Source organism: Allobosea sp. AAP35, assembly GCF_001295925.1.
Classification (GTDB): Bacteria; Pseudomonadota; Alphaproteobacteria; order Rhizobiales; family Beijerinckiaceae; genus Allobosea.
Genome location: NZ_LJHQ01000001.1, coordinates 1 through 56354, shown reverse-complemented (window position 1 = coordinate 56354; position 56354 = coordinate 1). Strand labels below are relative to the sequence as shown.

The 56354-nt window shown below is 65.0% G+C and carries 51 protein-coding genes and 1 tRNA gene (1 of these 52 running past the window's edge); 18 read left to right on the top strand and 34 right to left on the bottom strand.

Annotation, left to right across the window (positions count from 1 at the left end; translation table 11 throughout):
- The 12 genes from addA to IP69_RS00195 form a co-directional block, all read right to left on the bottom strand.
- A protein-coding gene (gene addA, locus IP69_RS00250; protein WP_054140802.1) for a double-strand break repair helicase AddA crosses the window boundary here: on the bottom strand, positions 1-1680 show its 5' end (the start). The gene continues 1782 nt to the left of window position 1, outside the view; only the first 1680 of its 3462 coding nucleotides appear in the window; its start codon is at positions 1678-1680; its stop codon lies beyond the left edge, outside the window.
- Entirely contained in the window at positions 1677-4784 is a 3108-nt protein-coding gene (gene addB / locus IP69_RS00245; protein WP_197279597.1) for a double-strand break repair protein AddB, read from the bottom strand. Before addB ends, addA begins: the two co-directional genes overlap by 4 nt.
- Positions 4777-5496, bottom strand: coding sequence for a nucleotidyltransferase family protein (locus IP69_RS00240; RefSeq protein ID WP_248306650.1), 720 nt, complete (start codon positions 5494-5496; stop codon positions 4777-4779). Before IP69_RS00240 ends, addB begins: the two co-directional genes overlap by 8 nt.
- A 162-nt stretch (positions 5497-5658) precedes the next feature.
- Positions 5659-7206, bottom strand: a complete 1548-nt coding sequence (tsaE, locus tag IP69_RS00235; protein WP_054140799.1) for a tRNA (adenosine(37)-N6)-threonylcarbamoyltransferase complex ATPase subunit type 1 TsaE — start codon at positions 7204-7206, stop codon at positions 5659-5661.
- Complete coding sequence (locus IP69_RS00230; protein WP_082358695.1) at positions 7203-9683, bottom strand: PAS domain-containing sensor histidine kinase; 2481 nt, start codon at positions 9681-9683, stop codon at positions 7203-7205. The genes tsaE and IP69_RS00230 overlap by 4 nt, the downstream gene beginning before the upstream one ends.
- A 407-nt stretch (positions 9684-10090) precedes the next feature.
- A complete protein-coding gene (gene ahcY / locus IP69_RS00225) occupies positions 10091-11533 on the bottom strand; it encodes an adenosylhomocysteinase (protein ID WP_054140797.1) in 1443 nt (480 codons plus the stop codon).
- A 226-nt stretch (positions 11534-11759) separates the two neighbouring features.
- Positions 11760-11963 carry a DUF2283 domain-containing protein gene (locus tag IP69_RS00220; protein WP_054140796.1) on the bottom strand — a complete coding sequence of 68 codons (204 nt, stop codon included), beginning with the start codon at positions 11961-11963 and terminating at the stop codon, positions 11760-11762.
- Positions 11964-12116: 153 nt separating this feature from the next.
- Positions 12117-12437 carry an HPr family phosphocarrier protein gene (locus IP69_RS00215; RefSeq protein WP_054140795.1) on the bottom strand — a complete coding sequence of 107 codons (321 nt, stop codon included), beginning with the start codon at positions 12435-12437 and terminating at the stop codon, positions 12117-12119.
- 18 nt (positions 12438-12455) lie between these two features.
- Positions 12456-12857 (bottom strand): PTS sugar transporter subunit IIA, encoded by a 402-nt coding sequence (locus IP69_RS00210; protein WP_054140794.1) that lies wholly within the window; start codon positions 12855-12857, stop codon positions 12456-12458.
- Between the two features lie 110 nt (positions 12858-12967).
- Positions 12968-13417, bottom strand: coding sequence for an HPr kinase/phosphatase C-terminal domain-containing protein (locus IP69_RS00205; protein WP_054140793.1), 450 nt, complete (start codon positions 13415-13417; stop codon positions 12968-12970).
- A 6-nt stretch (positions 13418-13423) separates the two neighbouring features.
- Positions 13424-15223: a sensor histidine kinase gene (locus tag IP69_RS00200; protein WP_082358686.1), complete on the bottom strand. Its 1800-nt coding sequence runs from the start codon at positions 15221-15223 to the stop codon at positions 13424-13426.
- A gap of 112 nt (positions 15224-15335) precedes the next feature.
- A complete protein-coding gene (locus IP69_RS00195) occupies positions 15336-16037 on the bottom strand; it encodes a response regulator transcription factor (RefSeq protein ID WP_054140792.1) in 702 nt (233 codons plus the stop codon).
- A gap of 141 nt (positions 16038-16178) precedes the next feature.
- Here IP69_RS00195 and IP69_RS00190 point away from each other — a divergent pair, with 141 nt between their 5' ends.
- The 3 genes from IP69_RS00190 (at position 16179) to IP69_RS00180 (ending at position 19988) form a co-directional block, all read left to right on the top strand.
- The gene (locus IP69_RS00190) at positions 16179-16967 is read left to right on the top strand and encodes a DUF2470 domain-containing protein (protein ID WP_082358684.1); all 789 of its coding nucleotides are present in this window, start codon (positions 16179-16181) and stop codon (positions 16965-16967) included.
- 202 nt (positions 16968-17169) lie between these two features.
- Positions 17170-18780, top strand: coding sequence for a phosphoenolpyruvate carboxykinase (locus tag IP69_RS00185; protein WP_054140791.1), 1611 nt, complete (start codon positions 17170-17172; stop codon positions 18778-18780).
- 203 nt (positions 18781-18983) lie between these two features.
- On the top strand, positions 18984-19988 hold the full coding sequence (locus tag IP69_RS00180) for a DUF4105 domain-containing protein (RefSeq protein ID WP_054140790.1): 1005 nt from the start codon (positions 18984-18986) through the stop codon (positions 19986-19988).
- A 102-nt stretch (positions 19989-20090) separates the two neighbouring features.
- Here IP69_RS00180 and IP69_RS00175 read toward each other — a convergent pair whose 3' ends face one another.
- From IP69_RS00175 to IP69_RS00165, 3 genes are all read right to left on the bottom strand, one after another.
- Positions 20091-20867, bottom strand: a complete 777-nt coding sequence (locus IP69_RS00175; protein WP_054140789.1) for an ABC transporter ATP-binding protein — start codon at positions 20865-20867, stop codon at positions 20091-20093.
- Positions 20843-21595 carry an ABC transporter permease gene (locus tag IP69_RS00170; protein ID WP_054140788.1) on the bottom strand — a complete coding sequence of 251 codons (753 nt, stop codon included), beginning with the start codon at positions 21593-21595 and terminating at the stop codon, positions 20843-20845. Before IP69_RS00170 ends, IP69_RS00175 begins: the two co-directional genes overlap by 25 nt.
- A gap of 162 nt (positions 21596-21757) precedes the next feature.
- Positions 21758-22783, bottom strand: coding sequence for an ABC transporter substrate-binding protein (locus IP69_RS00165; RefSeq protein ID WP_054140787.1), 1026 nt, complete (start codon positions 22781-22783; stop codon positions 21758-21760).
- A 161-nt stretch (positions 22784-22944) separates the two neighbouring features.
- On the opposite strand from IP69_RS00165, the gene IP69_RS00160 reads away from it, so the two are divergent.
- Complete coding sequence (locus tag IP69_RS00160) at positions 22945-23412, top strand: Lrp/AsnC family transcriptional regulator (protein WP_054140786.1); 468 nt, start codon at positions 22945-22947, stop codon at positions 23410-23412.
- Between the two features lie 233 nt (positions 23413-23645).
- On the opposite strand, the gene IP69_RS00155 is transcribed toward IP69_RS00160, so the two are convergent.
- From IP69_RS00155 to IP69_RS00140, 4 genes are all read right to left on the bottom strand, one after another.
- Positions 23646-23825, bottom strand: a complete 180-nt coding sequence (locus tag IP69_RS00155; protein ID WP_054140785.1) for a hypothetical protein — start codon at positions 23823-23825, stop codon at positions 23646-23648.
- Between the two features lie 134 nt (positions 23826-23959).
- Entirely contained in the window at positions 23960-24889 is a 930-nt protein-coding gene (gene ppk2, locus IP69_RS00150) for a polyphosphate kinase 2 (RefSeq protein WP_054140784.1), read from the bottom strand.
- Positions 24890-25265: 376 nt separating this feature from the next.
- A tRNA-Arg gene (locus tag IP69_RS00145) sits at positions 25266-25342 on the bottom strand.
- A gap of 251 nt (positions 25343-25593) precedes the next feature.
- A complete protein-coding gene (locus IP69_RS00140; protein ID WP_054140783.1) occupies positions 25594-26535 on the bottom strand; it encodes a hypothetical protein in 942 nt (313 codons plus the stop codon).
- A 1312-nt stretch (positions 26536-27847) separates the two neighbouring features.
- Here IP69_RS00140 and IP69_RS22230 point away from each other — a divergent pair.
- From IP69_RS22230 to IP69_RS00125, 3 genes are all read left to right on the top strand, one after another.
- On the top strand, positions 27848-28069 hold the full coding sequence (locus IP69_RS22230; protein WP_248306647.1) for a hypothetical protein: 222 nt from the start codon (positions 27848-27850) through the stop codon (positions 28067-28069).
- A gap of 208 nt (positions 28070-28277) precedes the next feature.
- The gene (locus IP69_RS00130) at positions 28278-29309 is read left to right on the top strand and encodes an alpha/beta fold hydrolase (RefSeq protein WP_054140781.1); all 1032 of its coding nucleotides are present in this window, start codon (positions 28278-28280) and stop codon (positions 29307-29309) included.
- Positions 29310-29933: 624 nt separating this feature from the next.
- A complete protein-coding gene (locus IP69_RS00125) occupies positions 29934-30440 on the top strand; it encodes a hypothetical protein (RefSeq protein WP_054140780.1) in 507 nt (168 codons plus the stop codon).
- Between the two features lie 159 nt (positions 30441-30599).
- Here the strand turns inward: IP69_RS00125 and IP69_RS00120 are convergent, their stop codons facing one another.
- Together IP69_RS00120 and IP69_RS00115 are read right to left on the bottom strand one after the other, a co-directional pair.
- Positions 30600-31130: a hypothetical protein gene (locus IP69_RS00120; protein ID WP_054140779.1), complete on the bottom strand. Its 531-nt coding sequence runs from the start codon at positions 31128-31130 to the stop codon at positions 30600-30602.
- A gap of 314 nt (positions 31131-31444) precedes the next feature.
- The gene (locus tag IP69_RS00115) at positions 31445-31813 is read right to left on the bottom strand and encodes a hypothetical protein (RefSeq protein ID WP_156323212.1); all 369 of its coding nucleotides are present in this window, start codon (positions 31811-31813) and stop codon (positions 31445-31447) included.
- Between the two features lie 191 nt (positions 31814-32004).
- Here IP69_RS00115 and IP69_RS00110 point away from each other — a divergent pair, with 191 nt between their 5' ends.
- A complete protein-coding gene (locus IP69_RS00110; RefSeq protein WP_054140777.1) occupies positions 32005-32427 on the top strand; it encodes a hypothetical protein in 423 nt (140 codons plus the stop codon).
- Positions 32428-32559: 132 nt separating this feature from the next.
- Here IP69_RS00110 and IP69_RS00105 read toward each other — a convergent pair whose 3' ends face one another.
- The 4 genes from IP69_RS00105 to IP69_RS21645 all read right to left on the bottom strand — a co-directional run bounded on the left by IP69_RS00105 (position 32560) and on the right by IP69_RS21645 (position 35876).
- Entirely contained in the window at positions 32560-33555 is a 996-nt protein-coding gene (locus IP69_RS00105) for a site-specific integrase (RefSeq protein ID WP_054140776.1), read from the bottom strand.
- 267 nt (positions 33556-33822) lie between these two features.
- Positions 33823-35169, bottom strand: a complete 1347-nt coding sequence (locus IP69_RS00100; RefSeq protein ID WP_054140775.1) for an MFS transporter — start codon at positions 35167-35169, stop codon at positions 33823-33825.
- An 11-nt stretch (positions 35170-35180) separates the two neighbouring features.
- Complete coding sequence (locus IP69_RS00095; protein ID WP_054140774.1) at positions 35181-35456, bottom strand: metal-sensing transcriptional repressor; 276 nt, start codon at positions 35454-35456, stop codon at positions 35181-35183.
- 57 nt (positions 35457-35513) lie between these two features.
- Positions 35514-35876 carry a hypothetical protein gene (locus tag IP69_RS21645; protein WP_156323211.1) on the bottom strand — a complete coding sequence of 121 codons (363 nt, stop codon included), beginning with the start codon at positions 35874-35876 and terminating at the stop codon, positions 35514-35516.
- 213 nt (positions 35877-36089) lie between these two features.
- On the opposite strand from IP69_RS21645, the gene IP69_RS00085 reads away from it, so the two are divergent.
- Together IP69_RS00085 and IP69_RS00080 are read left to right on the top strand one after the other, a co-directional pair.
- Positions 36090-36725, top strand: a complete 636-nt coding sequence (locus IP69_RS00085; RefSeq protein ID WP_248306649.1) for a HupE/UreJ family protein — start codon at positions 36090-36092, stop codon at positions 36723-36725.
- An 18-nt stretch (positions 36726-36743) separates the two neighbouring features.
- Positions 36744-37433: a hypothetical protein gene (locus IP69_RS00080; protein ID WP_054140772.1), complete on the top strand. Its 690-nt coding sequence runs from the start codon at positions 36744-36746 to the stop codon at positions 37431-37433.
- 365 nt (positions 37434-37798) lie between these two features.
- Here IP69_RS00080 and IP69_RS00075 read toward each other — a convergent pair whose 3' ends face one another.
- A complete protein-coding gene (locus IP69_RS00075) occupies positions 37799-38215 on the bottom strand; it encodes a hypothetical protein (RefSeq protein WP_054140771.1) in 417 nt (138 codons plus the stop codon).
- A gap of 121 nt (positions 38216-38336) precedes the next feature.
- Complete coding sequence (locus tag IP69_RS00070; protein WP_054140812.1) at positions 38337-38996, bottom strand: class I SAM-dependent methyltransferase; 660 nt, start codon at positions 38994-38996, stop codon at positions 38337-38339.
- An 83-nt stretch (positions 38997-39079) separates the two neighbouring features.
- Between IP69_RS00070 and IP69_RS00065 the strand changes: the two genes are divergently transcribed.
- A complete protein-coding gene (locus IP69_RS00065) occupies positions 39080-40030 on the top strand; it encodes a LysR family transcriptional regulator (RefSeq protein ID WP_082358678.1) in 951 nt (316 codons plus the stop codon).
- A 17-nt stretch (positions 40031-40047) separates the two neighbouring features.
- On the opposite strand, the gene IP69_RS00060 is transcribed toward IP69_RS00065, so the two are convergent.
- The 3 genes from IP69_RS00060 to IP69_RS00055 all read right to left on the bottom strand — a co-directional run bounded on the left by IP69_RS00060 (position 40048) and on the right by IP69_RS00055 (position 41718).
- Positions 40048-40782, bottom strand: coding sequence for an SOS response-associated peptidase family protein (locus IP69_RS00060; protein ID WP_054140770.1), 735 nt, complete (start codon positions 40780-40782; stop codon positions 40048-40050).
- 340 nt (positions 40783-41122) lie between these two features.
- Positions 41123-41407, bottom strand: coding sequence for a hypothetical protein (locus IP69_RS21640; RefSeq protein ID WP_156323210.1), 285 nt, complete (start codon positions 41405-41407; stop codon positions 41123-41125).
- Positions 41408-41496: 89 nt separating this feature from the next.
- Entirely contained in the window at positions 41497-41718 is a 222-nt protein-coding gene (locus tag IP69_RS00055; protein WP_054140769.1) for a hypothetical protein, read from the bottom strand.
- Between the two features lie 59 nt (positions 41719-41777).
- Here IP69_RS00055 and IP69_RS00050 point away from each other — a divergent pair, with 59 nt between their 5' ends.
- The 3 genes from IP69_RS00050 (at position 41778) to IP69_RS21635 (ending at position 43423) form a co-directional block, all read left to right on the top strand.
- Positions 41778-42032 (top strand): hypothetical protein, encoded by a 255-nt coding sequence (locus IP69_RS00050; protein WP_054140768.1) that lies wholly within the window; start codon positions 41778-41780, stop codon positions 42030-42032.
- 182 nt (positions 42033-42214) lie between these two features.
- Positions 42215-42685 carry a BLUF domain-containing protein gene (locus tag IP69_RS21245; RefSeq protein ID WP_082358676.1) on the top strand — a complete coding sequence of 157 codons (471 nt, stop codon included), beginning with the start codon at positions 42215-42217 and terminating at the stop codon, positions 42683-42685.
- 516 nt (positions 42686-43201) lie between these two features.
- A complete protein-coding gene (locus IP69_RS21635) occupies positions 43202-43423 on the top strand; it encodes a hypothetical protein (RefSeq protein WP_156323209.1) in 222 nt (73 codons plus the stop codon).
- Positions 43424-43731: 308 nt separating this feature from the next.
- Here the strand turns inward: IP69_RS21635 and htpG are convergent, their stop codons facing one another.
- The 4 genes from htpG to IP69_RS00025 all read right to left on the bottom strand — a co-directional run bounded on the left by htpG (position 43732) and on the right by IP69_RS00025 (position 50430).
- On the bottom strand, positions 43732-45603 hold the full coding sequence (gene htpG / locus IP69_RS00040; protein ID WP_054140766.1) for a molecular chaperone HtpG: 1872 nt from the start codon (positions 45601-45603) through the stop codon (positions 43732-43734).
- Positions 45604-46052: 449 nt separating this feature from the next.
- Positions 46053-47834 carry a methyl-accepting chemotaxis protein gene (locus IP69_RS00035; RefSeq protein ID WP_054140765.1) on the bottom strand — a complete coding sequence of 594 codons (1782 nt, stop codon included), beginning with the start codon at positions 47832-47834 and terminating at the stop codon, positions 46053-46055.
- Positions 47835-48412: 578 nt separating this feature from the next.
- Positions 48413-49384 (bottom strand): NAD(P)H-binding protein, encoded by a 972-nt coding sequence (locus IP69_RS00030; RefSeq protein WP_054140811.1) that lies wholly within the window; start codon positions 49382-49384, stop codon positions 48413-48415.
- Between the two features lie 14 nt (positions 49385-49398).
- Positions 49399-50430: a LacI family DNA-binding transcriptional regulator gene (locus IP69_RS00025; RefSeq protein WP_054140764.1), complete on the bottom strand. Its 1032-nt coding sequence runs from the start codon at positions 50428-50430 to the stop codon at positions 49399-49401.
- Between the two features lie 286 nt (positions 50431-50716).
- Here IP69_RS00025 and IP69_RS00020 point away from each other — a divergent pair, with 286 nt between their 5' ends.
- The 4 genes from IP69_RS00020 to IP69_RS00005 all read left to right on the top strand — a co-directional run bounded on the left by IP69_RS00020 (position 50717) and on the right by IP69_RS00005 (position 55767).
- Entirely contained in the window at positions 50717-51745 is a 1029-nt protein-coding gene (locus tag IP69_RS00020) for a TRAP transporter substrate-binding protein (protein WP_054140763.1), read from the top strand.
- Between the two features lie 97 nt (positions 51746-51842).
- On the top strand, positions 51843-53687 hold the full coding sequence (locus IP69_RS00015; RefSeq protein ID WP_082358674.1) for a TRAP transporter large permease subunit: 1845 nt from the start codon (positions 51843-51845) through the stop codon (positions 53685-53687).
- Between the two features lie 17 nt (positions 53688-53704).
- A complete protein-coding gene (locus tag IP69_RS00010; RefSeq protein ID WP_054140762.1) occupies positions 53705-54736 on the top strand; it encodes a Gfo/Idh/MocA family oxidoreductase in 1032 nt (343 codons plus the stop codon).
- Positions 54737-54747: 11 nt separating this feature from the next.
- On the top strand, positions 54748-55767 hold the full coding sequence (locus IP69_RS00005; RefSeq protein WP_054140761.1) for a Gfo/Idh/MocA family oxidoreductase: 1020 nt from the start codon (positions 54748-54750) through the stop codon (positions 55765-55767).
- The last annotated feature ends 587 nt before the right edge of the window (positions 55768-56354 follow it).

Here is a 56354-nt window from a genome sequence, read left to right as displayed (position 1 = left end):
GCTGCGCCGCTCGGGCGCATCGACCGGCGTCGTCCAGGCATCGGGCGGCTCGCCGGTGTCGTTGGCGCAGAGCGGCCAGAGATCGACGCAGCCCGTTGCGCCCTGGCGGACCGTATCATGGGTTTCCGGTCGCGCCGAGCCGTCGAAGACCAGCCCGCGTGCATGCTCGGAGACGGCGAACACCGCATCCACCGCCTGCATGATGTCGGGCGCCGAGCGGAAGGAGGTGTTGAGGCTGATCGGCTCGAATCGCTGCTTCGCCTCCGCGATGCGCTGGCCGAGTTCCCGCCTCTGCTGGTTGAAGGCGGCGGGCGCGGCACCCTGGAAGCCGTAGATCGACTGCTTCTCGTCGCCAACGACGAAGACCGTGCGCGGCTTTTCGCCGAGGTCGCGCCCGCCGGCACTGAACTCCTCGGCAAGCTGTCGCAGGATCGCCCATTGCGCGTCGCTGGTGTCCTGCGCCTCGTCGAGCAGGATGTGGTCGATGCCGGCATCGAGCTTGTAGAGCACCCAAGCCGCCTCGACCCGGGACAGCAGCGAGCGCGTCTTCGCGATCAGATCGTCATAGTCGAGCAGCGAGCGCTCGCTCTTCTGGCGCTGGAAGGAGCCCAGCATCTGCGTCACCAGCAGGGCCAGCGCATGGCTGCGGTCGCGGATGGCGATGGCGTTGAGCTGGTCGATGGCCTGGCAGAGCCGGCCGGCCAGCGTTTCGACCGCTGCGAGCAACGCGCCCTCGAAGGCGGATTTGCCGCGGCCGCTGATGTTGCTGTTGACGGTCCCAGCCTCGGTGAGGAAGCCGCGCCGGCAGAAGGCGACCGGATCGCCGTCATCGGCGCGGGCGATCAAGGCGCGCAGCGTCGCGGCGAAGGCCTGCCGCGTCGGGCTGCCGGCATCAAGCGCCTCGACCAGGGTGGCGAGATCGGCCATGCCGGCGAGATCCTGCCTGAAGCCGTTCTTCACCGCATCTGCCGAGAGATCGGGTGCGATGCCGAGCACCGCCGCGATTCCCTCCCGCATCTCGCCGGCATCGCGGGCGCGGCCATCGGGATTGCTGAACAGGGCGCGCTGGCGCAGCGCCTCCTGGATGATCGCCTCGAAGGTATCCTGCGCCGCCTGGCGGGCGAGCAGGTCCAGTGCCTGGGCCAGCGCGCCAGCGGGCTGCGCGGCCACCGCCGCCAGCAATTCGCGCCGCGCCTGCCGCAGCATCTGCGCCTGGGCGAGATCGTCGGCGACCTCGAAGCGCGGCGGCACATTCGCCTCGAACGGCGCCGATTGCAGCACGCGCGTGCAGAAGGCGTGGATGGTTTCGATCCGCAGGCCGCCCGGCGTCTCCAGCGCCTGGGCGAAGAGGCGCCGCGCCGCCGCGCGCTGCGCCAGCGACGGCGCCTCGCCGGTGAGCTTGCCCAGCGTGGCGACCAGTTCCTGTTCCGGCAGGGTCGCCCAGGCGCTCAGCGCCGCGAAGACCCGGTTGGCCATGTTGGCCGCGGCGGCCTTGGTGTAGGTGATGCAGAGCAGGCGGCCGGGCGCGACGCCGTCGAGCAGGAGCCGCAGCACGCGGTTGACCAGCACATGCGTCTTGCCGGAGCCGGCATTGGCCGAGACCCAGGCGCTGAGGCGCGGGCTCGCCGCCAGGGCCTGGCGCTGATCGGTGAGCGGCGGGACGATCCAGCCGGGCTTCATGCCTCGTCCCCCTCGCCAACATCGGAGGCGGCCGCCCATTCCTTGACCCGGGCGAGATGGTCATAGGGCGAGGCGAACCTGATGTAGTCCGGCGCCCGGCGCGAGACGAAGGCCTCGCGACCGCTCCTGAGCGCGTCGAGATGGGCCAGCAACCGTTCGAGATGGCGGGCGGCGACATCGGCAACCGTCTCGCCATCGAAGGCCAGCGGCTTGTCCTTGGCCCAGCCCCTGGGATCATGGTGCAGCTTGAGATAAAGCAGCGCCTCGACCGGCGTCGGCCCGGCCAGCGGCGGAAAGCCGGCGCGCGCGGCGAGCTCCGCCTCCAGCGTCAACTGCGGCGCAAAACCCTTCTCGACCTGCGCCTTGCTCGGCGGCGAGCCGGTCTTGAAATCGATGATCCGCAAGGCGGGTTCGCGTGTCAGCTCGATCCGGTCGGCCCGGCCGCTGAGCCGGAAGCGGGCGCCGTCGGCGAGCGCGAACTCCGCCCCCGTGGCGAGCTCGACGCCGACACGCGCGATCAGCCCGCGACGGTTTTCCTCCCAGCCGATGAAATGCCCGGCCGTGATCAGGAAGCGCGGCCACCAGAAGGCCCGCACCTCCGGCGCATCGGCAAATTGCTGAAACTTGCGCTCGCCGATCGCGATCAGCCGCCCGAGCGCATCGGCGGGCAGTTGCTCGGGATAGGCGATGGCGAAATCCGCGACGATGTCGTGCAGGAGATTGCCGCGATCCTGCGCGGTCGGGTCCTCGATCAGGGCCGGCAGCACATCGAGCTTGAGGATCCGGCGCGCATGGATCTGGTAGGGGTCGCGATAGAGGGTCTCGACATCGGTGACGCTGAGCGAGAGCGGCTGCAGCGCACGCGGCGGTTTCGGCGCCGGGCGTGCGACGGGGCGAACCGGCGCGGGGGCCGAGAGTTCGGCAGCCAGCGCGATCAGACGCTCGCCCTCTCTTGCCGCCTGCAACCAGACCGGCTCGGGCGTCACCGCCTTCAGCCGCTGCCAGAAGCGCGAGGCGATGGTCTCGGACTCGCCCGCCTTGCGCGCGCGGGTCAGCGTCACGCGGGGCGCGCCCAGCGCCATGACGAAATCATGCGCGGTCTGGCCGACGCGCCGCTCCGGTGGCGACAGGCCCAGTTCCGTCCGCATCGGCCGGTTGACGAAGGAATCGGTCTTGGTCTGCGGCGGCCAGACCGTCTCGTTCAGGCCGCCCAGCACGACATGGTCGGCCGCGAGCAGGCGGGCTTCGAGCAGACCCCAGATCTTGACGCGCGGATGGCCACCGCCGCCGCGACGCACGACACGCTCGGCCAGGAGCCCGTCGAGAATGGCGACGACATCGGCCGGACGGCCGCCCTCGGGCATCTCGGCCTGCGCCGCGCTCAGATCCTCGAACAGACCGGCCAGCGCCTCGCCATCGGGCCCGGCGAAGGCGCGCGCAAGGCCGTCCTCGTCGCGGCTGAGCGCCTCGATCGCGACCCGGGCGGCCTGCGTCACGACTCCCAGAGCAGGCTCCTGCAGGAACAGCGCCTCCAGCAGCGGCGACAGCGCGGTGCCGAGCGCGGCCAGGACCTGGGAGGCGGCCGCGCCATCCTCGTCGGTCAACCGGCGTCGCGGCCCGGGCGCATGGCGTGCGCCGCGCAGTTCGTTCCAGCGCCCGAGCTGCTCATGCAGCCCCGCCAGCCCGCGGCCGACGGCCTCGCCCCGCCACAGCCCGATCTCCAGCGCGCTGGCGCCGCGGGCCATCTGGCCCGGCTCGAGGCCCAGCCGGCAGAGCGGATGCGCGAGCAGCGGAACCAAAGCGGCCGGCGTCATCGGTGCCAAAGCGGCTTCCAGAACCAGCCGCAGCAGGGCCCCTGCCGGCCAGCGCGCCAACGGCAGGCCGGCGGAATCATCGACCGCGATGCCCCAGCGATTGAGCTCCACCGTGACGCGCTCGGCGAGCCCGCGATCGGGCGTGATCAGCGCGGCCTGCGCGCCGGGCTCCTCCAGCGTTTCGCGCAGCGCGATGGCGACCGTCAGCGCCTCCTGGCGCTCGTCGGCGGCCTCGACCAGGCGCAGATCGCGCAAACCCAGCCCGGCCTCCTCGGCGGGAAGGCGTTCGCGCAGATTGGCCCAGTTCTGCGTCACGGAAGCCGGCAGCAGGGCCTCGCGCAGCAGGCGCGAGCGCGCCGCGCGCGGCGCATCGGACTGCCCGAGGCTTGCAACATCCTCGCGCGTCGCCTGCAAGGTTTCCATAAGATGATGGAGCGCAGCCTGCGGATGCGAGGGAGCGGGATCGCTGGCAATCGCGTTCCAGGCCTCATGCGGCAGATCGAGATCGAGGCCCGGCAGCACGACGGCCCCGTGGGGCAGGCGCGCGATGGCCGCCAGCAGCCGCGCCGTGGCCGGCACGGTGCCGGTCGAGCCCGCCGCGATGATCGGCCCGGTCACGGCGCCCGTGAGCAGCCTTTCGCGCTCGGCGGCGAGCATCCGGTTGCGGAAATCGGCCGGATCGCAGGCGCCCCGCTCGCTCAGGATGGCCGGCCAGGCCTCGCCCAGAATGGACAGAAAGCTGGCATTGAGCTGCCAGATCTTGTCAAAGCGCGCGGCGTCGAGCGATGCCAGCCGCTCGACGGAAACCCCTTCGGTCTGCATCTGATCGAGCAGCGCGGCAAGGTCGCCGGCCAGCCCATAGGCTTCCGCCAGCGTCGCCGGCACGAGCGAGGGCTCCGCCGGATCAAGCCGGAGATGGCTGCGATTGGCGCTGCGGCCCCAGGCATCGACGAGGCGCGTCAGGATCATGCGCCGCGCCAGGGGATCGATCGGCACGGTCCTGTCCGCCGCGAAGGCGCCTGCGCCGATCAGCGCGGTCTGCGCTTCATCAACATCGCCGAGCGGCATGATGCGCGGCAGCAGCAGCGGCCGGCCATCGAGCTTGTCGGAGAGGCAGGTAGCGAAGGCCCGCGCCGCCCGCCGCGTCGGCAGGTACAAAGTCGTCCGCGCCATCGCGGCGGGGTCGTCTGGATCATGGACGGCGCCGAAGCGCCCCTCCAGCATCGCCTGCGCCAGCACGTCGAGAAAGGGCGCGCCGGCGGGAATGGTGAAGAGGTTGAGTTCAGGCATCGGCTCGCGCCGGAGCGCGCCGCGCCGCCGCGAAAGCGGCTTCCGCCGGCGCGATCGCGTCGGGCGTGCCAACATGCAGCCACTGCCCGTCGAGCACGAGGCCATGCAGCCGCCCGACCGCGATGGCGCGGTCGAACAGCAGGTTCAGCGAAAACGCCCCCTCCGGCGTGTCGGCGAAAAGGTCGGGCTTCATGATGGCGACGCCGGCATAGACGTAAGGTGCGCGCTCAGCGCTGCCGCGCCGTGTCAGCAGACCTTTCTCATCCTGGAAAAAATCGCCGCGCCCGTCGAAGCCGACGCTGCCCTCGCGCCGCGCCAGCAGCAGCAGCATGTCCATCCGCGCGCCGTCCCAGGCCTCGACCATGGCGCGCATGTTGGAGAGGCCGGTCTCGCTCCAGAGCGAATCCGAATTGACATGGAAAAAGGGTTCGCGCCCCAGCAGCGGCAGGGCCTTCTTCACCCCGCCGCCGGTCTCCAGCAGCAGCGCCCGCTCGTCGGAGATCGTCACGCGGGGCGTCGTGCGCGCGGCGAGATGCGCCTCGATCTGGCTGGCGAGATGATGGACATTGACCACCGCCGCCTCGACGCCGGCCTCCGCCAGACGGTCGAGCGCATGATCGAGCATCGGCTTGCCGCCGATCGCCACCAGCGGCTTAGGCAGCGTGTCGGTGATCGGCCGCATGCGCTGGCCAAGCCCGGCGGCGAGCACCATGGCCCGGCGGATCGGTGTCGGGCTGGCCTGCGTCACGCGAATCTCCCTCATCGTTGACACATGCTATCAGCAACACTCGCCATCATCACAGCGCGTCATCCCGGACGCAGCGAAGCGGAGCTCCGGGATGACGCGGAGGGTGTGGAGAACGAGCTGTGAAACTCAGACCCCCTCGAACAGCCTCGGCAGATGGGCCTGGTACCAGCCCTTGAGTTCCGCCAGCGCCGGATGTTCGAGGTTGCGGCGCAGATAGGCCTCGATCCGTGGCAGGTGCTTGAGATAGGCCGGCTTGCCGTCGCGCTTGTCGAGCCTGGCGAAGATGCCGGCGATCTTGGTGTTGCGCTGTGTGCCCAGGATCGCATAGGCGCGGGCAAAGCCCGCGAGGTCGAAGCCGGGGTCGTCGGCCCGCCTGGCCTGGCCGTAAGCCGCCAGCAGCCGCAGTTCGAGCCCGGCCGGCACGTCGACGCGCGCATCCTGGCCGAGCGAGGCCAGATCATAGGCGGGATGACCGATCACGGCGTCCTGGAAGTCGATCAGCCCGACTTTGGCATGGCCGTGCCTTGCCGGCAGCCAGATCAGGTTGGGCGAGTGCACGTCGCGCAGCGTCCAGGTGCCCGGCGCTTCGAGAATCTCGTCGAAGAGCCGGTCCCAGATCCGCGAGAACTCGGCCTGCGTCACGGCCGGCAGGGTCACGCCCGCGATGTGGGGCGCATACCAGTCGAGGATCAGCTCGGTCTCGATCGCCAGCGCGGCGCGGTCGTAATCGGGCACGACATGGTCGCGGCCCTCGCTCACCGGCAGGATCGTCGGCAGCGTGTGGCGGTGCAGATCGGCAAGCAGGCGGGCCGTCGCCTCGTAACGCTCGGGGATTGGCGCGCCCTCCCCGTCGAGCACGCCTTCTTGGCCCAGATCCTCGATCAGCAAAAGCCCGGTCGAGAGGTCCTGCGCGTAGATCTCCGGTGCCGAATAGCCGAGCGAATGCAGGCCACGATCCATCGCGACGAAGGCGTCAACGGTTTCGGCCAGATGCGCGATGGCGCTGTAGGGCTTGCCAAGCCGGATGGCCGGACCATCCGGACGCGGTGGCGAGATCATCAGCACGGCGCTGCTGCCATCCGCCCGGGTCAGCCGCTCATAGGCGCGGCTCGACGCATCGCCTTGCATGTAGTCGCGACGGGCATCGTCCCAGCCCGCCTCGTCGATCAGCAGCCGCGTCGCGATCGCGATCGACAGCCGCTGGCGCCAGAGCACGCCGCCCGACAGATCGGCGATGCGCCCCGTCTCGAGGTTATCGGGATCGACGTCCAGCATGATGTCGAGCCGACGGCCGCCCGGAAGGCGGGTCCCGGCGCGATCAGGCCATTCGACCAGCAGGATCACCCGGTCGAGGTCCTCGACCAGGCCGATATCGTCGAGCTCGTCGGGCGAGCGCACGCGGTAGAGATCGGCATGAAGAACGGTCGCGCGCGGCGTCTCGTAACTCTGGACGAGGGTGAAGGTCGGGCTCGGCGCGTCGAGCGCCGGGTCATCGGCGAGTTCGCGCAGGATCGCGCGCGCCAGCAAAGACTTGCCGGCGCCCAGCTGCCCCGACAGGGCGACGATGTCGCCGGGCTTGAGGATGGCGGCGAGATCGGCGGCAAGCCGGAGCGTCGCTCCCTCGTCGGCGAGCACCAGCCGGTGCGCGCCAGTACCGCGAGCCTGCTCGGTCATTCCGCAGCGTCCGACATGCGGATTCCCTCGGACGGGAAGACCGCGGTCACACGCGTACCGCGCCCGGGCGCGGAGTCGAGCTCGACATGCCCGCCATGCAGTTCGACGATCGAGCGCACGATCGACAGGCCGAGGCCGACGCCGCGATGGTTTGAGCCGAGCGAATGGCTTTCGAAGCGGTCGAAGACCTTCTCCTTGACCTCGGCGGGAATGCCCCGGCCCTGGTCGGCGACGGTGAGGCGAACATCGCCATCATGCCGGGTGGCGCTGACGGTGATGGTCTGGCCCGGCGAGGAGAAGCCGATCGCGTTGGAGATCAGGTTGAACAGGACCTGCCGCAGCCGCTTGCCGTCAGCGCGCAGCGGCCCGGCCTGGGGGGCGATGTCGACCTTGAGCTCGAGCTTGCTGCCGGTGAGGCGGTCATGCAGCCCGGCCGCCGCCTGGGCGATGGTCTCGGCGACATCGACCTCTTCCAGCTCGAGCGTCAGCGCGCCGTTGTCGATGGTGGCGAGGTCGAGGATGTCGTTGATGATCGCGAGCAGGGCGCCCGACGAGCGCACGATATGGGAGGTGTAGTCGCGCTGCTTCTCATTGAGCGCGCCGACCGTCTCGGTGCCCAGCAACTGGGCGAAGCCGATGATGTTTGTCAGCGGCGAGCGCAGCTCGTAGGAAACGTGATGGACGAAATCCTCGCGCAGCCGCGAGACCTTTTCCAGCGCGTCGTTCTTCTCGGTCAGAGCCCGCTCGACATTCACGCTGGCGGTGACGTCGGCGAAGGAAATCAGCGTCGCGCCGTCCGGCAGCGGGGCGGCCGCGCAGTCGAGCACGGTGCCGTCGCGGCGCTCCATGCGGCAGATGTAATCCTCGCGCGCGTCGCGCACGCCGGTCACGGCACTCTGCAGGTCGCGCCAGATCTCGTCCTGCGGGAAGAGCGGACGGCAAAGCCGCACCACCTCGTCGATATGGGGCGTGGCGCTGCCGAGATCGACCTGGATCTTCCAGGATTGCGCGAAGGCGGGGTTGGAGAGCCTGAGGCGTCCGTCCGAGCCGAACACGGCAACGCCCTCGCGCAGCGAATCCAGCGTCTCGCGCTGCGTGCGCGACAGCGCGTTGAAGCGCGATTCCAAAGTGAAGCGCTCAGTGACGTCGTCGAGCAGATAGGTGACGCCGCCCTGGGGGTTGGGGCTGGAGACGACATGGATGGTGCGCCCGTCTGGGAGATACCACCAATCCTCGTTGGCGCGCGTCGAGGTGTAGGCGGCCTGGACGCCGGCCTTCCAGCTGCGGTAGTCGCCCAGTTCGGGCAGTCGCCGCTCGGAGCGCAGCCGGTCGAGAATCTCGCCGTCCTTTGGGCGCCCGTCGAGGAAGGCTGCATCGAGCGACCACAGCGTGTCGAAGCCGGAATTGCGATAGACCAGCCGCTGCGATGCGTCGAAGACCGCGACCGCCGTCTTGAGCCGATCGAGCGTCCGGACATGGGCGTCCATCTGGCGCTGCAGATCGGCCCGCACCGCCTCAAGCTCGCTCATGTCGGTGGCGATGCCGGCAAAGCCTTCCGGTGTCGGCAATTCGAGAATATCGAGCGTGCGGCGCTGGCCCGCGACGACGGCCGGCGCCCGCGCGGCGAAGGATTGACCCTCGCGCCGGGCCCGGGCCGCGCCCTCGCGCTCGCTGCGATCGAGCAATTCCAGCCCCTGCCTGATCGCCTCGGCACTGTCGGCGGCTTCGACGGCGCGGGCATAGGCCGCGTTGCACCAGGTCAGCCGACCTTCGGGACTGCGGATCCAGGCCGGCTGCGGCAGGCCGCCGAGCAAGCCGGCAAGCGCCTTGTGGTCGTGGCTCAGCCGCTCCAGTTCGCCGCGCAGCGCCATGACCTGGGCGCGCTCGCCCGTGACCTCGCGAAAACGGATGACCGCGCGGCCGGCCACGGGCCGGCCCTCGACATCGATGAACGGCCCGGTCTTGCTGCGCAGCGTGAAGCCGAAGGCTTCGCCGCGTTCCTTGAGCGCATCGGTCGCCAGTTCGAGCTTCTTGGCATCGGCCGGAGGCGCCCAGGCGCCATAGGCCAGCGCGAGCGTCGCCCCCGGCGCGCCCAGAAACCCGCTGTCGCCTTCGAACACCGGCTGCGCCTGGCGCCCGGTCCAGCTCACCACGACCTGCGGATCGGCCGCCAGCAAGGCCTCCAGCCTGTCCTGCTGGGCACGCGTGGCTTCAAGCTCACCCGCCAGCGCCGCTTCACGTCGGTGCCAGCGCGCCCGTTCGCGGACATAGACCAGCGAGGTGGTCGCGGCGAAGACGATCACACCGGCCAGGACCACCGAAAGAGCCCCGGTGCTAAAGAGATCGGAGCGCAGCGGCGGCGCCCATCCGCTTTGGGCCATCGCGACCGAGGGGGACTGGCTGGCGACGAGACCCGGCAGAAGCGCATGTCGACGCCAGCCACCGCTGCTGCGTTCCTGTCGGCTCGACCGTTCCATTCCGCGTCCGTCTTCCTGCTGCGCGGCCATGGCCGCCTTGGGTTCGATGCCTGTCAACCAGCCCCGAAAACGGCACGGCGCCGCCCATCGACACCGCCTCGAAGGGCATCCGACGTACGCTCGCCACGGCACTGATCTTCGCAGGTCGATCCGCGGCGCGCGACATGCCCGGCCCGAATCAGCCTCACTCTAATCATCCGCCGACTCCGTCAGGAAGTGCTTAATCGCCGGTAAATCCGGCGAATTTTACGGCCGCCCAACCCAGAGGCGAGTGGGATCAAGCAGTAGCGGGCCGCCGTCCGCCTGCGTCCATATTTAGCGTCTGATGCGCAAAGGACTCGTGTCCCGACAAAGAAAAAAGGCCCGGCGCGAACGCCGGGCCTCCTGTCATCCAGACGGGCTGGATGTCAGTAGCGGTAGAGCTCGGGCTTGAACGGGCCGGTCGGGGCCAGGCCGAGATATTTGGCCTGGGCATCGTTGAGCACGGTCAGCTTGGCGCCGACCTTGGCCAGATGCAGCGCCGCGACCTTCTCGTCGAGATGCTTGGGCAGGGTGTAGACCTTGTTCTCGTATTTGGCGTGGTGGTTCCAGAGTTCGATCTGGGCCAGCGTCTGGTTCGAGAACGAGCAGGACATCACGAAGGACGGGTGGCCCGTGGCGTTGCCGAGGTTCACCAGGCGGCCTTCCGAGAGCAGGATGATGCGCTTGCCGTCGGGGAACTCGATCTCGTCGACCTGCGGCTTGACGTTGTCCCACTTGAAGTTCTTCAGGCCGGCGACCTGAATCTCCGAGTCGAAATGGCCGATGTTGCAGACGATGGCGCGGTGCTTCATGTCGCGCATGTGGTCGACGGTGATGACGTCGAGATTGCCGGTGGCGGTGACGAAGATGTCGGCGCGCGGGGCGGCGTCATCCATGGTCACGACCTCATAGCCTTCCATCGCCGCCTGCAGGGCGCAGATCGGGTCGATTTCGGTGACGAGGACGCGGCAGCCGGCCTGGCGCAGCGAAGCGGCCGAGCCCTTGCCGACGTCGCCATAGCCGGCGACGACCGCAACCTTGCCCGACATCATGACGTCGGTGCCGCGGCGGATGGCGTCGACCAGCGATTCACGGCAGCCATAGAGATTGTCGAACTTCGACTTGGTGACGGAGTCGTTGACGTTGATCGCCGGGAAGGGCATGCGGCCGGCCTTGGCCAGCTCGTACAGGCGGTGGACGCCCGTGGTGGTCTCTTCCGAGACGCCCTTGATCGCGTCGCGGGTCTTGGTGAACCAGCCCGGATTGGCCTTCAGCTCGCGCTTGATCAGCGCGAAGAAGATGGTCTCCTCGTCATTGCTCGGCTTGTCCAGGAATTCGGCCTTGCCGGCCTCTGCCTCGGCGCCGAGGATGATCAGCATGGTCAGGTCGCCGCCATCGTCGAGGATCATGTTGGGCGTGCCGCCATCGCCCCAGCTCGCGGTCTTGAGCACGTACTCCCAGTATTCTTCCAGCGTCTCGCCCTTGATGGCGAAGACGGGCACGCCGGTCGCGGCGATCGCGGCGGCGGCATGGTCCTGGGTCGAGAAGATGTTGCAGGAGGACCAGCGCACATCGGCGCCGAGCTCGGTCAGCGTCTCGATCAGCACGGCGGTCTGGATGGTCATGTGCAGGCAGCCGGCGATACGCGCGCCCTTGAGCGGGAACTTGCCCTTGTGCTCTTCGCGGATGGCCATGAGGCCGGGCATCTCGTCCTGGGCCATGTTGATTTCCTTGCGGCCATAGTCCGCGAGGCTGATGTCCTTGACGATGTAATCGGTTTTCGACACGGGGCGTGCTCCAAATGGTCTTCGAATGACGGGTCGGTGCATAGCAGCGCCCGCGTCCAAAGGCAATCAAAGATATAAAGATGTCTTTATGTGATCAGTCAAAGGGGATGGGTGCGGCGTTTTATTGACGTATGGTCACGCGGTGTTGCCATCCGGGCACAATTCGCCAGCAGGGCGCCCTCGCCCACCGGTGCTGAAAACGATGAGTTGGCGGGAGGAGCCAGCAAAAACGGAGCGAGGCGAACCGTGTCGCGATCGCGCGGTCTGTTCAGGCCGCGACAGCCACGAAAGCGCGCAGATGGACGCCGCTCGCCAGTTGCTCGGATGCATCGAGAATCTCGACGGCGATGATCCGGCCCTCGGCATCAAAGTCGAAGACAACACTTGGACGGACCTCCTCGCTCTCGGCCACCGTGCTGTCGGCAAACCGGAGATAGAGAGCGTCAGCCTCTGGATCGTAATGGGTTTTCATCGCCGGCGGCCTCGGGTCAAAATGGCCAATGCCGATCTCGCATGCTCTTGAGCGTGATCCGTCCCCTCCACAACTGAGCGAAAAACAAAGCCAGGGACAGAAGCAGTCCCATCGCGCCGACCAGATGAAGCCAGGTCAACGTCGCGGTCATGATTACTCGCCCTCGCCGAACCGATCCGCCACGAGGGTCTCCAGCGCCTTCAGCGCCTCGCTCGCCTCGCGCCCCTTGGCCACGACGGTGATCGTCGAGCCGATGCCGGCGCCGAGCGTCAGGATACCCATGATCGAGGTCGCGCCCACCGTCTCGCCGCAGCGGGTGACGGTGATGTCGGCATCGAAGGACGAGGCGCATTGCACGAATTTCGCCGTGGCGCGGGCGTGCAGCCCCTTCTTGTTGACGATCTGGAACTCACCATAGATCGCGCCCGACGGAATCTCGGCCGGCGGGCAGTCGCAGTCGTCGATCTCGTCCATGGCGCCCATCGGCGGCCCCTATTTGCCCGCCAGGACGCGGCTGGCGACGGTGATGTATTTGCGGCCGGCATCCTGCGCGCTGGTCACCGCCTCGTCGAGGGTCTTGTCCTCGCGCACGCTGGCGAGCTTGATCAGCATCGGCAGATTGATGCCGGCGACGACATCGATGCGGCCAGGCTCCATCACCGAGATGGCGAGGTTGGAGGGCGTGCCGCCGAACATATCGGTCAGGACGATCACGCCCTTGCCGGTCTCGACCTGCTCGACGGCCGCGATGATGTCGCGCCGACGGCCTTCCATGTCGTCATCGGGGGCGATGGCGATGGTGGCGAGATGCTGTTGAGGGCCAACGACGTGTTCGAGCGCGGCACGGAACTCCGTGGCCAGATGCCCATGCGTCACGAGGACCAGTCCGATCATTCACTATGGCACCGGAGAGCGCTTTCGGCGCCCGGACAAGGTCGCGGTTTATGCGGCAGGTGCGAAGGATAGGCAAGCCGGCTCGGGGCAAACATGTCGAATTTTCGACATCAGCCCCGGTCCAGAAACAAATCCAGTGCGGCCAGCACCAGTCGTTCGTCGCCGGCCCGGCCCGTCACGGTCAACCGCGGCAGGTCGATCCCCGCCAGCCGATCGAGGAGATCCTCCGGCTCCGGCATGCGCGGCGGCTCGACCCCGCTGAGATCGACGATCAGGCGCACGACCACCGCCGGCAGGTGGGGCTGCGGCGTCAGGCCCAACCCGCGCCGCTCGACCAGTCCCTCGAGCGGCGGAACCGGCCGTGCCAGCAGACGCCCGCCGCCCGTCCACAGAGAGGTCCGATCATCGGCGACAAGGCGGGCAAACCTGCCAGCGATTTGGGCCTGGCCGATCAGGGCGAGCGCCAGCACCGACTTGCCGGCCCCTGACGCGCCGCGAATCAGGACCCCGGCCTCGCCGATCGCGACGGTCGTGGCGTGGATCGCGCTGTCGCCGGCCATGGGCGCTCAGGCCGTCTGCGGCATGGCGGGGAGGCTGACGATGAAGCGCGCGCCCAGCCGCGTCGCCTCGCCATCGGGCCCGACCGGCCCCAACCGGTTCTCCGCCCGGATCGAGCCGCGATGGGCCTCGACAATCTGGCGCGAGATCGACAGCCCCAGCCCCGAATTCTGGCCGAATCCTTCATTGGGCCGGTCGGTATAGAAGCGCTCGAACACGCGTTCCAGCGCATGGGGCTCGATGCCAGGCCCGTCATCCTCGACGGTGATGACCATGTCGTTGGCCACGCGCGCGAGCGAGACCCGCACCGGCTTGTCGGCCGGGGAAAACGAGCGCGCATTGTCGATCAGGTTGACGATCACCTGCCCCAGCCGGGAGTCATGGCCGATCACGAGGAAAGCGTCGCGGCCGCCGGGCCGCTGGCTGCGCCGCTCGGCGACAAGTTCGATGCGAGGCTGCCCGTCGCGGCGGGTCTCGTTTTGCACCGAGACCACGGCCTCCAGCACCTGCGCCAGATCGACGGGGCCGGAATCGTTGCGGGCGAGTTCGGCGTCGAGCCGCGAGGCGTCGGAGATGTCGGAGATCAGGCGGTCCAGCCGGCGCACATCGTGCTGGATCACGGCCATGAGCCGCCCGCGCGATTCGTCGTTCTTCGCCCGTGGCAGGGTTTCCACCGCGCTGCGCAGCGAGGTCAGCGGGTTCTTGAGTTCGTGGGCAACATCGGCGGCAAAGCTCTCGATCGCCTCGATGCGGCTGTAGAGGGCCTTGGTCATCTCGCGCAGCGAGCCCGAGAGATGGCCGATCTCGTCATGCCGGTTGGCGAAATCGGGAATCTGCTCGCGCGATTTCACGCCCCGGCGCACGCGCTGGGCCGCATCGGCGAGCTTGCGGATCGGTTCGGCGATGGTGCCGGCGAGCAGCACGGACAACACGATCATGACCGCAGCAGAAATCGCGAAGACCCGGAAGATCGCATAGCGCTCGGAAACGATGACGGTGTCGATGTCGCCGCCTTGCGTCGAGAGCAGCAGCGCGCCCTTGACCGCGCGAAAGCGCTGGACGGGCACGGCGACCGAAACGATGGTCTGGCCACGCGCATTCACCCGCACGACGCTGGCGGGCGTGCCGTTCAAGGCGCGCGCGACCTCCGCATAAGACTTGCCGTTGGCGTTCTCGAAATCGTCATAGGCGGGCAAATCAGCGCGGCCGAGCCGGTTGCGCAGCAGGTTCCAGGTGCGCTCCAGCAGAGGGGCTTCGTCGGGCTCGCCGACGCGCGGCAGTTCGAGCCGCAGCACGTCGCCGCGCGAATAGAGGCTGCGCGAATCCAGCGTCAGCAGGCCGTCACGATCGTAGATGCGGGCCCGCGTCTTGGTCGGCGTCACGAGGCGGCGCAAAAGCGGCGCGACCTTTTCGGGGTTGATCGAGAAGTCGAGCGGATCCTCGGGCATGCCGGCGCTTTCGCCGGCCTGGAGCTGGAGCAGCTTGTCGGGATCGATCGTGATCGCATCGGTTTCCACCGTCGCCGACGCCGCGATCGCGCCTGCGATGATCTCGCCTTGCGTCAGCAGGCTCTGCACGCGGGACTCGATCAGCCCCTCGCGGAACTGGTTGAGGTAGAGAAAGCCGACCAGCAGCGCGACAAGACCGCCGAGATTGAGCACGACGATGCGCCGTGTCAGGCTGGAGGCGGCCCGCGACGAGACCGCGCGCAGGCCACGACGAAGGCCGGCGCGCAGACGCTGCCGCAGCGTCTGCGCATGCTGGCTCTTGCGGGCATCCGCCCTGCGTTCGTCGTCGATCGTCGCCATGGCGTCCGTCAGGTTCAGTCCCCGCCAGCGAGGAGCACGCGGCAACGGGGCGATCCAGATGCAGCATGGCGCGGATGGATTGCTCGTTTCGCCCGCAAATGACGAGGACCCGTCAGCCTTCCTTGAACCGGTAGCCGACGCCGTACAAGGTCTCGATCATGTCGAAGTCGACATCGACCTGGTTGAACTTCTTGCGCAGCCGCTTGATGTGGCTGTCGATCGTGCGGTCGTCGACATAGACCTCGTCGTCATAGGCCGCGTCCATCAGGGCGTTGCGGCTCTTGACCACGCCCGGGCGTTGCGCCAGCGACTGCAGGATCAGGAACTCGGTCACCGTCAGCGTCACCGGCTCGCCCTTCCAGGTGCAGGTGTGGCGCTCGGGGTCCATGCGCAGCAGGCCGCGCTCGAGCGCCTTGGCGTCCTCGGCTCGCGCGGGGGCGGCCGGGTCCTTGGCGCCGGCGCGGCGCAGGATCGCCTTGACGCGCTCGACCAGCAGCCGCTGCGAGAACGGCTTCCGGATGAAATCGTCGGCGCCCATCTTCAGACCGAAGAGTTCGTCGATCTCCTCATCCTTCGAGGTCAGGAAGATCACCGGCAGATCGGATTTCTGGCGCAGCCGCCGCAGCAGTTCCATGCCGTCCATGCGCGGCATCTTTATGTCGAAGATCGCGAGATCCGGCGGGTTCTGCTTCAGCCCGTCCAGCGCCGAGGCGCCGTCGGTATAGGTCATGATGCGGTAGCCCTCGGCTTCGAGCGCGATCGAAACGGACGTCAGGATGTTGCGGTCGTCATCGACCAGCGCAATGGTTGGCATCAGCTCTTTGTCTCTTGGCCGCGTTGCAATAGCAGGGTCACTCTCGCGAGAGAGCGGCTAAACCGTGGCCTTAATCTAGCGGCGTCATGGCAGCTTGCCTATGTCCCCGTTACAGAAAGTGCTGAAAGGCCCGCAGGTTCCATGACGCAGATTCTCACCGACGCTCCCGAGCCGCCGGCTCGCCGCATGGACCCGATCCGGCCGACCGACGATCAGGCGCGCGCGCTCGGCCGACAGCTGCTGCGCAGCGCCCGCTTCGGATCCCTGGCGACGCTGGGCACGGACGGGCACCCGTCCGCGAGCCTCGTCAGTTTCGCCACCGACAGCGACGGCTCGCCTGTGATCCTGGTCTCGGCTTTGTCCGCCCACACCGGTCATCTGGAAGCTGATCCGCGCTGCTCGCTTTTGCTGGCGCCGGGCGGCAAGGGCGACCCGCTGGCCCATGCCCGCATCACGCTGAAGCTGCGCGCCCGCAAAATTGCGCGCGAGAGTGAGGCCGGCGCGCGGATTCGCCGGCGTTTCCTGGCGCGCCAGCCCAAGGCGGCGCTCTATGTCGATTTCGGCGATTTCGCCTTCTTTTCGCTTCAGATCGAGGCTGCGAGCCTGAATGGCGGCTTCGGCCGCGCCTATGAACTGGTGTCGGACGATCTTCTCAGCGACAGGATCGCGGCTGAGGCCATCGCCGCGATGGAAGAAGGCGCGATTGCGCATATGAATGCCGACCATGCCGATGCGGTTGCCGCCTATGCGACGGGGCTGCTTGGCGCGCAGCACGGCAACTGGCGCCTGACCGGCCTCGATCCCGACGGGGCCGATCTCGCTTGCGGCGACCTTGTCCTGCGGCTTGCCTTCCCTGCCCCGGTCCGCGATGCCGCCGCGATGAGAAAGATGCTCGTGGATCTCGCGACCGGGGCGCGCCAGCCGTCCTAGTTCGCTGATTTACCACGTCGATTCGATTCAATCGTTTTAAGTGCGAATGTTGCCGCGCCGGTCTCGGCGCTGACTTGAGCCGGCGTCATCATGGGCCTAAAGGTCGATGATCGAACGATGTCGGGTTCGTTCGCGCGGGCCTCAGACTCGCGCAGTCTTGCAGATCAGGCGGCCGTCTCAGGGCTGCGCCTTGGAGGTTCCTGTGAAAACCATCGGCCATTTCAACAGCGCCCAGGGGCCGGAGGCGTTCGGCTTCCGCGATCTGAAGACGGTCTACTTCAATCTCGAGGCGGCGCGGCTTTACGAGGAATCGCTGGGGCGCGGCGAATCCCAGATCTCGCGCGGCGGGGCAATCACCGCCGATACCGGCAGCCATACCGGCCGCTCGCCCAAGGACAAGTTCACCGTCCGCGATGCCCTCACCGACAAGACCGTCTGGTGGGACAACAACAATGCGATCAGCCCTGAGCAATTCGAAACGCTGCTCGCCGATTTCATTGCCCATGCCGAAGGCAAGGATCTGTTCGCGCAGGACCTCTATGGCGGTGCCGACCCGGCCCACCGCGTCAAGGCGCGCGTCTACACCGAAATGGCCTGGCATTCGCTGTTCATCCGCAACCTGCTGATCCGCCCGCCGGCCGAGGACATCGCCGGCTACGTGCCCGACATGACCATCGTCGATCTGCCGAGCTTCAAGGCCGACCCGGCCCGCCATGGCTGCCGCAGCGAGACGGTCGTCGCGATCGATTTCACCCGCAGGATCGTGCTCATCGGCGGCTCGGCCTATGCCGGCGAAATGAAGAAGTCGGTCTTCACCTATCTCAACTTCGTCCTGCCGACCAAGGGCGTCGTGCCGATGCATTGCTCGGCCAATGTCGGCCCCAACGACGATTCGGCAATCTTCTTTGGGCTCTCCGGCACCGGCAAGACGACGCTCTCGGCCGATCCCGACCGCACCCTGATCGGCGATGACGAGCATGGCTGGTCGAAGGACGGCATCTTCAATTTCGAGGGCGGCTGCTACGCCAAGACGATCAAGCTCTCGGCCGAGGCAGAGCCGCAGATCCATGCCGCCTCGCTGCGCTTCGGCACGGTGCTCGAGAACATCGTCATGGATGAGATCACCCGCGAGGTCGATTTCGACGACGGCAGCAAGACCGAGAACACCCGCTCGGCCTATCCGCTCGACTTCATCCCCAACGCCTCGCGCACCGGTCGCGCCGGGGTGCCCAAGAACATCGTCATGCTCACCGCCGACGCCTTCGGCGTGATGCCGCCGATCGCCAAGCTGACGCCGGCCGAGGCGATGTATCACTTCCTCTCCGGCTATACCGCCAAGGTCGCCGGCACCGAGCGCGGCCTTGTCGGCGTCGAGCCGGAATTCTCGACCTGCTTCGGCTCGCCCTTCCTGCCGCGGCATCCCTCGGAATACGCCAATCTGCTGCGCGACTTCATCGCCAAGCACCATGTCGATTGCTGGCTTGTGAACACGGGCTGGACCGGCGGGCAGTATGGCACCGGCCGTCGCATGCCGATCCGTGTGACGCGCCGGCTGCTGACGGCGGCGCTCGACGGCTCGCTCAACCGCGCCGATTTCCGCCGCGACCCCTATTTCGGCTTCGCGGTGCCGACGTCGGTGCCCGGCGTCGAGCCGCACATCCTCTATCCGGTGAAAACCTGGCAGGACAAGGCGGCCTTCTCCGAGACGGCCAAGAACCTCGTCGCCATGTTCGCCAAGAACTTCGAGAAGTTCGAGCCCCATGTCGACGACGCGGTGAAGGCGGCCGCGCCGGTCAACTCGCTGGCGGCCTGAGGTTACGCCTGTCCGCGATGGCGCGAGGAACCCCTCTCCTGTAAGGAGAGGGGCAGGGGAGAGGTGATGGCCCCTGCGCGAGTTGAGCGCCGCGTCCCGTCCAAGCGGTGAGGGCACGGCAAAGCGACCAACGGCCTTCCCCTCACCCTGCCCTCTCCCTCCGGGAGAGGGTTCCCCGCGCTCAATTTTCGAATGATGGTCGCTTGGCAGTCCTCATCATCGTCCTGCGCATCCTTGCCACGCTCGTCATCCTTGGCGCGACCGCCTGGGGCAGCGGGCTTCTGTTCTTCCGCCTGACCGGCGCGATGGCGATGATCGCGGCGGTCGGCTTCGGTATCGCGGGGTTCGGGGGCGCATTTGGGCTGTGGAGCGGCGCGATCCGGCTGCCCTTGTCCTTCGCGGTGCTTTTCCTTGGTCTCCTCGGCTGGTGGGGCACCATCCTGCCCTCGCATGATCGCGCCTGGATCCCGGAGATCGGGCGCCTGCCGACCATCGCGCAGGACGGGGACACGCTCACCGTCAGCAATCTGAGAAACTTCCGCTGGCGCAGCAATGAGGATTTCGATGAGCGCTGGGAAACCCGGCAATACGATCTGAGACAGATCCAGGGCGTCGATATCTTCCTGTCCCACTGGTCGGGCGAGGCGATCGCGCATCTCCTGGTCAGCTTCACCTTTGCGGATTCGGCCCCGTTGAGCTTCTCGGTCGAGATCCGGCGCGAGCATGGCGAAGAGTATTCCGCGCTGGCGGGCTTCTTTCGCAGCTATGAAATGGCCTATGTCGCAGCCGATGAGCGCGATGTCGTCGGCGTCCGCAGCCATGTGCGCCAGGAGGATGTCCGCCTCTTCCGGCTTGCGGCCGGGCCTGCACGGGCTCGCGACCTGCTGATGGCATATGCGGCCGACGTCAACCGGTTGGCCAAGGAGCCGCGCTGGTACAACACGCTGACGACGAACTGCACGACCATGGTGTTCCAGCTCGTGCGCCAGATCGCGCCGGGCTGGGCCTTCTCCGTGCCGCTCGATCCGCGCGTGCTGCTGTCTGGCTTTCTGCCCGGCTATCTGCAGCAGATCGGCGCGGTCCGGACGGATCTGCCGCTTGCCGAACTCGTCCGGCAGTCGCGTATCGGCGAGCGAGCGCGAACGATCGCGCTGGACGATCCGGAGTTCTCGACGAAGATCCGTGAGGGCGTGCCGACCGCGCGGTGAAACCGTCGTTGCGAGGCGCGTCAGCGACGAAGCAATCCAGAGGCGGCAGAGCTCTACGGCGCCTGGATTGCGTCGCTACGCTCGCAATGACTGAACTCGCCCTCAAATCGCCGCGCCGTCGCTCACCGTATCGGCACCCAGCCCAAGCCGGATCGCGCGCACGATGTCGGCTTCCGCCGCCCCGCCGCGCTTGCGCGGATGGCCTTCGGTGATCTTGTGTTCGGCGATGATCTGGCCCGGCGCGCCCGACAGGATCACCACCCGGTCGGCGAGATAGGCCGCCTCGTCGATGTCGTGGGTCACGAACAGTACCGTCTTGCCCGTGCGCTGCCAGACGCGGATCAACTCGTCCTGCAGGCTCTCGCGTGTCAGCGCATCCAGCGCCGAGAACGGCTCGTCCATCAGCAGGATCTCGGGCTCGACCGCGAGCGCGCGCGCAAGCGAAACGCGCTGCCGCTGCCCGCCCGAAAGTTGATGCGGCCAGCGCTGCGCGAGGGCGCCGAGGCCGACAAGATCGAGCGTCTCCTGCGCCTTGGCCAGCCGCTGGGCCCGGGGCTTCTGCCTCTCCAGCCCGAAGGCGACATTGGAGACGACCTTGCGCCAGGGCAGAAGCCGCGAATCCTGGAAGACCAGCGCCACGGGGCGGCGCGTCGCGTCGCTGGCATGGATTTCGACCTCGCCGGCGCTGGGCTTCGCCAGCCCGGCGATGACCCGCAGCAGCGTCGATTTGCCGACGCCTGATGGGCCTACGATGGCCAGGAATTCGCCGCGTGCGACCGAGAGATCGAGCTTTCGCAGCACCTCTGTGGCTTCGCCGTCGCGGGTGAAGGTCAGCGACAGGCCGTTTATGTCGATCACGCTTTCCAACGCAGCACCCATTTCTGAAAGGCGACGAACAGGGTGTCGAGGAACCCGTAAAGACCGGCCATGGTGAGCATGTAGACGACGACGATGTCGGTCGCGAGCAGGCTGGACGCCTGCATCATGCGCTGGCCGACGCCGGCAACGCCGAAAATCTCGGCGGCGACCACCGCCATCCAGGCCTGGCCCAGTGCGGTTCGGACACCGACGAGGATGCCAGGCATCGCGGCCGGCAGCAGGATCTTGGTCAGCCGCTGCCAGGCCGAGGTGAAGCCGAAGGCATCCGCCACCTCGATCAGATCGCGATCGACGCCCCGGATCGCCCCTTGCGCCGCAAAGAACACGATCCAGAACACGCCAATGGCGATGATGAAGACAGCCGCCGACGGGTTCACGCCGAACCAGATGATCGCGAAGGGCACCCAGGCCAGGCCCGGAATCGGCCGCAGCAGCCGCACGACCCAGGCGGTTGCCTCTTCCGCCGTGCGCGACATGCCGACGAGCACGCCCAGGCCCACGCCCAGCACCGAGCCGGTGATCAGCCCGGTGAAATAATGCCCGAGCGAGCCCAGGATCGCCGACAGCCAGGCGCCGGAGCGCATTTCCGACAGAAACGCTTTCGGCAACGCGCTCGGCCCCGGCAGGAAGGCGGGATTGACGAAGCCGAGGAACGGAATCGCCTCCCACAGCAGCAGGAAGGCGACGAGGCCGATGAAGGCAAGGGCGGGGGCCCGGAGGGTTTGCAAGGGTAGACCTCTATGACCTCAGAAAAACACCGCCGTCATTCCGGACGCAGCGAAGCGGAGCTCCGGCATCCATCGTAAGGCACGGCTCTATGATGGATGCCGGATCGGCGCCGCTGTCGCGGCTTGTCCGGAATGAAGGCGCGCTTCAATGCGGCAAGCAGATCACCCGCCCGCCTTCGCCGCCTTCTCAAAGAACTGCGTCTCGAACAGCCCGTCGAAGGGCAGTTCCTTCTCCAGCGAGCCGAGCTTGACCTGATAGGCCTGCATGGCGCGCGACGGCTCGATGATCTTGCGCGGATCGATCTCGAAGGTCGAGGCCGGCGAGACCAGCGCCTTTCGGATCAGGGCCGGGTCGACGATGCCCTTGCCGAGCGCGGCGCCGATATGGGGCGCCGCCTTGTCGGGATCCTTGCCGATCAGCGCTGCGGCGCGCACGAGGCTGTCGACCAGCTTCTGCACGGCTTGCGGGTTCTTGGTGACGAAGGCGCCGGAACCCGCGACGACCGTGCCGGGCTGGCCGGGGAACAGCTCCTGCCCGCCGGCGATCAGCCTGATGCCGGGGTTGCGGGTCTGGACGATGGTCAGCGCCGGCTCGCGCACGATGCCGCCCTCGACAGCGCCGGCCAGCACCGCCTGCTGGGTCGCATCGATGCCCATCGAGATCACCTCGACATCGGCCTTGTCGGCCTTGGCGACCTCCCAGAGCCAGTATTGCAGCACGGTGTTGGGCACCGAACCGGCGGGCTGCGTCGCCAGACGCGCCGCCTTGCCGGTGGCTGCCCTGTGCGCCTTGAAGGCGGCGGCCGGCGCGGTGCCCGGCGTGAAGAACTTCGCCAGGGCCGGCGCTGCCACAAAGACGTTCTCGGCAATGGCGGTGGCGGCGACGACGCGGACATCGACGCCGCGCGAGCGCGCCACCGCCAGCGGCGCGATGCCGGCGACATAGAAGTCGATCGTGCCCGAGGCGAAGGCCTGGATCATGTTGGGCCCGGATTCGAAGACGGTGAAGGTCGCGGCGATGCCGGCCTCCTTCAGCCAGCCCTCGCCCTGGGCGACGAAGATCGGCGCCGTGCCGATGATCGGGATGTAGCCGATCCGCGCCGCGACCGGGGTCTGGGCGAGAGCCGGCGCGAAGGGGGCGGCGGCGAGCAGGCCGGTGCCGGCGAGCAGGAACTGGCGGCGATCCATGGGGCGAAATCCTTGTCCACGACGACGCCGAGAACGGCGCTCTTGACAGTGGGAGAAAAGGATTTTCTACGGGATTACAAGGCATGCCGCCCAAAAAGAAGAATATTTTTGAAGGGGTGCCATACCTAGTTGAACATTCTCTCTGACGCGGAGTTTCCAGCATGGACGCGATCGACCGGAAAATCCTGACCGAGCTGCAAGGCGACGCGGACATCTCGATCGCGGAACTGGCCGATCGAGTCGGGCTCTCGCAGACGCCCTGCTGGAAGCGCATCCAGAAGCTGGAACAGACCGGCGTCATCCTCAAGCGCGTCGCGCTGGTCGCGCCCGACAAGATCGGCCTGGGGCTGACGGTCTTCGTGCAGATCGAGACGGCGGATCATTCCGGGCCCTGGCTGGAGAAGTTCGCGCAGATGGTCGCCGCCATGCCCGAGGTCATGGAGTTCTACCGCATGGCCGGCGATGTCGATTACATGCTGCGCGTCGTCGTCGCCGACATGGCGGCCTATGACCTGTTCTACAAAAGGTTGATCGAGACGATCCCGCTCAAGAACGTCACATCCCGCTTCGCCATGGAGCGGATCAAGTCGACGACGGCCTATCGCGTGCCGGATGCGCCCAAGCCGTGAGAAGCCGGATCCGACCCGGGCTTGGCCGCGATCGGCGGCTCGCGGGGATGACCACCGGCGCGCGCAAGGGAAGGACATGATCGCGGTGGCGCGGAAAGACGCGTCCGCCAGGGACGCTGTCCTGGCCGTGGTCCACGTGCCCCTGATCTGGCGAATTCGAGCGCTCGGAAACGCTGCCGCCCCTGCCCTGACGAAACCGACGGGTGGGAAGCCGCTGAGCCCGCGCGAGACTGCTAGCGCAGCTTGGCGATCCCGATTCCGTCGAGCTTGGCGCGGTCCTTGATCGATTCCTCGCTGCGGGTCATCGCCTTCGAGATCGCCTTCAGAGCCATGCCCTTCTTGGCGAGCAGCTTGAGCTTCTCGAGTTCCTCATAGGTCCAGGGCTGGCGATGGCGTTCGAAGCGTTCCGTCACAGATCTCTCCTGCTCGGCGCGGTCGGCGCGCCGGTCAGGGCCTTTTTATCGCGTCGAAGCCGGCAGCGCCATCACCTGCAGCGCGATCGCCTGCCGCGCCGAATCAAGGCAGCGCGCCGCCAGCCCCCTGGAGGTCAGGCGCTCTCGTCTGGCGCGCTGCCTGGATACAGATCCGGGACGTGGAGCTCCGGCGGCACCGCCTGGCGGGCGTAGTCGGGATGGCGGACCCGCTCGGGCAGGACGATGTCCTGCTTGGGCACGTCCTCATAGGGAATCTGGCTGAGCAGATGGGCAATGCAGTTCAGCCGCGCCTTCTTCTTGTCGACCGCCTGAACCACCCACCAGGGCGCATAGTCGGTATGGGTGCGGTCGAACATTTCCTCCTTGGCGCGGGTGTAATCCTCCCAGTGGATCCGGCTTTCCATGTCCATGGGCGACAGCTTCCACTGCTTCAGCGGATCGGCGATGCGCATCTGGAAGCGGAACTCCTGCTCCTCGTCGGTGATCGAGAACCAGTACTTGATCAGGATGATGCCGGAGCGCACGAGCATGTGCTCGAATTCGGGCACCGAGCGGAAGAACTCCTCGAGTTCTTCGGGCGAGCAGAAGCCCATGACGCGCTCGACGCCGGAGCGGTTGTACCAGCTGCGATCAAACAGCACCATTTCGCCGGCTGTGGGCAAATGCGGGACATAGCGCTGGAAATACCACTGGTGCTTTTCGCGCTCGGTCGGCGCCGGCAGCGCCACGACGCGGCAGACCCGGGGGTTGAGGCGTTGCGTCACGCGCTTGATCGCGCCGCCCTTGCCGGCCGAATCGCGCCCCTCGAACAGCACGACGACCTTGAGCTTCTTGTACTGGATCCAGTCCTGCAGGCGCACGAGCTCATGCTGCAGCCGGAAGAGCTCGCGGAAATAGACCTTGCGGTCGAGCGTGGATCCCGCCGGGCCACCGACGCCCTCGGCGACCAGTTCGTCGAGCCGATCCTCCTCGAGCTGCATCTCCAGCTCTTCATCGAAGCTATCGGCGATCTCGGCCTTGATGCGGTCCAGATCCATGGTCATCGCGGATGTTCTTTCTTGAAGAGTGGCGGGTCGATCGTTTTGGGTGGCAGAGGGGCAGTGGGACTCAGGTCATTTCTGGGCATTCGGGCAGGCGTCGCAGACACGACCGCGCGCCCAGAGCCGCAGCCAGGTTCGCGCGAGGCGATCGCAATCCTGTCGATGACTTTGGTGACGGTGGGATGAAGCCGCTTCGAACCGGGCGATGGACGCGCCGCTTCGAGACCGACAGAATCGCATGCCAATGAGCATCATTGCTCATTTGGCCCGGCTCTCACGATCGATTGTGGGGGCTGCTCACGCGAACGCAGATCGACGCGGCTCGCGGACGGAGGGACAGCGTGGGCTGAGCCCGGCCGGATCGTCGATGGAGCAGGAATGGCGCGCCCGACACGATTCGAACGTGTGACCTCTGCCTTCGGAGGGCAGCGCTCTATCCAGCTGAGCTACGGGCGCAATCCGTGCAAGGGCAATAGCCGATCACGGCGCGCGGGGCAACGATGGATTTGGGGGTGGGCTCCGCCGGACGGGGCATCGATCACAGTTTCGAATCGTGTCGGGCGCGCCGCGAGTGTGGCGCACTCTGAAAACCTAACCGGCGATCGCCGACGACCACCCTCAGCTACACGACGTCATGGGACATGACCTTCTGGCAGCGGAAGGAGTGGGGTTCTTCCCTGTCCCGTCCCCATCCAAGATTGCGATGTTCACAGCAGCTTGCCGTTCGAGCATCTCCGCTGAATGAATGTTGCGATCCAAGGTTCACATAGCTTGTCAACTTCAGGCACGAACATGTCTCTCGGATCGGCCGACATCATCGCCCGCATCACGAACTGCGAGTCCACCTTCATTTCGTCCACATAGGCAGCAATCAGCTTGTAAATGTCGTCATCGCGGGGAACGGCTTTCCCGTCGATGCTGACCTGATGAAAGCCAAGGCGAGCGTCAGAGGCCCATAGCGTTCTAGACGTGCCGCCCATGAAGACGAGCGGACACGCAGAAAAGCAGTTGTCATACAATTCTGTTTCCAGCCCCCTTTGGCGTATTAAATGACCGGCTCGGATAGCGTTCAAGACATTCCCGCCGCCGCTTCCTAGGGTCACTGTTGTGATGCCCGGATTGGTGTCGAGCGCCTTCTTCAGTGACTCATAGAAGTTGTTTTCGACCGGGCCTCTGACCAACAGCTTGTTGCCTTGTCGCTGGAAGCTGATCGACGCGTCTTTCGCGCCGACCCACTCGCTATTTGCGATCTTCTCCCAGCCGACGCAGTTCACATTCCAAAAATAGACGCGCCGCTCGTGTGTCTCTTTCAGAGCCGATTCTGCGGCCGCAACCCAACTATATAGCGAGATCGACATAACCAGCGCGTCATGAGGATCGGGGTTAGTGCGTGGATCAAGGATGTCCATCTTTTCGAGGTGTTGAATGGCTTTCTCTTTGCCAACCATTCGCCCGAGGATGGCGCACTCGTGCCGCCGCTGATCCCAACCCGCATACATCGTCCCGGCGTGAGAGGTCCCTTTGGAATACGCATACCTCTCTAGGCTCTTCGCCTTGCGTTCGGTTACGACGATTGCTTTCTGCCAGTCGACCGCTGATGCCTTGTTGGCGAAGACGAGACACAAGCTCAGAAATAGCGCGCGAAGCATCTGGTCTCCGGTTCATCGAGCTCAGGTTGAAAAGGACAGATATTAGCCGAGGTCGGCATCTGAAACGATATCCGATTCTGCCTTCAGCGAGTTTGCGGCCGTCTGCGTCGAGATCATTTCGAGGCCCTAGTGTCCGCCGCTGGGCGCCGGCGAAGCCCCCCAGGGTCCGGCTGCCGCCGCGCTCGCATGCCATCAGCGCCGACGTTCGCTCGGGTGTGATCGCACCCGAAGAAACGACCCGGCTGGAGGATCTCGCGCTGGTCTGTGCGAACTGCCATCGCATGTTGCACCGACGGAAGGCGCTGTTGAGCGTCGAGGATCTGCGCGACCTTGTTGCGATCAGCATTCCTGGCTGACCATCGGGGCAATACGACCCCATCAAATTCGATCGGTGCAATCCATGGAGCGTTAGCGTCCGACCTCTATTATGGCGAGCATGACGGCTGTCAGGTTCAGAACCCGCTATCGAAGACGTGCGCTTGATCCTCGGCTCGTCCGCAGGGCCATTGCAGCGGCGACTGGTCTGGCCGGTCTCTGCGCCGCAGCGTGGGTCTATCGCGAGCCACTTCAGGCAGCGGTATCACCAAGCTGTCAGATCCGCGCGAATATCAGCGCCAAAACCGGCGATCGCATCTATCACGTCCCGGGTCAGCGCTATCATTCCGAGGTGGTCGTGCATTGGTGGCGCGGCGAGCGATGGTTCTGCAGCGAGACGGAAGCCATGCAGGCCGGCTGGCGACGCGCTCGGATCTGACGACCTGCTTCGAACCCCACTCGATTATCAATCGGCAGGGTGCTCGCGTCGATCAGCCGAAGCAAGCACTCGCTTCGGAGCCGGACCAGCCTGGCGGTTCGATGCATCACAGGAAGCTCAGGGAGAGTCACTGGGCGGGGCCCACTGATGCGGAGCATCCAACTGCATTGCCGGCGCCAACGCAGCCTGTAAGCGCCTGGTCGCGCTTTGCGCGCTGCGCGGCTACCGCTCACAACCGTGCTGGCGCGATGGCTATAATGCCCCGTAACCGGGTCATTGAGGCTTGCTCAGTAGCTGCTGACAGCACCTGACGCGCGAGGCGAAGCGATGACATCCGCACGGAGGACACCGGGAGTGTTCCGCTTAGCCGACATCAGGGCCGGCAGCTGGACGGGGGAGCTGTCCCGAACGCCCACTGTTCATTTTGGTCAGACGGTTCAGCCAGGGCCGCCGCCGCAGTCGGTCGAAATTTCATATTTCATCGCCCCTGCGACACTTCTCGCGCCAGACAAAAGAATTCGATGGCCTGGAGTTGTCATGTGCTGGGCTCCAACGCCCATGAAAACGGAGTCCCCCGATGCCGGCGTTATGTTCGGCTCGGAAGCCGAACCAATATCGATCCTTCATCTCTCCCTCGAGGTCACCCGACCGCAGTTTTCAGATATGCTGCGTTTCCTCGAAGCAGGGCGATTCAAGGAGTTCTACTTCACGATCGAAGATGGCTCAGAAGGCTCCTGGCCAATCCATAGCTGGGGCATGACAAGCGAAATTCGCTTCTGATCCGCTGAGCGAAGCCGAGGTTGATCGGATCATTACCTCTCGTTTCAAAGCGCCGCAGGATACGCAGGGAGAGTCACCGAGATAGGTCCGCATATGCAGAGCTGACATACTGCATCGCCAACGCCAACGCTGCCAGCGAGCGTCTGGTCGCATTCAGCGCGCTTCGCATCTAACGGTATCAAACAGCTCACAGACCGAAGGCGCGCTCATGATCGAGACCACAGATTACGCCATCTTCGACGCTGGCGACGTCCAGCTCACATCGGGTCAGGTCTTCCGCTCGATGAAGCTGGCTTACAAAACCTATGGCAGGCTCAACGCTGCACGCGACAACGTCATCGTCTATCCGACCTCGTTCAGTGCGCAGCATGTCGACACCGAGTGGCTGATCGGTCCGGACGGGGTGCTCGACCCCGAGCGCTATTTCATCGTCATCCCGAACCTGTTCGGCAACGGCCTCTCGTCATCGCCATCGAACTCGCCGGATGTATTGAGCGATGGTCGTTATCCGCTCGTGAGCTACCACGACGCGATTGCGGTTCAGCACCGGCTGCTGGTCGAGCATCTGCAGGTCAAGCAGATTGCGCTCGTCTATGGCTGGTCGATGGGCGGCATGCAGGCCTACCACTGGGCCGCACTTCATCCCGACATGGTCGAGCGCGTTGCTGTCGTCTGCGGCAGCGCCAGATGCGCACCGTTCAACCGCGTTTTCCTGGAGGGGGTGAAGGCTGCGCTCCAGGCTGACCCGGCGTTCCAGAACGGCAGGTTCGTGACGCAGCCCACGGCCGGCATGCGAGCGATGGGGAGGGTCTATGCCGGCTGGGCCTTGTCGCATGCGTTCTATCGCGAAGAAGCCTGGAGGGGGCTGGGCTTCGATGCGCTGGAGGATTTCTTGACGCGATCCTGGGATGGCGCATTCGCGAGGCGAGCCGGCGACGATCTGCTCGCCCAGATCGCGACCTGGCAGAATGGCGACGTCAGCGCTTGCGCTCGATTCGACGGCGATCTGTCCAAGGCACTGGCTGCGATCACGGCCAGGGTGCTGTTGATGCCGGGAGCGACCGACAGCTACTTCCAGCCGAGCGACAACGCCAGCGAAATGCCCCTGCTCGTCAACGCCCGCTCCGCCGAGCTATCGCCGATCCCCTCGATCTATGGGCACCGAGCCGGCAATCCGATCCATATCCCTGCTGACCGCGCTTTCCTGCGCGACAAGATACAGAAGCTTCTCGCGATGTGACGCCTGCGGTGGTCAGCGGCTCGGGTCTGCGCTGCACCGATTGAGCGCCGTTAGCGACCATCCGCAGATCGACAGCCCAGGCGCGAGAAAATCCGAGACGAGCCCCACACACGAAGCTGGCCGCTCTCAAAGCTATTCGTTGGGTCGGTCATGTATCCGCGGCGTCGATACGGCAGATAACGTCAGTTATCCGACCGTCCCAGCGGCGATCGATCGATGCGCGTATGCAACAGCGACTTTTTATTTCGAAAGAGCCTGCTGGACGCAACTTCGAAAGTTGCGGAAAGCTGCATTTTTAATTTTCGGCAACCATTCGGCAACTTAGAGCAAACTAACAACCAACCTACTATGGCCGAAATGTGGCGGGTGTCGGACCTGTATGGTGTTGGTCTTCTGCAAGGGCAGCTGTGCAGCGAGAGGCAGATCGGTGCTCGCAAAGTGCATGCATATACCGGTGGTGGGTAGATCAATCTACCAAGGCGGCCACATTGTCGTCAGACACCTACGACTCTGCCGTCCGATGCGGTCAGTTCAAGCAGGCGAGCTCTTGCAGCGCGTGCGGGCGGTCGCCTGCGCAAAGCGGCACCCATTGACGCGACGCTGCTCAGAGGCCACCCCAGTGCGATGGCGCGACCAAAGCACGACAACGTATTCTATCTGGGGCTGCTCAAGAAGCGACAGCCGGCCATCTTCGCACGATATGAAGCCGGGGAGTTCGCCAGCGCCGCTGCTGCATTGTTCGCAGGTGGGGTCAGAACCACGCCGAAGCCAATCAACGCCCTGGCGCGCGCATGGAAGAACGCGAGTGCGGCGGATCGCGACGCCTTCCTGTCTTCGATTGGCGCGACGGTCGGTCTCAAAGCGGGGACCATAGTCGTAGCTGAGGGGCCGACGACTGCGGAGCCGATTGCCAATCATGATAGGACGCTGACACCACTAACCATCGCACGCATCAAAAGGCTTTATCCTGCGGAATCCTTACCGTGCAGGGTGATCATGCCAGCAATGGGCTTTGGTCGTTTAGATGCCAGCCTAGTCAAAGCCATCAGGCATGGGTCGCGCATCAAGCCGGATATGATCGACGCACTGGCAATTTGGCTTCCAGCCGAAGAGGCGCGGCGACGTTCGTGATAGGCCTCATAGGAGGGCCGTGAGCGGGCGCTGCTGTCGCGGGCGGCGATTGTAGCGGCGGTAGCTGTCGCGGCCGTCTGCGAGGCTCCTGGGCGGCTGCAGCGGTCCCGGCACCGCAGCAGTGCGTGTAACCGGAGGCGCTGTCGAATGTCGAGCTTTTCACATTTCCAGTTCGGCCAAGATCTCATCGATCTCAGTTTGATCTAAGACTGCGGTCAGATCGCACTCGCCGTCAGTTTTCAGTTTACGGTCTCTTGCTCGTTGAGCCGCCTTGCGTTCGTTAGCCTTGGCGCGTTGATATGCGGCCAGCTCCTCTGCCGACATGGCTGACAGGTCAGTGTAGGTTCGCACGCTTTCCTTGGTGACGCCTCGCAGCTCTCGCTGGCGATCTCGGTTCGCCACCCGCTTGTTTGCCTCGGCCCCGCGATATCCTGTCTTGCTGGTATCGCGATTGTAAGGCCGGACCGTTCTGCCCATGGCCTCACACTCCTTGCGATACTTCAGCCGGCCCTGAGCTCGAAAGACCTCCCCTACCAGCTCATAGGCCTTTTCGGCGTGTCGAACCTTCTTGGCGCGCCAAGCGGCCGCCAGTTTCCGGAACTCGACAGCAAAGACCGCATTCGCGGTATCCCGGTCGATCAGTGCGCCAGCGGTGATCTCGCATTCCGGAGCAGCCCAAATTTCGCTCATCAAATCCTCCTGTTTCCGTCTCCGTTGGGGTTATAGCGAAAACAGAGCGAACACCGAGGTTGGTCACGTTTCCTGTCCATTCCAGCTGTTCTTTCTTTCTCTTTCAGCAAGACACTAAATAACTACTATAAAGGGGAAAGGACACAAAACGTGACACGTTGTGGGATGAATGGCTTCCGGTTTACGCTCTGCCTCGTCCGGAATGCGATTGAAAGGTCCGGCGAAACAGCACGCGGATCCAACCCAGTGTGCCGCCGAATTGGGTAGATGAATCTACACGTCCGGCTCACTGGTCGCCCCTGCCTGCGTGAGTGCTACCTGCAGCTGCTTTCGCCCATCAGCTCCTCGACCGGCATGAAGAATGTCGCCATGCCGGTGATGGTAACCCTGCCATTCTCGATGTAGAGGATGGCTGCATATGAGTTCCACTGATTGAACTCCGGCTTTCGACGCAGCGACACGATCGCTCCGCACACACGACCGGTCTCCGTCGCGACCCTGGGGATTTTAAGCGTCTCGATCGTGAGCAGATGATCGTCTGCGTTCGAAATCCGATCGCGGGCCGCTCTGTTCACGAGCACCTGGACATCGAGCCGTGTCGTCTCCTCGGCTTGGGCGCTGGCATAAACGAGAGAAGCGAGCGCGACCGCTGCACAGAGCGGGTTGATGATCTTGCGGGTCATGGTCGTCTCCTGATGCCGAGACATGCCTTTCTATCGAGAACCGGCGCGGTAGCGAGCGACGGCCGGCTGATTGTGGTGGGGTTATCGCTGTCACGCGGTGCGCCGATGAACGGCGGTCGCCATCGACGCCGCTGCACCGATCTGCGTAGCTGGCGACCGCATTCAGCGAGACGTAGCCTTCGGAATTCTTCATGACACGGCAATTTTTTGCAGCAGCCCTCATCTCGATTGGGCTCTGCGCATGCGCAGCGCCCTCACCCAGCGGCGAGCCGCGCGCGATGTTCAGCCTGCCGGTCACCGGTCAATTTGGCTCCGTCCCGGCCGCCGGCCAGGCGACGGCTTACAGCGACGGCGTCGGCAAGTTCTGGGTCCAGACGCCGGGCGGTGCTCGCTGCTCCGGCGAGTATCAGGTCCGCGATCCGAGCCCCGCCCTGGTCGTCCCTGGCAAGTGCACGAACGGCAAGAGCGGCCAGATCGTGATCACGAGGACAGCGAACCTCATGTCCGGGTCAGCGATCGTTCGTCTCAGCGACGGCACGCGTGGCCAGTTCGTGTTCGGCGATCTCACCTACGGTCAGACGTTCGGCGCAGGTGGCTCAGCCCAGGTCAGGTGACGACCAGGTCTCGGTGTGAGGGGTAGACGAATCTACCGCCCGGCACGTCCCAGGATAGATGGCGCCCGCGCTTGGAACCCAGGCGGCATCCTACTGGCGCTAGCTCCGTCAACCTGGGACTTCGTCTTTTTCTTACCCGAGACGAGAAACAAGGTCCGACGCGCGCAAGTGGGTGTAGCGCGACAACATGCGAAGCTCCTTGTGACCCGAAATCGTTCCGACTTCGATCACGTTCAATCCGCGCTCGAACAATCGCGAAACGGCTTCGTGTCTCAAATCGTGAAAATGAAGACCGGTGATTGCAGCGCGACCGCACAGATGGCCCCACGCTTGCACGACTGCGCTCTGCGACGTGGGTAGCGGGCGACCCGACGTTGGCGCTCCCTGACTCTCTCTGAGTCGCTGGAGCACCATCGTAGCGCGGGAGGACAGGGGCACGTCGCGGCTCGACCCATTCTTCGTAAGCGGGAGGTGCGCGACCCTGCTCTCAAGGTTGATGTGAGCCCAATCGAGTGACAGCAGCTCGCCCCGGCGCATGCCGGTTTCGATCGCCAGGATGATCAAGTCGCGCATCACCTCGTTGCGACCGCTGTCAGCTGCATCCAGAAGTCGCTGTTCTTCGTCGGTTACAAGTCGGCGATTGCGACCCTTGGGAGCAGGGGGACGTCTCACGAGCTTGCAGGGGTTCTTGTGGAGATGGATGCCCCAATCGCGCATCGCGGTGTCGATCGCGTGCGACAGCGAGTTCAGCTCCTTCGTGACCGTCGAAGGCGCGACCGTCTTCAAGCGGTCGTCGCGATAGGTGGCGAGGTCCGACGTCGAGAGCAGGCTCAACGTCCGGTGACAGATCGGGCGACGCATAAGCGCTTTGATGCGACAGATCTCGGTCGCGGCGCTCCGCTTGCGGGGTGAAACCTCGATGACGTATCGCGCGAGGATTTCGCGGAGCGTGGTCGATTCAGCGACCCGTGTGTCTGGCATCGAGCCGCAGCGATCGAGTTCTGATTCAAGCGAACGGGCCCACTTCTCGGCGTCGGTCTTCTGGTCGAAGCTCTTGGCGGGCGGGGCCATGCCACGCCGACGCACTTGCGCCTGCCAGCGGCCTCTGAGCTTTCTGATGGTCGCCATTGCGGTCTCGCCTCGATCCTCTAAGCACTAGAGGACGCCGGCAGTGGCCCGCCAAGGAGGTTTCCGGAGGCGGCACAGGAAATCCCGGAGCCGATGTGGCGCGATTGTGCCGCGGCACTCACGGCGCACGGTCAGCGAGAGAGCACCTCCAGCAGGATCAATGACTTCCGAGCGTCGGCGAGCGGATCTCAACTGCCTTCGGACGGCAATGCTCTCGCCAAGGTGGGGCTCGGGGGGGGCTGACAATTATACGAACGGCACCGGCCACTACCGGTGCTGATCGTCAATGATGATGGGATGGGCATGGTCGCCAGCCGCACCGGCGATATGGGGATGATCGACGGGCAGGTTGTCATGGCGGTGGGCGAGATTACCAGTCTCGTCTGACGGCCAGACACGCGCGGCTATCGTCACCGAAGCGAACGTCAGCAGCGCGAAGACGCCGAAGGTCAGGGACACCGGCAGAGCCGCCCCGAGCCATCCGGCCAGCGGGTAGGTGATCAGCCAGCAAGCATGGGAGAGCGCGAACTGGGCGGCGAAGACGGCCGGCTTGTCCTCGGCATGGGCCGAGCGCCGCAGCAGGCGGCCCGAGGGCGTCTGCACAGCCGAGTAGCCAAGCCCGAGCAGCAGCCAGATCATGAGCAATCCGGGCCATAGCGCAACGTCGGCAGCATTGGTCGAGGTCGAGACATCGATGCCGGCGACAGCGAAGAGAAGCGCGGCGGCCATCATCAGCACGCCGCCGAGGAAGAGGGCCGCGGTGAACATCACACGCCGGTCCGGCAGCCGCTCCAGCAGGCGCGGCAGGGCCAGCGCGGCGATCATCGAACCGCCGCCGAAGCAGGCCAGCGCCAGCGCGACCTGGCCGTCGCCCAACCCAAGGCGGCCCTTCACGAAGACCACCGTGTTGACGATCACCATCGCGCCGCCGGCAGCCGCGGCCATGTTGAGCGCGAGCAGGCCGCGAAGTCGCGGCGTCGCGAGATAAATCCGCATGCCGCGTGTCGTCCTGTCGTAGATGCCGCCCGACCGCGCGACGGCCGGCGACGCCGGCAGCGTCACCGAGAGAACGAGCGCGGCCGAGACGAGGAAGCCCACGACCGTGCCGGTGAACAGCCAGTGATAGCTGATCAGGGTCAGCAGCGCGGCTGCCAGCATCGGGCTGACCAGGCTCTCCAGATCATAGGCCAGCCGCGAGAGCGAGAGCGCCTTGGTGTAGTCGTTCTCATCGGGCAATACGTCGGGGATGGTCGCCTGGAAGGTCGGTGTGAAGGCGGCCGAGGCAGACTGCAACAGGAAGATCAGAACGTAGATCTGCCAAATCTCGCTGACGAACGGGAGCAGAAGCGCGATCGCCGCCCGAACCAGATCCATCGCGATCAGAAAGGCCTTCCGCGGCAACTGAGCTGCAAACGCCCCGACGACCGGCGCGACGGCGACGTAGGCGATCATCTTGATCGCGAGCGCCGTGCCAAGCACGGTGCCCGCCCTGTCCCCGGCGAGGTTGAACGCGAGCAATCCGAGCGCGACCGTCAACAGCCCCGTGCCCAGCAGCGCGATGATCTGCGCGAGGAAGAGCCGGCCATAGGTTTGGTTTGCGAGGACGGCGAGCATGGGCTGCTCCTTCAGAGGAACTTCGCGATCGCCTTGAAGTCGTCGATGGGCTGGCGGCGCTCGGGCGACACGTCACCGACGACATGGTCGAGGCAGTGATCGAGATGGTCCTGGATCAGGGTGCGCTTGGCCTGGACGATGGCGCTCTCGACCGCCTGCAGCTGCGTCGCGATGTCGAAGCAGGGGCTTCCGCCTTCGATCATCGCCACGACCTTGGCGAGATGCCCGCCGGCGCGCTTGAGGCGTTTGGCGATGGCGGGATGGCTGGCATGGATGTGATCGCTCATGCCTTCACATAACCCCCCAGGGGGGATGTTGGGAAGCTCTCGACTTGACCGGCCTCGTCAAACTTCCGTTAAGATTTCGGTTCCTATCTGTTCATTATGCTGCGCCGCCGCATCAAAGCCCTGTCCTGCCTCGTCATCGCCTTCGCGATGGCGCTCGGCATGACCTTGTCGGTGGCGCATGTCTCGGCCGGCCACAATGCCCACGCCATCGCGCAGGCCGAAGCCGTGCGGCACGCAGAACTCGCTGCCGAGATCGCGGAGCATGGGCATGCCCATGACGAAGGCGAGCCGGATGAGCGCCTTCCCGGCCATGTCCACGGGCACAATACCGCCGATCACGTCCACGAGACGGCGACGATCGTCGCGCTGGTCCAGCTCGGCATGCCTCGCTTCGTGCGGACCGCGATCCGGCACGAGCACCAACGCTCCGCCTCGGGGCGGCCTAGCGGCCTGGAACGCCCGCCGCGGTCCGACGTCGCCTGAACCCGCCGCCGCGCTTGCGGCAGCCTTCAACGACGCATCATCGGATCTCTTATGAAACCACCTTCCACAGGAGGAGGGCGTCTGCTGCGACATGCAGCCTCGCGCTTGCTCCTGCCCCTCGCACTCGCCTTCGTGCTGCTTCTAAAGGGCATGGACGTCGCGCTCGCCCACGCCGTCGCCGAGGGCGACAAGGGCTATATCAAGGAGATCACGGGGGTGCACCTGCTCCCGTTTATCTATCTCGGCGCCAAGCACATGGTCACGGGCTATGACCACATCCTGTTCCTGTTCGGGGTGATCTTCTTCCTCTACCGGGCCAAGCACATCGCGATCTATGTCAGCCTGTTCGCGCTTGGCCATTCGACGACGATGCTGCTCGGCGTGTATTTTAACGTCGGGGTCAACAGCTACCTCATCGACGCCATCATCGGCCTGTCGGTCGCCTACAAGGCGCTCGACAACATGGGGGCCTTCCAGCGCTGGCTCGGCTATCAGCCCAACACCAAGGCGGCGACGCTGATCTTTGGCCTGTTCCACGGCTTCGGTCTCTCGACCAAGATCCTGGAATACGAGATCTCGCCGGACGGGCTGATCCCCAATTTGCTCGCCTTCAATGTCGGCGTCGAGCTCGGCCAGCTCACGGCGCTCGGAATGATCCTGATCGCGATGGGCTTCTGGCGCCGCACCGCAGGGTTCTGGCGCCACGCCTACACCGCCAATGTCTGGATGCTCACCGCCGGCTTCGTGCTCGTCGGCTACCAACTCACCGGCTATTTCGTTTCCTAAAATCAAGGACCTCTTCTCATGTATAACACCGACATCCCGACCCGCGCCGAGCTGCCGACCAACGCCCAGCTCCTGCGCTCCACCGCCATCGCCGCCGTCTCCGCGGTCGCGATCCTCGTGACCATCGTCCTGCCGGCCGAATACGCCATCGACCCGACCGGAATCGGCCGCATGCTCCAGCTCACCGAGATGGGCGAGATCAAGACCCAGCTCGCCGCCGAGGCGGAAGCCGACCGGATCATGGACAGCCGCCCCGCGCCGGCGCAGCCCGTGCCGGCATTGCCCGCCCCGGACCAGCGTTCGAGCCTGATCGGCACCGTCCTTGCCGGCCTGTTCGTCTCGCCGGCCCATGCCGGCGAGCGGGTCATTCTCGCTCAGGCCGCCCCCTCGCGCACGGACGAGACCGTGATCACGCTCAAACCGACCGAGGGGGTCGAATACAAGCTGACGATGAAGGCTGGAGCCAAGGTCAACTTCGCCTGGACCGCAAAGGACGGCGTCGTGAACTACGACATGCACGGCACGCCAGGCGCCGGCGGCAAGGAGAAGAGCTACAAGGCCGGGCGTGGCTCGGCCGGCGAGCAGGGCGTCCTCACTGCCGAGTTCGACGGCTCGCATGGCTGGTTCTGGCGCAATCGCGGCAAGCAGGACGTGGTCATCACGCTGAAGACCACAGGCGCTTATGGTGAGATCAAGCGCATGATGTGATCGCATCCCGACCTTGTGCAGCCGAAGCTTGGCTTCGGTTGCACAACCATAAAGCGGGGTGTGGGTGTGGCGCGGTCGTGCCGAACCGAGTTGTGACCGCGTTTCCAGCGCCAATTTCACCACAAGCTATTATGAATGTAGGAGAATTCTGGGGCCGCTTTCGGCGCAAACCCAGCTTCGGAGGGCAGCGCTCTATCCAGCTGAGCTACGGGCGCAATCCGTGCAAGGGCAATAGCCGATCACGGCTCGCGGGGCAACGATGGATTTGCGTTGAGGAAAGGCCCAAGGCGGCAGGGGGCACACGTTCGAAGCGTGTCGGGCGCGCCGCGGGTGTGGCGGGTTTGCCCTCGTCGGGTCTCACACCATCAGTCCCTTGCAGCGGAGATGACCCTGCACAGAGAGCCGCGGACGGTCGCAGCATCGGCCAGCTGGCCCGCCTGGATCATGAAGACCGCATCGACCCGTGTGCCCTTGCCCGCCTTGCGCGCCGAAACGCGAAGGGTCTGGGGACGGCCGGACCCCGAGGTTTCCTGAAAAGCCGTCAGCGCTCCCGCGGAACGGTCGACGCTGACGCGAATGAAGCCTTCGGCCAGCATCGCGCTCCGCAGGTTGTCAATCGCCCTCCCTTGGTCGACCCCGGCGAACGTCTGGGACGTGCGAAAATTCAGCGCGGTGAGCATCGGTGTGCCTTCGACACGGAAACTGCTTTCGCAGGCCTGGGCCAGGATGGGTGCGGAGCTCAAACACACAATCAGTGTCGTCGCTGATAGCATGGTCTTCATTGGGGCCGGTCCTCGTCGGTCGTCATGAACAGGGTTCGAAATCACGTTTGGTGCGACGGCGTCGCTGGCTTGCTGCGGCAGACGACAGCGCGAACGCCAGAGCGAGTGGATCGGGCAGCGCTCATGGGTCCACCTTCCGTGCGGCCATGAAGACGCGAAAATCCGTGCGGCCCGACCCATGGCGGGCCCGATCGATGATCGAGAAGCCGCCGGCGGTCAGTTCGCTCGCCAGCTCATCTGCGGTGAAGAACGACAAGGACGGCGCCTTGCCGATGAGCCTCATCAGAGGAATGGCGAGGCGAATGACGGCGTTCATCTCTGACAGGCAGGGGGTTTTGGTGATGAACAGGCCGCCTGGCTTCAAAGCCCGCCCAATGGACTGAAACAAGCGCGGCCGGTCCTTGATCAGGTGCAGGAGATTGAAGGCCAGCACCGCGTCAAACGGCGGGTCCGGCCAGGGCGGGCTGCGTCCGTCCGTGACTACGAACGTTGCGTTCGGGCATACCGCCGCGGCCTTGCGCTCGTTGGCGATGGCGATCATCCCGCTCGCGATGTCCGTCCCGGTGATATGACCGATCGAGGGCGCAAGCCTCAGGGCCGTTTGGCCGGTTCCGCAGCCGAGCTCCAGAACCCGATCCGCGGCGCCGACGAGATCCCTCGTCGCGGACAGGGTGCGCTCATATCCGGCGAGATCTTTGATCACGCTGCGGGAATAAGTCCGCGCCGTCCGGTTCCAGAACACGGCATCGACATCGTCTTCGGACTCGCGTGAGGTCGGCATGCTGGGCTCCATCGGCCCCTCTCATCGCATGTGTCGCGATATTTGGATTTGCCGCATTCTGCAGATCAGATATTCAGGAGTGCATGAGCGGCATCGACTGGAATCTGGTTCGGGCCTTCCGCGCGACAGCCGAGGCCGGGTCACTGTCTGCGGCGTCGCGCAAGCTGGGTTTGAGTCAGCCGACCTTGTCGCGGCAGGTGGCCGCCCTCGAGGAGCAGCTGGCCGTGACCCTGTTCGAGCGGGTCGGCAAACGGCTTGTCTTGACGGCTGGTGGGGCGGGCCTGCTGGAGCATGCCCGCCAGATGGCTGCTGCGGCGGAGGCGCTCGCGCTCAGCGCCGCCGGCCAGGCATCCGACCTGTCGGGCCGCGTCAGCCTGTCGGTCACGGACGCGGTCGCGACGCATGTCATGCCCGGCATCGTCGAACGTCTGCGCCAGGAGGTGCCCCAGGTCACCATCGTCGTCATCGCGACCGATGCGCTCAGCGATCTCAGGCGACGCGAGGCCGACATCGCCATCCGCCATGTCCGCCCCACCGAGCCAGAATTGATCGGGCGTCTGATCGGCGAGCTGAATGCGCACCTGTATGCATCCGACGCCTGGATCGCGCAGCACGGCATGCCACGTGCCGTGTCGGACCTCAGCGACGCGACAATCCTGGCCTTTGATCCGGTCGAGCAATTTGTCAGCCATATGGAGCTTCAGGGGCTCTGGGTTGGGCCGGAGCAGTGCGCCGTCGTCTCAAACAGCGCGTCGGCGCTCTGGGCGATGACGCGTCGGGGGATCGGCGTCGGCGTCGTCCTCGACGTCGCGGCGGCGCGCATGCCGCAGCTGAGGGTGCTTTTGCCGGAGCTGTCGCGCGTTCCGGTGCCGCTCTGGCTGGTCACGCATCGCGAGGTGCAGAACAGCCGTCGCATCCGTTTGGTCTACGATATCCTCGCCGAGGAACTGCGCCGGTTGGTGGTGTCGGGTGCGGACCTGAGCCGTGGCCTGCAGGCGCGCGGAATTTCGTCTGGGTCATGCAGCGGACGCTAGCTGAGCCATGTGGTAGTTCAAAATGTGAGGGGCGCGCTGACATCCTGTTTAACGCCCCGCGTCACCTCGACCAGCGCACCATCTGGCAGCGCCCGCTGTAGGACCCTCGCCTGTTCCCAAGGCGCAGTCAGCCAGGTTTCGAGTTCGTCGGGCTCCGTCAGGATCACAGGCATCGCCTTGGGATGGACCTTGCCCACCTCTCGGTTGGGTTCGGTCGTAAGGAAGCCGAATAGGTCCGTCGTTTCGATGCCGTTCTTGATCTTACGGACGCCGGTCCATTGCGACGTCCAGATGCCAGCGAAAAAGGCGAGTGGCCGGTCCTTGCCGAAGGCGAACCAGACATCCTGCCGCGCGACTTGATCGAACTCGCTGAAGCTCGAGAATGGAACCAGGCACCGACTCTCGACGCCAAGCCAGCGTTTCCAATGGGAGCTTGCGGTGTTGCGGACGTTCGTCGTGCCGCTGTCCGGCTCCATCCGCAGGAGCAGATCGAAGTCGACCTCCTTGCCCTTGGCGCGAAGCTTGTCGGCACGTTTGGCCGCTGCGTCGAGCAAAGCCTTTTTTGATGACGGCATGCCCCAGCGCGTCATTGCCAGTGCCGCGACGCCATCGCCCTCATTGCGGATGATCGGAGCCGGATAGTCGGGGAAGATGCCTGGCAGTGGCGGCAGGTTCGTTTCCGGCGCCACAAACTTGGAGAAGAGGTTCCGCATCGCGTCCACGCTGCGGGTCATGCTGTAAAGATTGCACATATCAAGTAAACCTAAAAGTTATCCTGGCCCCCGAGACGAAATTTACCCCATCGCTGCTGTCGATATGATCAACGTATGTTCGCTCTAGAATCGAGACTACTCGCCCGCCGAAGGGCTCGGAAAGGCGCCGTTGTGCTTTCCGCTCGCATGTTGATCCGTGATCACGGACAAGGCGCATATGTTGCTGCTCGGAAGAATGCAGCCCAAGCCCTTACTGAAAACAACAACAGCGCGTTCCTCTTTTGGGGCGCTGTAGCGCGCGAAGTTGCGGGGCAGACGGGCGAAATAATTGGCGGCAAGCACGGACAGCCTTGAAGCGAACTAGGCTGAAACCCAGACATCAGTCATCATAAGTGCCGACGCGGCGGCGCGCTGGATCCGGTTCGGCCGGTAGAATGTCCGTCTTGCCACCCTCGATCAAGGTCAGACCCGTCGCAGATGGCGGGACGTCAGGTGGCCGAGTCGAATTGAGATCGGGCATATAGGCCCCGCATCGAAACCCGTATTTCTGCTGCGTCCGCGACTTGCTGTTCTGATCCCACGGGCAGCCGGACATAAAGGCGTGCAGCACCACGCGGACCGGCACACGATGGCCGTAGCGTGCTGCCAGCGCGGCCAGACGCACCTCGGCGCTCCTTGGGCAGACATGGCACCGCAGCCGCACGATCACCCAGGGATAACGGACTAAGGGTGTTCGGAGATCCGGCGGCTTGCTCACTGTTCATCAACGAAGTCCGCCGGCCGGGCGCCATGCGAGAACAGGCCGCGCAGGTATCCCCGGGACACCGACCGATCAGCATCCGTCATCAGCACGGTCATGTCATGCAGAAGGGCGCGGATCGCGGCCCGCTCGCTGCCATGTTCAGCAATCAGATCGTCGATCTCGCATTCGATCTCAGTCCCAAGATCGACGTCTGCGTGCCGGGCTGCTGTCATCGGTTGCGCTCCCTCAAATGAGAACGTAATGAGAATATACGGACCCCGGGAGTCAAGCCATGGCCAGCGTCGAAACCTATTTTCTGCAGCCCTTCAAAACGCACCGCAAGCGCCTGGTCCCAGGCCAGCGCACCTTGGCACGGACGAAGCATCACGCATTGCTGGATGGCGAAAGGGTCGGACGAACGGCAGAGGGCCTCGCGGTCATTCACGTCACAGCAGATGACGAGACCGGTGAGGTCAGTGCGCTTGCTGTGCTGGCGCGGCACGGACTGATCCCAGAAGAGTTCGAGGAGCAGATCCGCGCAATGTAAAGCACAAGCGCGGGACCGAACGATTCGCTAATGTCGGTCACAACGCAATTAACCGAATTCGTTGTGCAAGGCTTCATGCCTGCCTAGCACGGCGACCAGTCCAGTTCCAAAGTGAGGTGGTTGCGCTATCCTGCTGCTCAGTCACCAGTCGACACCGCCTAAGAGTTCTGGAGGGCCCATTCATGTTCGACGAATACGGTTTGCAACGTGTGGTTGAGTTGGACGATGCCCCACTGCCAACGCTTTGTCATTTCGTCTACTGCAGCCGTGCCGCCGACGGCGTTGACGGCGCCGAGGTCGATCGCATCGTTGAGGCTGCCAAACGCAGCAATCGCGCGTGTGGCATCACTGGCGTGCTGGTTTTTGGAGCTGGCGTCTTCTTCCAATGGATTGAGGGGCCGCCCGCCCAGATCGAGCATTTGATCGCGAGCCTGCATAGCGATCCACGCCATTACGATATTGTCTCGCTTAGCCAAAGTGAAGAAAAGCGCGAGCGATTGTATCCGAACTGGGAAATGGAGAGGGTCGAGGCGGATGACATTCGCGTGGTGCTGAAGGACGCGCTCGACAGCGTCGAAGACGAGAACAATGCGGCGGCACTGAAGCGTATTCTTGATCACTTCGATTCTAGGCCACTGCTTTCGCCTTGGTGAAAACTGCTCGCGGTGCGATCGACGGCCGACCATCGGGTTAACGACTGCGATCATTTGCTCGACGCAATTAGCCGTCAGCCTTCGATAGCAGCTTCGAGGTCAAGCCGGTTAAGCCGGACAGCCGTAAGACGCCATCGTCAAATGCCTGCTGGGGATCGGTGAGGCGCTGGTCGGCACCAAGCCCGTGCGGCCGAGCCCCGTCAGCAGTTTCCATGATCGCGACCTGGGTCAGGCTGGTTATGGCCGCTTGAACTCGGCGCGCTTCGTCGAGGCCGAAGTGGCGCGCTTCAAGAAGCCGACCAGGCGTTTCGACCGCTACTTCAGCGAGACCAGCGACGGCTCGACTGAGGTATAGAAACAAACACGTCAACAGAGCTTTGGCATCCGTAACGTTCTGGGATCAGTATCGACGATGTTAGAGCGTCAGAGTATCTAAATTGTGGAGTTAAGCACTCTTATTAGTCTAAATATCAAATGTTGATTTATGCAGACCCATTGTCGTTGTAATGGGGCGGCATGACCGAACTGCCACCAAAATCTGCGGCCGCAGAACGTGCCTGGATCACTGTCGTTCAGATTTCGGCGGGAATAATCATCCGCGACCACGGTGATGATGCTTACGGTCAAGCCCGGCAATTGGCTCAGCAGGCACAACTCGAACGAAACGATCTCGCAGTCCGGCTGTGGAACGCGGTCGCAGATGAGATTGCCAAGCGTAGAGCACCAAAACTACAATGACGAGGCTTGTTAACGGCTGGTTGAATCCGGTCCCGTTCAGTTGCGCGCGGAGTTTTGATCTATGGTCAATCCCAGAGTCGCCGTCGCCATCGAGGCTGCTGCGCGAGCACTGCACGAGGCGGTGCGTCGTCCAGAGCAATTGGGTTGGGACGCTATGGGCGAAACGTGGCGTAACGAACTGCGCCGCTACATTCAGCCAAGTGTCGAAGCTGCCCTGAGGGCCTCCGACACGTATTTGGCAAACCCACGCCCGCGACATTACGCAACCAAGCGACCGCGTGTTCCATCAATCCGTGCGTAACGCGAACTCAGCGAACGGCCTTGGCAATGAGGCGACCAAGACGTTCCGAGAATGATCTGGCGTCGCCCGGACGCTCTCCGTCTAGGATACGCGCCTCGTCTAGCAGGAGATGAGCAAGGTCGTCGCGTAGAAGCTCATCCTGCAGCCCGGCCAGGCCGACGATAAGAGGATGCTGCCCATTGATCTCAAGGATGGGTTTGGTCGTGTCATCAATCCTGCCAGCGGCAGACAGCAGCTTTTCAAATTGACGGTCGGGGCCGGTATCAGGGGCTACCAGACAGACTGCGCTTTCGGTGAGACGATCGGACGCGCGCACGTCCGCGACCTCATCGGCGAGTGTCAGCTTCATCGCTTCGAGCAAGGTCGCCACCTCTGGGGTGCTCTCGGCCCGTGGGGTCGCCTCGCCGTTGAGAAGCGGGATCAGCCCAAGATCCGCCGCGCCCTGTGTGACCGATTTGAACGGCTTGCCTTCATAATCTGGTGCGCTTGACACCCAGAAGCCATCGACCGGATCACTCAGGAGAAGCACCTCGATGCCGCGCGCGCGAAACCCTTCGAGCTGCGGCGATGTCGCGATGCGCGCGGGGTCGTCGCCGACGATGTAGTAGATCGCAGTCTGGTTCTCCCTCAGGGCGACGACATAGTCCTTGAGGCTGCGCAGCCCGCCCGTCGTCGTGGTAGCAAACCGCGCCAGGGTCAGCAGCTGCTCGCGGCGCTCGTAATCCTCGTAGAGGCCCTCTTTGATGACCGGGCCGAAATTCGCCCAGATCTCGCCGAAGGCATCGGCATCGGTCTCGGCCATCTTGCCGAGATCGGCTAGGATGCGGTTGGTCACGCCCTTCCGGATCGCCGCCAGGAGCGGGCTGTCCTGGATCATCTCGCGAGAGACGTTGAGCGGCAGGTCGGCGGTGTCGACCAGCCCGCGGACAAAACGCAAATAGCGCGGCAGAAGCTCCGCTTCGTCGGTGATGAAGACCCGCTTCACATAGAGTTTCATGCGCCCCTTGCGATCGGCGTCGAGCAGATCGAAGGGCTTGGATCCGGGCACGAAGGCCAGCGTCGTGTATTCGTGACGCCCCTCGGCGCGAAAATGGATCGTCGCTGCCGGCTCGTCGTATTGTGCAGCCACGCTGCGGTAGAAATCCGCATAGTCCTCGGGCCTGATCTCGCTCTTGGGCTTGGTCCAGAGCGCCGCCCCGTCGGCTAGCGACGTCGGCTCTGCGCCCGGCTTCTCGACCAGATAGATCGGCACCGGGACGTGGCCGGACTGCGCTTTGACGATGCGTTCCAGCGTCCAGCGCTCCGCATATGTCTTCGCATTGTCCAGAAGAGTGAGCACGACCCTGGTGCCCCGCTCCGGAGCATCCTCGATAGCGGCAGGCGCTACTGAGAACTCTCCCTTGCCATTAGAGGTCCAATGCCAGGCTTCGCCGCTACCCGCGCGCCTGCTGACGACATCGACCTCGGCAGCAACCATGAAAGCCGAATAAAAGCCCACGCCGAACTGACCGATAAGCTGGGCGCCGTCTTTGCCCTTGGCCGCTTCGACCTGCTCCATGAACGCGCGCGTGCCCGAGCGAGCAATCGTGCCCAGGGCCTCAATCAGTTCATCGCGGCTCATGCCGATGCCGTTATCGGAGATCGTGAGCTTGCCTGCCTCCGGATCGGCCGTAACGGTGATGGCGAGCTTGCCAGTGTCACCGATCAGCGTCGGCGTTGCGATGGATTCATAGCGAAGCTTCTCGCAGGCATCGGCGGCGTTGGAGATCAATTCCCGGAGGAAGACGTCCCGGTCCGAATAGACCGAATGCACCATCATGTGCAGGAGACGCGAAACATCGGCTTCGAAGGTGCGGCTTTCTGTGGTCGCGTTCGTCATAGCAGCTCTCGAACCTCACGATTGATGGCGCCGATTTGGACGCATCATCATCGGTTTTCAAGAGACAATGACGGAAGGCGGCTCGGTCACATGTCGAGCAAGTGGCGCGGTCGTGCCGAGCCGACTTGTGATCGGATTTCACGCGCGTTCTCGAAGCGCAAGTTTTTGGGAATATGAGACTATTTTGGATGCGGTTGCGGCGTAAGCCCAGCTTCGGAGGGACCTGCTCCCTCCGGAAACTGCCTGGGAGAGGCAACGCTCCCACGACGCTCTTATTGAGACTGCACGATTGGACCAGTCCGAACCGACGGGTGCGTAAAGCTGCAAGCCAATTGGAGAGGCCACAACGCAAGATGCGCCGCCAATGGGGGACGGCGCATTGCGTCAGGATGCTTGTGGGCCGAACGGTTGCACTCGGGCCCCGTGTCGGTGGTTCAGCCCCGGCTCGCTCAGAATTCTTCCCAACCGGAATTGCCGGCGCGGTTGTTGGCGACCTTCTTGGCGGGTGCGGCGGGCGCCGCGCGGGGCGCAAAAGCAGCGACGCGCTTCGCGGGAGCCTTCGCGGTGAAGGCCGCCTGCGCGAGCTGGAGCAAGCGCGCGGGCTCGGATGAAGAGCGGGGGGCGATGTGGCTGGCTGCGTGAGCGCCATCCGTCCCGGTCTTGAAGGCCGCGACGAGGTCGTTGAGCTCGGCGATGCGTGAGGAGAGCGAGCCGGCGGACGCGGCGCTTTGCTCGGCGAGTGCGGCGTTCTGTTGCGTCATCTCGTCGAGATGGGCAACGGCCTGGCTCATCTCGTCTATACCGCTAGCCTGCTCGCCCGATGCCGCAGAGATCTCGGCAATAGTCGCTGCGACCCGCTGCGAGGCCGAAAGGATCTGGTTAAGTTGCTCGCCCGCTTGGCGCACCAGCTTCACGCCCTCAACGACTTCGCCGTTCGAGGAGGAGATCAGCGCCGAGATGTCCTTGGCCGCATCGCTAGAACGCTGCGCCAAGGTTCGCACCTCGGAAGCGACGACGGCGAAGCCCTTGCCTGCATCACCGGCACGCGCTGCCTCTACGGCCGCGTTCAAAGCCAGCAGGTTGGTCTGGAAAGCGATATCGTCGATGACGCGGATGATGTCGGATATCCTACTCGAAGCGGTCTCGATGCGGGCCATCGCGTCGACCGCCTGGCCGGCAATCGCGCCCCCGCTCTCTGCCGTTTGCATCGCCTCCTGGGCGACGGCTGACGCTTGGCGCGAGGTCTGAGCGGTGGCTTTGACGGAGGCCGCGAGTTGCTCGGTCGTCGCTGCCGTCTCCTCCAAGCTCGAAGCCTGATCCTCTGTGCGCTTGGAAAGGTCGTCAGCGCCGCTATTGATCTCGATGCCAAAGCTTCGGATAGAGCCAGCAGCAGTGGCAATGCCCGATACCACAGTGTCGAGCTGTGAGATTGAACTGTTAAAGTCGGCACGCAGCTTTTCGTAGTCGGATGGGAAAGCCACGTTGATCCGGTGGGTCAAATTGCCTTTCGCGAGTTCCTCAAGGCCCTTTGCAAGTCCGGCGACGACAGCTTCGCGATCGCCATCAATCGTTGTTTGCAGTGCTTCACTGTCGCGGGCCGACCGAGCCTGAGCCTCGCGTGCATCATCCGCCTGTTGCAGTGCGCTTTCGGCTTCACGCTGGGCCTGTGCCGCGTCCTGCACCGCGACCTCCGCCTGGCTGAGCGCGCTGGCTGAGGCCGCAAGCGTCCGCACGATCGTCTGCGCAGCCCAGGCCAAGGTCGCAGCCTCGATGACCAAGATAACGGCGTGGAGGACAACCCGGCCGAGATTCGTGGCCCCCGAAAAAATGGCTGATGGGAGGAATAGAGAAAGCATGACGTGGTGGACAGCGACCACAACGGTTGCAGCGACGATGGCTCGCCAGTCACAGAATACGATTAGCATAGCGAGCGCGGCGAAATAGGCCATGTGCATGTCGGTCTGCCAAGCATGCCCGTCGAGCGCCGCTACGAGCAGCGAAATAGTGACCATTAAGCAGACGCTGAGCGTCATGCGAATACCGCCTGCACCGCGGCTCAGCCGCCAGCAAATGGTCGCTACGGCTGCCAGCAGCAGCGCTGCAACCGACAGGCCAATGACGCTGTTGTCGCTGATAATAGCTGCAACCGATACCATCGGCACGATCAACCAGATCGCTCCCATGACGAGCTGTTCGCCGAGCCGGCGGATAGATGAGATCGTCATGGTCATTGAGTTACCTGGTGAAACAGCCGGAGATGCCAAGGGGATCGAAATTAAAGAGAGAGCCTGAGGCCGTAAGACGGGCCGCAACGTCGCTGCTGTCTGACCGAACCACGACAATGAACGGAAGCGTTCCGAGACGAACGATCGATCCGGCGGCTCCGGCCGCAGCGACGACGTCTCGGGACGTCCACCAAGGCGGAAAAACTCCAGCGATAGAGCGCAATTCACTCAAATCGGCCGATAACATCGGCAATACAGCCGTGGAGATTGCCAGAATCGACAGACCAGGCAACCATTCGCGAACGCTCATCGCCTCTTCCCTAAGGTCACAAAGCTAAGAGCTATCGCTGGCTGGTTAACAAATGGATCCTCGCGTGAAAAAGCCCGCCGGTCAGGGCGGGCTGGTGAGGATCGGATAGAAGACGACGACCCGCCGCCGAGCCGCGAAGGGTTGGAAAATTGTCGCGCTGATCAGGCTGACCGGGTTTGCCTTAGCATTGTCGTGGGTTCGCGGCTGGCGGCCGTGTCACATGGGGGAATCCGTTCCGGCCGCAAGCGCGCTCCAGCACCGTCCCAAGGCGCGATCAAAAGACGGCATGGTCGCCGCGATCAGGCACGGCCGCGCCACCGACGACCGAGCGGTAGAAATCGAACAGGGTTTGCGTGCCTGTCGATGGCGTCCCCGCTGCATCATACAGGCCGGTCCGGGGGTCGATCACCAGCATGGATTCGGTGGCATAATAGCGACCGATTCGCGCCAGCTCGGCTTTGTCGGCAAGCGACGGCACGATGGTGCCTAGGGCGCCCAGGCCGGCGATGGCGATGTCGAGTAGGGCCACGGGCGCGGAGCGGAATTTCGGCGGGCTCCCGAGCAGCGCAAACAAAGCTTCGCCCTGCTGGCGGGGGGTGATTGCGTCGCCCGGTCCGCCGATCGGCAGGATGCGGTTCCACCGGCTTTCGTCTTCGAGGCAGCCGGCGAGAAAATCGGCAAGATCGCCGTCGCTGATCGGCTTGCAGGCGGTCAAGGTGCCGTCACCGAATATCAGGAAAGGCCGGCCCTGGCGGACGCGCTCGATCTGTCCCGACAGCGACTTGAAGAATGCGGTCGGCCTCACGATCGAATAGCGCAGGTCCGAGCCGATCAGGGCCGCCTCGAACGCCAGCTTGGCCTGCTGAAAGGCGAGCCTTGGCTTCTGCACGCAGATCGCCGAGAGCAGCACGAAGTGCTGGACACCGGCCCGCTGGGCCGCCTCCAGCACGGTGAGATGGGCACGGTGATCGATGGCCCAGGCGTCCCTGGGCGTGCCGGTGCGCGAGGCCATGCAGGACACCACCGCGTCGAAGGGCTCGCCAGTAAACCCGTCCCTGGCCAGCGCCACGGGATCGCCGACATCCACAACCTTGATGATGGCCCCTTCCAGATCGCCGGCGTCCGCCTGTCGCGATTGCGCCTTTGCGCTGTCCGTCGGGGCCCGCGTGAAACAGACCACCTCATATCCGCGCCGGATCAGGGCGCGGGTCGTCGCGCGGCCGATGGTTCCGGTGGCGCCCAGCAGGCAGACGCGCCGCCTCATGCGGGTTCGAGCGCGTGGTGCGGCGCGGCCGTCGAGCCGCGCTGTAGAAGGCTCGGTTTTAGCGTGACCCGACAGGGGCGCTCGGTGGTCCAGTCCGGGCTCGCCCGTCGAAACAGGAAATCCGTCGAGGTCAGCGCCAGCTCGCGCACCGGCAGCGCGATGGTGGTCAAGCCGTCGCCGCACCAGCGCAGGGTCGGGCTGTCGCTGAAGCCAATGAAGGATAATTCCCCGGGAATCGCGACGCCGGCCGCGCGCGCACAATCATAGGCGCCGATGCTCATGCGCGCGCCGGCAGTGACGACGGCGGTCGGCCGTCTCGGCTGCGCCAGGATATCCTGCATCGCCGCAAAACCGAACTCGGTGTCGCAGCTGCCGGCCTTGACGAGCCGCTCGTCGATGCTGATCCCAGCCTCGTTCAAGGTCCGGCGAAAGCCCTCGAGGCGGTCGCGCCCGGTCGAGATCGCCACGGTCGAGCCGATATAGGCGATGCGCCGGTGTCCGAGATCGATCAGGTGGCGAGCCGCCAGGCGCATGGCCTCGCCATCCTCGATGCCGAACCAGTCCGACTCCACCCGCTCGCAGTTGCGCACGAACTGGACATGAGGCGTTGAGCGCATCAGGCGCAGCGTCTCCTGTGCCGGCGTTACACTGGGAATGATGATGAAGCCAAGCGCCCGGGCCGCGCGCAGATTGCGCAGATGCTCGAGTTCCAGCTCGGGATCGTCGTCGGTGACCGCGAGCACGAGCTGGTGGCCGCGCTCCTGGCAGCAATCGGCGATCGCCTTGGCTGCGGTGGAATAGAAATCGTTGCGGATGTCGGGGACGATCAGCCCGACGGTCGAGCTTGTGCCGCTGCGCATCGCTCTCGCCGCGTGATCGACGACATAGCCGAGGCGCTCAGAGGCCGACACGACGCGGGCGCGCGTCTCGCGGCTGATCCGGGGCGAGTCCGCCAGGGATCGCGCAACGGTGGAAACCGACAGCTGCAGCTCGGCCGCGATGTCCTTCATCGTCGGAGGCCGCTTCATCTGTTGATCCGGCACGCTTTGCGCAATCGATTGCGCATCATTTCTACAATCCTGTCAGCGTAACGATTGGACTGTGACGGTTTACAGTGACAACGATTGCACATAGCTTTCCAAGTCAAGGAGGTTTCGTCCGGCGTTTTTTGCCTAACCGGGGCAGCCTAGCCGGGAGAGTGTTCGCGACCTCGCGGCGCGATGCAAGACCATACCACCAGACCCAAACGGGCCAACACCCGATCAAGGCCGGAGCATGCCGGCCGCTCACAACGATATCAGGAGAGGAACCGCCATGGATTCATCGTCAGAACGTGCTTTCACGCGCCGCCGCGTCGTCGGTCTCGGGCTTGCGGCGATCGCCGCGCCGACCGTGCTGACTTCCGCGCGAGCCCAGCAGAAATTCACCTGCCGCATCGCCCACACCGAAGGCATCGGCACGCCGATCACGCTCGGCTTCGAGAAGTGGACGGGCATCCTGCGTGAGCGCAGCGGCGGTCGCATCGATGCGCAACACTTCCCAGCCGCCCAGCTCGGTGGGCTGGCGCAGGCGCTCGAGGGCAGCCGCATCGGCACCATCCAGGTCACCACCGCCGGCCCCGACAGCGAGGAGGCGATCGCGCCTGAGATCGCCGCCTTCGGTGGCGCGCCGGGCTTCATCTACAAGGACGAGGCCCATGTCGACCGCGTGCTGCAGGGGCCGCTGGGGCAAGAGGTCTCCGACATAGCTCGCAAGAAGACGGGGGTGGAGTTCGTCGCCTATGGCGAGACCGGCTTCCGCCACATCCTCTCCAAGCGGCCGGTGAACTCGCTGGAGACGCTAAAGGGGTTGAAGATCCGGGTGCCAGAGCTGCGGATCTGGGTCGATTTCTGGAAGACGCTCGGCGCCAACCCGACCCCCCTGCCGTATTCAGAGCAGTATTCGGCGCTTTCGACCGGCGTCATCGACGGCCTCGATTCGGATTACTTCTCCATCCTCGGCTTCAAATGGCACGAGCAGGCTAAGGAGGTAACCCCGACGGCCCACTGGTTCCTGCCCAAGGCCGTGCGCGTCAATGCGCGCTGGCTGGACAGCCTGCCGGCCGATCTGCGCGACATGGTGCGCGCCTCCGCCAAGGAGGTCTTTGCCGAGCAGCGGGCGACGAACCGGGCCAATGCCGACAAGGCGCTGGCCGACCTCGAAAAGCTCGGCTGCAAGGTCAACCGTGTCAGCGAGGCCGAGCGGGCAAAATGGGCCGAGATGACCGCGCCGCTCTTCGACCAGTTCGGGTCCAAGAGCCCAGAAACCAAGGCGATGATCGAGAAGATCCGCAAGCTAGCCTGAGTCGGTTCGGCGACGCCTTGCGCCGGCCCTTGTCATAGGGCCGGCGTCCCCCCTGCTGAGCGAGCGATAGCCGACCATGGTTGACCAGGCCCCGACGATGACGTCCCGAGTCCCTGATGCGTCCATCCGCCTCCTGCTCGGCTTCGACAGGGCGTTCGAGGCGCTCTGCGTGGCGCTGATGCTGGGCTCGGCGGCGGTCGCGGTGCTGCAGGTGGTCTGCCGGTATGGGTTCGACGCCGCCTTGCCCTGGCCGGAAGAGGTCTCGATCTGGCTGTTCACCTGGGCGGTGTTCCTGGGGATGGCGCTCGCCGTCGGCCGGCATGCTCATATCGCCATCGACCTCGTCAGCCGCTACCTGCCGGCGCCGCTGCAGCGCCTCCATGCCGGGTTCGTCGCGGCGATGATCGCGGCCACTAGCATCATGATGATCGTTCACGGCATCGACTTCGCCGGGCGCGCCATCCAGGTTTCGCCGGCGATGCAGTGGCCGCTCTCCTATCTGTTCATCGCGATCGCCGTCGGGGGCGCATTGAACCTCGTCTATCTGATCCGCCCGGCCGGGGGGCTGCCGCAGCTTGCGGGCCTGGTCTCGGTCGTGGCCGGCGGTGCGATCTATCTGGCGGTCCGCCATGGCGCGGCACTGGTCTGGCAGGAGGCCGGCAGCCCCACCGCGTTGATGCTGGTGGCGGGCCTGCTCGTGCTGTTCGAGGTGCCGATCGCCTTCGCGCTGGCCTTCGGGGCCTTCGCCGCCTTCGCGCCGCTGGGCGACATCATGCTGGTGATCGTGCCGCAGAACATGGCGTCCTCGCTGAATTCCTTCACGCTCCTGGCGATCCCGTTCTTCATCATGGCGGCGGCGGTGATGAATGTCGGGGGCATCACCACGCGGCTGGTCGCCCTGGCCACGAGCCTTGTCGGGCATTTCCGCGGCGGGCTCGGACAGGCCAATGTCGTCACCAACACTCTGCTCGCGGGCGTCTCCGGCTCCTCCACCGCCGATGCCTCCGCCATCGCCAAGCTGATGGTGCCGGAGATGGAGAAGCACGGCTATCCCCGCGCTTTCAGCTGCGCCCTGACGAGTGCCTCCTCGACGCTGGCGAACCTCATTCCCCCCAGCTTGGGACTGATCATCTATGCGGCGCTGGCCTCTGTTTCGGTCGGCGCGCTGTTCGTCGCCACGATCATTCCGGGGTTGATGGCGGCAACAGCGCTGATCCTTGTCGTCTATGTCGTCTCGCGGGTGAAGGGTTATGGCGGCGCCATCGCTCCCGCCTCCTGGGGGGCACGCGGTCGTGCACTGGCGACGGCGATCCCGGCGCTGCTGCTGCCGCTGCTGATCGTCGGCGGCGTGCGGTTCGGCGTCTTCACCGCCACCGAGGCCGGCGCCATCGCGCTGGTCTACGCCATTCTCTGCGGCGTGCTGTTCTATCGCTGCCTCAGCGGCCGCGGCTTCTACGACGCGGCCCGCGAATCCACGTTCGACACGGTGTCGATCGTCGTCATCATCGCCGCTGCCTCGCCCTTCGCCTGGGTGCTGGCCGCCGAGCAGGTGCCGCAGAAAATCGCGGCCGCGATGAGCGCCTATACCGACAACCCCATCGTCCTGCTGCTGCTGATCAACTTGCTGCTGCTGGTGGTCGGGCTGTTCATGGAGATGATCGCGGCCATGGTCATCCTGGTGCCGATCCTGGTGCCGCTCGTCGTGTCAGCGGGTGTCGACCCGGTCCAGTTCGGCATCGTGCTGGTCATGAACCTCGTCATCGGCGCGCTGACGCCCCCACTTGGCGTGCTGGTCTTCACTACGGCCCGCGTCGGCAAGGCCAATGTGGTCGAGGTCTTCCGGGCGATCCTGCCCTTCATCCTGGCGCTGGTGATCGTGCTGATGTTGGTGACCTATGTGCCCTCGCTGACGCTGGCGCCGCTGCGCTGGCTCGGCCCCTGAACCGCGGAGTTGAGAGCATGAGCAGGCTGCGCATCGGGATCGTCGGGCTCGGCATGGCCGTGACGCCCCATGCCCGGGGCCTCCTCGATCTGCAGGAGCAGGTCGAGGTCGTCGGCGCCTACAGCCCGAGCGCCGAACGGCGCGCGGCCTTCGGTGCGCGCTTTCCCTTTCCGCTTGGCGACGATCTCGACGCCCTGCTGGCGGACGACACCGTCGAGGCGATGCTGGTGCTGACGCCGGCCAACACCCATCTCGACATCGCCCGGCGCTGCGCCCAGGCCGGCAAGCACATCCTGCTGGAAAAGCCGCTCGACATCACTACCGCCCGGTCGCAGGAGCTGGTCGCGACCTGCCGCGCCGCCGGGGTGACGCTCGGCATCGTGCTGCAGCATCGCTTCAAGCCGGCGGCGATGGCGCTGGCGGAGCATCTCACTTCCGGCCGCATGGGCGAGATCGTCGGCTGCTCGACGGTGATCCGGCTCTGGCGGCCGCAATCCTATTACGACGAGCCCGGCCGCGGCAGTTTCGCGCGCGACGGCGGCGGCGTGCTGCTCTCGCAGGGCATCCACACGCTCGACCTGATGCTGAGCCTCGCCGGCCCCATCACCGAAGTCGGCGGCTACGCCCTGACCAGCCCGGTCCACGCGATGGAGACCGAGGATATGGTCTGCGCGGCCGTGCGCTTCGCCAATGGCGCGGTCGGGACCATCGATGCGACGACGGCGGCCTATCCCGGCTTCCCCGAGCGGATCGAGCTGATTTGCCGCCATGCGACGGCCTCGCTCGTCGGCACCGCGCTCGACATCGCCTGGCATGACGGCACGCGCACCACCGTCGAGGCCGACAGGAGCGCCGGTGGCACGGGCGCCGACCCGATGGCGTTCCCGCATGATTATCACCGGGCGGTGATGTCCGATTTCGCCGAGGCCCTGCGCCAGAAGCGTCCGCCCCGGATCAACGGCGAGGATGCACTGCAGGTCCACCGTCTGATCGACGCGCTGATCGCCGCCGGACAAAGCTCCGGCCGCGTCACTGTCGCGACGGGCTGAGGGCAGAAGACATGCTGCGTTTCGCCGCCATCGGCCTCGACCACCGGCACATCTACCACATGGTCGCCGAGCTGATCGCAGCCGGGGCGCAGTGCGTCGGCTACTGCCCGCAGACCTCCGATCCGCGTGTGCTCGACGGCTTCCGGGAGCGCTTTCCCGATTTGCGCCCGCTGGAGCGCGAGCGCCTGCTCGACGATCCCGCGATCGACATCATCTGCTGCGCGGCGATCCCGCGCGACCGGGCCGGCATCGCCCTGCGCGCCATGGCAAACGGCAAGGACGTGATGGTCGACAAGCCCGGGCTGACCACGCCCGAGCAGCTCTCCGCGGTCATGGAGTGTGTCGCGCGGACCGGGCGGATCTTTTCGATCTGCTTTTCAGAGCGCTTCATCGTGCGCGCCTCGGATATCGCCGCGAAGCTGGTGGCGGAGGGGGCCATCGGCGAAGTCGTCAACACCGTCGGCCTGGGACCGCACCGGCTGAACCGGGCGATCCGCCCGGCTTGGTTCTTCGATCGCGCTGCCTATGGCGGCATCCTGATCGACATCGCCTCGCACCAGATTGACCAGTTCCTGTTCTACACCGGCGCCACTGACGCACAGATCGTCGCCAGCAGCACGGCCAATCATGCGCTCCGCGATGTCCCCGACTTTTCCGATTTCGGAGAGATCCTGCTGCGCAGCGAGAAGGCCACCGGCTATATCCGCGTCGACTGGTTCACGCCCGACAGCCTGCCGACCTGGGGCGACGGGCGGCTGACATTGCTCGGCACCAGGGGTTTCATCGAGCTGCGCAAATATCTCGACATCGCCGGCCGCCCAGGGGCGGACCACGTTTTCCTCTCCAACCATCAAGGCACGCGCCATATTGACGCCAGCATCGAGCCGCTGACCTATTTCAGCAGGTTCCTGGCGGATGTCCTTGAGCGGACCCAGACGGCAGCAAGCCAGGATCATGTCTTCGCCGTAACCCGGCTTTCTCTCGAAGCCGAAGCCGCGGCCGCGCGCCTGACTCCGCCACCCAATTCCTAGCCATGTCCACAGGCTTCGCAGAAAAGGACCGCCCTCGCGGGCGCGGTGCTCTCCAACCTGACGCTCCCGGGCTTGCTCGGCGCGTCGTCAGTTCGTTGGCATCAAGCATAAGCGCAATCTTGACACAGGCCCCGCACACGCGATTGGAGCGAAATATGAGCATCTGATCTGCGCCGCACTGATCCTGACACCCCGTCCCTGACCACCCCGGGTTTATCCGGCATCCCGGCTCGCGAGCGCGCCGCTGTTGACTGGACGACATGCAACCGCTCGGTCGAGAAGAAGCCGGACTTCAGGCAGTTCATCAGGCGCGTTCGCCACTTCTATGAGACGGACGACCGTCAGCAGGGCTGGGCGCTGCGAGACCCGGGTGAACCGCTGCGCATGCGGACGATCGCCGCATCGTCGCGTGTGGCGCGGTCGTGCCGAACCGAGTTGAGATCGGACTTTCCGCGCTTCTTCTCAACGCAACCTGTTGTGGATATTGTGAGATTTCGGTAGCGCCCACGACGCAAACCCAGCTTCGGAGGGCAGCGCTCTATCCAGCTGAGCTACGGGCGCAATCCGTGCAAGGGCAATAGCCGATC

What these genes read in the sequence shown, in the direction of transcription:
- addB (WP_197279597.1), bottom strand. Translation starts at nt 4,784, where the DNA reads ATGCCTGAACTCAACCTCTTCACCATTCCCGCCGGCGCGCCCTTTCTC.
- IP69_RS00240 (WP_248306650.1), bottom strand. Translation starts at nt 5,496, where the DNA reads ATGGTGCTCGCCGCCGGGCTTGGCCAGCGCATGCGGCCGATCACCGAC.
- tsaE (WP_054140799.1), bottom strand. Translation starts at nt 7,206, where the DNA reads ATGACCGAGCAGGCTCGCGGTACTGGCGCGCACCGGCTGGTGCTCGCC.
- IP69_RS00230 (WP_082358695.1), bottom strand. Translation starts at nt 9,683, where the DNA reads ATGGAACGGTCGAGCCGACAGGAACGCAGCAGCGGTGGCTGGCGTCGA.
- ahcY (WP_054140797.1), bottom strand. Translation starts at nt 11,533, where the DNA reads ATGCACCGACCCGTCATTCGAAGACCATTTGGAGCACGCCCCGTGTCG.
- IP69_RS00220 (WP_054140796.1), bottom strand. Translation starts at nt 11,963, where the DNA reads ATGAAAACCCATTACGATCCAGAGGCTGACGCTCTCTATCTCCGGTTT.
- IP69_RS00215 (WP_054140795.1), bottom strand. Translation starts at nt 12,437, where the DNA reads ATGGACGAGATCGACGACTGCGACTGCCCGCCGGCCGAGATTCCGTCG.
- IP69_RS00210 (WP_054140794.1), bottom strand. Translation starts at nt 12,857, where the DNA reads ATGATCGGACTGGTCCTCGTGACGCATGGGCATCTGGCCACGGAGTTC.
- IP69_RS00205 (WP_054140793.1), bottom strand. Translation starts at nt 13,417, where the DNA reads ATGGCCGGCGACAGCGCGATCCACGCCACGACCGTCGCGATCGGCGAG.
- IP69_RS00200 (WP_082358686.1), bottom strand. Translation starts at nt 15,223, where the DNA reads ATGGCGACGATCGACGACGAACGCAGGGCGGATGCCCGCAAGAGCCAG.
- IP69_RS00195 (WP_054140792.1), bottom strand. Translation starts at nt 16,037, where the DNA reads ATGCCAACCATTGCGCTGGTCGATGACGACCGCAACATCCTGACGTCC.
- IP69_RS00190 (WP_082358684.1), top strand. Translation starts at nt 16,179, where the DNA reads ATGACGCAGATTCTCACCGACGCTCCCGAGCCGCCGGCTCGCCGCATG.
- IP69_RS00175 (WP_054140789.1), bottom strand. Translation starts at nt 20,867, where the DNA reads ATGGGTGCTGCGTTGGAAAGCGTGATCGACATAAACGGCCTGTCGCTG.
- IP69_RS00165 (WP_054140787.1), bottom strand. Translation starts at nt 22,783, where the DNA reads ATGGATCGCCGCCAGTTCCTGCTCGCCGGCACCGGCCTGCTCGCCGCC.
- IP69_RS00160 (WP_054140786.1), top strand. Translation starts at nt 22,945, where the DNA reads ATGGACGCGATCGACCGGAAAATCCTGACCGAGCTGCAAGGCGACGCG.
- ppk2 (WP_054140784.1), bottom strand. Translation starts at nt 24,889, where the DNA reads ATGACCATGGATCTGGACCGCATCAAGGCCGAGATCGCCGATAGCTTC.
- IP69_RS00140 (WP_054140783.1), bottom strand. Translation starts at nt 26,535, where the DNA reads ATGCTTCGCGCGCTATTTCTGAGCTTGTGTCTCGTCTTCGCCAACAAG.
- IP69_RS22230 (WP_248306647.1), top strand. Translation starts at nt 27,848, where the DNA reads ATGAAAACGGAGTCCCCCGATGCCGGCGTTATGTTCGGCTCGGAAGCC.
- IP69_RS00130 (WP_054140781.1), top strand. Translation starts at nt 28,278, where the DNA reads ATGATCGAGACCACAGATTACGCCATCTTCGACGCTGGCGACGTCCAG.
- IP69_RS00125 (WP_054140780.1), top strand. Translation starts at nt 29,934, where the DNA reads ATGGCGCGACCAAAGCACGACAACGTATTCTATCTGGGGCTGCTCAAG.
- IP69_RS00120 (WP_054140779.1), bottom strand. Translation starts at nt 31,130, where the DNA reads ATGAGCGAAATTTGGGCTGCTCCGGAATGCGAGATCACCGCTGGCGCA.
- IP69_RS00115 (WP_156323212.1), bottom strand. Translation starts at nt 31,813, where the DNA reads ATGACCCGCAAGATCATCAACCCGCTCTGTGCAGCGGTCGCGCTCGCT.
- IP69_RS00110 (WP_054140777.1), top strand. Translation starts at nt 32,005, where the DNA reads ATGACACGGCAATTTTTTGCAGCAGCCCTCATCTCGATTGGGCTCTGC.
- IP69_RS00105 (WP_054140776.1), bottom strand. Translation starts at nt 33,555, where the DNA reads ATGGCGACCATCAGAAAGCTCAGAGGCCGCTGGCAGGCGCAAGTGCGT.
- IP69_RS00100 (WP_054140775.1), bottom strand. Translation starts at nt 35,169, where the DNA reads ATGCTCGCCGTCCTCGCAAACCAAACCTATGGCCGGCTCTTCCTCGCG.
- IP69_RS00095 (WP_054140774.1), bottom strand. Translation starts at nt 35,456, where the DNA reads ATGAGCGATCACATCCATGCCAGCCATCCCGCCATCGCCAAACGCCTC.
- IP69_RS00085 (WP_248306649.1), top strand. Translation starts at nt 36,090, where the DNA reads ATGGACGTCGCGCTCGCCCACGCCGTCGCCGAGGGCGACAAGGGCTAT.
- IP69_RS00080 (WP_054140772.1), top strand. Translation starts at nt 36,744, where the DNA reads ATGTATAACACCGACATCCCGACCCGCGCCGAGCTGCCGACCAACGCC.
- IP69_RS00075 (WP_054140771.1), bottom strand. Translation starts at nt 38,215, where the DNA reads ATGAAGACCATGCTATCAGCGACGACACTGATTGTGTGTTTGAGCTCC.
- IP69_RS00070 (WP_054140812.1), bottom strand. Translation starts at nt 38,996, where the DNA reads ATGCCGACCTCACGCGAGTCCGAAGACGATGTCGATGCCGTGTTCTGG.
- IP69_RS00065 (WP_082358678.1), top strand. Translation starts at nt 39,080, where the DNA reads ATGAGCGGCATCGACTGGAATCTGGTTCGGGCCTTCCGCGCGACAGCC.
- IP69_RS00060 (WP_054140770.1), bottom strand. Translation starts at nt 40,782, where the DNA reads ATGTGCAATCTTTACAGCATGACCCGCAGCGTGGACGCGATGCGGAAC.
- IP69_RS00055 (WP_054140769.1), bottom strand. Translation starts at nt 41,718, where the DNA reads ATGACAGCAGCCCGGCACGCAGACGTCGATCTTGGGACTGAGATCGAA.
- IP69_RS00050 (WP_054140768.1), top strand. Translation starts at nt 41,778, where the DNA reads ATGGCCAGCGTCGAAACCTATTTTCTGCAGCCCTTCAAAACGCACCGC.
- IP69_RS21245 (WP_082358676.1), top strand. Translation starts at nt 42,215, where the DNA reads ATGTTCGACGAATACGGTTTGCAACGTGTGGTTGAGTTGGACGATGCC.
- IP69_RS21635 (WP_156323209.1), top strand. Translation starts at nt 43,202, where the DNA reads ATGACCGAACTGCCACCAAAATCTGCGGCCGCAGAACGTGCCTGGATC.
- htpG (WP_054140766.1), bottom strand. Translation starts at nt 45,603, where the DNA reads ATGACGAACGCGACCACAGAAAGCCGCACCTTCGAAGCCGATGTTTCG.
- IP69_RS00035 (WP_054140765.1), bottom strand. Translation starts at nt 47,834, where the DNA reads ATGACCATGACGATCTCATCTATCCGCCGGCTCGGCGAACAGCTCGTC.
- IP69_RS00025 (WP_054140764.1), bottom strand. Translation starts at nt 50,430, where the DNA reads ATGAAGCGGCCTCCGACGATGAAGGACATCGCGGCCGAGCTGCAGCTG.
- IP69_RS00020 (WP_054140763.1), top strand. Translation starts at nt 50,717, where the DNA reads ATGGATTCATCGTCAGAACGTGCTTTCACGCGCCGCCGCGTCGTCGGT.
- IP69_RS00015 (WP_082358674.1), top strand. Translation starts at nt 51,843, where the DNA reads ATGACGTCCCGAGTCCCTGATGCGTCCATCCGCCTCCTGCTCGGCTTC.
- IP69_RS00010 (WP_054140762.1), top strand. Translation starts at nt 53,705, where the DNA reads ATGAGCAGGCTGCGCATCGGGATCGTCGGGCTCGGCATGGCCGTGACG.
- IP69_RS00005 (WP_054140761.1), top strand. Translation starts at nt 54,748, where the DNA reads ATGCTGCGTTTCGCCGCCATCGGCCTCGACCACCGGCACATCTACCAC.